Raw genomic sequence first — 57,671 nt, 5'->3', positions numbered from 1 at the left:
TCACCGCCAGGGAAAGCATCGATGATAAAAAAACCGGTTTTAAAGCCGGTACCGATGATTATATGGTAAAACCGGTGGACATTGATGAAATGCTCCTCCGGATTTTTGCCTTATTGCGCCGAGCCAAAATAGCCAATGAGCAACGGCTGGTGGTGGGAAAAACGATTCTGGATTATGAAGCCTTGACGTTGAGTATTGGTGATGAAACCATCACCCTGCCAAAAAAAGAGTTTATGCTACTGTTTAAACTGTTGTCAGCGCCCAATCGCATTTTTACCCGGGCGCAAATTATGGACGAAATCTGGGGATATGACAGTGAAAGTGATCACCGCACCGTGGATGTTCATATTAAACGATTGCGGGAAAAATTGGAAAATAACCAGGATTTTGAGATCATCACGGTCAAAGGCTTAGGCTATAAGATTGGGGTTTAAAAAGGAGTCATATGAAAAATAAGATTTTTCATTCAATCTATACAAAATTTCTGGTGACTTTTTTAGGGGTGCTTTTTTTCTCAGCGATCTTAACCTTTGGCGTGATTTACTGGTCGCAGGTGGGAAATGTAATGGAGCAAATTCGGGTGGGATTGGTTAACCAGGTCCATGTTGTTCAGACCCTGAATCAGGAAAAGTTGAGTGATGAGGCCATCACTGATTTATATACCCAGGGCATTGTGGTGTCCCAGATTTATGCCAGCCTGGATGAAGTAGCTGTGAACCTGTCTGAGGATGAAAGTGCAAAACTTGAAAATGGCGAGATTGTCTACCGGGACTCACACCAAGGCCAGAACTTGCCGATGGCGATGGGAAAACTAACAGATGGCTACGTTGTCAGTACACCGAATCTGGAACGAAATCAAATCGCCGGTTTTGTGAATATTCAGCGAACCTCCATGCTGGTAACCCTGTTAATTGGATCGGTGCTGATTGTCATTGCGGTAGCGATGATTGCCAAACCCATTAAAGCGGTTTCAGAAGCCACTAAAAAAGTAGCGGATGGTGATTTTGATTTGCGACTGAAGGTAAAGGGTAAAGACGAGCTGGCAGTGCTGGCTCAGAATTTTAATATCATGACCGAAGCGCTTTCCCGAAACGATTATATTCATCGGGATTTTGTCAGTAATGTATCCCATGAGTTTAAAACCCCGATTGCCTCCATTAAAGGCTTTGGCAAGCTTTTAAAGGATCCGGAACTTTCGGAAATCCAGCGTCAGGAATACATTGACATCATTGTGGATGAAAGTGACCGGCTCTGGAAGCTGTCGGCCAATGTGTTAAAACTCTCGGAACTGGAAAATGGCGTTCTGGGACTGAAGAAAGAAGCTTTTTCGCTGGATGAATCGATCCGGCGGGTGGTGCTGCTGCTGCAGGAAAAGTGGGAAGCCAAAAATATCGATCTGGATATCCAGTTGGATGAAATGATCTACAAGGGCGATCAGGAGTTAATGGCTCAGGTTATTATTAATCTGTTGACCAATGCCATTCATCATACTCCGGAAAATGGTGAAATCAGGATTGATCTAAAGGCAACAGCTAAAGAAGTGATCGTTAAAATCGTCGATACCGGGAAGGGCATCACAACAGAAGATCAGGAAAAAATCTTCGATCGCTTTTATAAAGCGGATCAATCCCGCAGTACTCCCGGTACCGGGCTGGGGCTCACTATTTCCCAGCGCATTGTCAGTCTTCATGGTGGAACCATTGCGGTGGAAAGCACTTTAGGAGCGGGTAGTACTTTTTGTGTTAGGTTGCCAAAATAAAAAAGCAGGGAGCAGCTCTGATCGTTCGTAACGATCAGAGCTGCTCCCTTTAATTACTTAACAGAGTAGGAAACTTAAATAGTTTACAGATCCTGGGCCAATTCGTTTTCTAATTCCTCAGCTTTTTCAAACTGAGAGTTGTAAAGTTTAGCATAAAAACCATCCTTGGCCAGCAGATCTTCATGGTTACCCTGTTCGACAATGTCGCCTTCATTCATAACCAGAATGAGGTCGGCATTTTTAATGGTGGACAAGCGGTGGGCGATGACAAAGCTGGTTCGCCCTTCCATCAGGTTATCCATGGCTTTCTGAATCAGCACCTCGGTACGGGTATCCACCGAGCTGGTGGCTTCATCCAGAATCAGGATTTTAGGATCAGCCAAAATGGCCCGGGCAATGGTTAAGAGTTGCTTTTGTCCCTGCGACACATTACTGGCTTCTTCATTTAAGAACATGTTATAACCATCCGGCAGGGTATGCACAAAATAGTCGACCTGAGCGGCTACGGCTGCAGCTTCTACCTCAGCATCAGTGGCATCCAGACGGCCATACTTGATATTGTCGCGGATGCTGGCATTGTAAAGCCAGGTATCCTGGAGCACCATCCCAAAGAGGCTGCGAAGATCGCCGCGGCTAAAGTCCATAATATTATGGCCATCCACGAGAATGGCACCGGATTTCACGTCATAAAAACGCATCAACAGCTTAACGATGGTGGTCTTACCGGCTCCGGTGGGACCAACAATGGCAATCTTCTGGCCTTCTTTGATATGAGCGGAAAAGTCTTTAATAACGGTTTTATCGGGGTTATAACCAAAGTTTACGTGGTCAAAATCGACACGACCAGATACTTTTGAGAGATCAAAAGCGGTGGTGCTTTCGGAAACTTCTTCTTCTTCTTCCAAAAAGGTGAAGACCCGTTCGGCAGCGGCAGTGGTTTGCTGCAGAATATTAGAAATATTGGCAATCTGCATAATCGGTTGGGTAAACTGACGGACATATTGGATAAAGGCCTGAATGTCGCCAACACTTAAGCGGCCATTAACGGCCAGATAACCGCCTAGAATACAAACCGCCACATAGCCGAGGTTCCCGATAAAGGTCATCATCGGCATCATCAGTCCAGAAATGAACTGCGATTTCCAGGCCGAGCTGTAAAGGGTGGTGTTATAGTGGTCAAAGGTTTCGAAAGAAGATTCTTCACCGTTAAATGCTTTAACCACGTTATGCCCGCTGAACATTTCCTCCACGTGACCATTGATATGACCCAGATAGGTTTGCTGTTCGCTGAAATGGGGTTGGGACTTTTTAACAAGATTCACGACAATGACAAATGAGATTGGCACAATTAAAAGTGCTACAATGGTCATTTGCCAACTGATGGAGAACATCATAATCAGAATACCCAACAGGGTTGCCACGGAGGTGATAATTTGGGTGATGCTCTGATTTAAGGTCTGATTGACCGTTTCAATATCATTGGTCAGGAAGGAAAGCACCTCACCATAACTGGTTTTGTCAAAATATTTAAACGGTAGTCGATTGATTTTGGCAAAAATATTTCGTCTGAGCTCATAAGTTACCTTCATCGAAATCCCGGTCATAATAAAGCCTTGGATATAAGAAAAAATCGCAGCGATGATGTAGAGACCAAGGAGCAACAGCATGATCTGACTAATATAGTTAAAATCAATGCCTTTGCCATTATCGGCAATCAGATTCATGACACCTTCAAAGATGGCCGTGGTGGCGTTTCCCAGTATTTTGGGGCCGACAATCATAAAGATGGTGGAAGCAATCGCAAAGATCAGCACAAAGAAGAGACTGATTTTATAGGCGGATAGGTAGCGGGTCAGTTTTTTAAGGCTGCCCTTGAAATCTTTGGGCTTCTCACCGGGTATCATGCCGGCGGGACCTCCTGGACCCCGACCCATTCCGCCACCGCCCATGTTGCCACGTTTTGGTGTTTTAATATTTTTTTGATCGCTCATATGTTTAGTTCCTCCTCTGATAATTGTGAGGATGCAATTTCCTGATAGGTGGTACAGGTTTTTAATAGTTCATTGTGGGTTCCTTTGCCAACCACCCGGCCGTGATCCAGAACGATGATTTTCTCGGCATGCATAATGGTGTTAATTCGTTGGGCGACAATGAGTACGGTACTGTTACCGGTGTATTCTTTTAAAGCCCGTCGCAGAGTAATATCGGTTTTGTAGTCCAGCGCGGAAAAGCTGTCGTCAAAAATATAGATATCCGGTTTTCGTACCAGCGCCCGGGCAATCGATAGTCGCTGTTTTTGTCCGCCAGAGACATTGCTGCCGCCTTGGGCGATTTCCCGCTCAAAGCCGTCGGGACTGCTTTTAATAAACTCGGTAGCCTGAGCAACCTGAGTAGCAATAGCTAAATCTTCTTCGTTGGCAAGTTGATCGCCATATTTAAGATTGGAGGCCACAGTGCCGGAAAATAACACCCCTTTTTGGGGAATGTAACCAATTTTTTCGCGCAGATCGTGTTGGGTGACCTCGCGGATGTCGATGTCATCGATTTTAACAGTACCCGAGGTGACATCGAAAAATCGGGGAATCAGGTTAATCAGGGTTGATTTACCTGAACCGGTGGAACCAATAAAGGCGGTTGTTTCGCCCGGATTGGCCACAAAGTTGATATCATGAAGGACATCTTCCTCAGCTCCTTCATAGCGGAAGGAGACATGGTCAAAGACCAGGGTGGTTTGCTCGTTCATTGGTAGTTTTTTTGGTTCGGCGGGATCGACAATACTCGGTTTAACGGCCAGTACTTCCTGAATACGATCGCCGGAAACGGCAGCCCGGGGAATCATAATAAACATCATCGACATCATCAGGAAGGAGAAAATAATCTGCATGGTATATTGCATAAAGGCCATCATATCACCAACCTGCATGGCTGAATCGGCGATTTGATGAGCACCGACCCAAACCACTAGCAGAGTGACGCCATTCATGATAAACATCATGGTTGGCATCATAAAGACCATCGCTCGGTTTACAAAAAGATTATTAGCGGTCGTTTCCTTATTTACCGAATCAAAACGATTTTCTTCAAAGTTCTGATTGCCAAAAGCCCGCACCACCATCAAGCCGGTCAGGCTCTCCCGGGTGACGAGGTTTAGTTTATCCACCAGTTTCTGGATTAGTTTAAAGCGAGGCATGGCAATGGTAAATACGACACCAATAATAATCATAATCGCTAAAACCGCCACAACGATAATCCAACCCATGGAGGTGGTTCGGCGTAGGGCCATAATAATCCCGCCAATGGCCAGAATTGGTGAATAGCAGAGAATTCGAATGCCCATAATCAGAATGGTCTGGATTTGGGTGATATCATTGGTGTTTCGGGTGATCAGTGATGCTGTCGAGAACTTATCAAACTCGGTATTAGAAAAACACTGGACCTTCTTGAAGACATCCCGGCGGAGACTTTGGGAAACCCCAGCCGCAATTCGGGCTGAAAAAAAGCCCACCGCAATGGCGGCTAAAATGCTGATCAAAGAAAGCAGTAGCATCATCGCGCCAATTTTTAAAATATAGAAAGTTTGAATGGCACCGACATCAACTCCAAGTTCGTTATAGAATTGGGTGGTGAATTGGACAGCGGTTTGAATTTGCATCGATTCAGGAGTTTGGGCAGCCTGTTCGCGGGCTTTGTCAAAGGTGTCCGGGGGCAATTGTGTGAGCATCGGCAAGGCCTGATAAAGCTGGTCTAAATCCAGATCGGTCGCGCTTTCGGCGGCGCTGGCATCGGCGGCGCTGGTATCCATTGAACGCATGGCATTGATAAATGTCCAGGTGGCTGTTCCAAAGATGGGATCCAGCGTTTTGAAAGTTTCCGCATTGGGATTTGTAAGGACATAAATACTTTGGGTTTTCAGTGTCGGGAATTTCTCGACGGTGGCACCATAGTCTGGATTAGTAGCGTCATCCGGGCTCATCAGCAGGTAGCTATCTGACACCGTCTGCTTTTCTGCAGTGGTCATAAAGGTCGTCATTAAGGCATAGCCATCTTCACTGATGGCTTCCGGCGTTGCGTGTTCAATCCCGTTTTGCTGGATGCCCACATTGACAATATCCGACATGAAGTTTGGCAGGTTCAGGTCGGATATCGCTTGCACAAAAAGCAGTGCCAGGGTAATGAAAAGGACCCCGAGATAGGGTTTTAAATAGCGTGAAAGCTTGATCATGTTGTTTTCCTTTCTGCATTTTCTTTCAAGCCGCCTTGTTGCTGATCGATCTGATCAAAGGCGACCGCTAATTTGTCGAGTAAAAGAACAAGGGACTGGGTATCTTCTTCACCTAGCGTGGTTGCTGCTTCATCATAGATTTGGAAGCATGACTTTGAAACATCGTCTTCAAGTTGGCGGCCGGTATCGGTAAGCTTAACGTAAACCAGGCGGCGATCCTTACTTGAGGCAATCCGTTCTACATAGCCAAGCTTTTCCAAAGTTGAAATCGTTTGTGAAACGCCGGGCATCGAAATTGCGGTTTCTCGGCTGAGCTGAGAAATTTTCACGCCGGGAGCCAACGTGAGATTGTTTAACTGAGCGTCTTTTTGCTCCTCGTCATACATTGTTTTAAGGGTTTTTAACATAAAAAATTCATGGGGTTTAAGGTCTTTCATCAGACATTTATGAATGCGACCCATACTTGACTTTTTTATGCGGTGAAAAGCGTGAAACAGTTCGTGTCCAGTTGTATTCAATGCGTACTCCTTTCGTAGATTAATGATTAATTAAAGTAACAGTTAAATAACATAATAGTTAATTTACTTAAGTAAATCTATTATAAACGAAGATTGAAATTATGCAAGGCAAAAGAATTTTGAAACGCATTAACATAAAGATTTATGCTATAATATTTTGGTAACTTAAGGAAAATTAAGTATAAGGAGCAGAAAATTGAGTATGACCAAGAAAAAAGAAGCATTTAGAGAGACTTTAAAATATGCGTTTATTCAAACCCTGCCCGTTCTTTTTGGTTATCTTTTCATGGGGATGGCCTTTGGCATTCTGCTGGAAAAAGCGGGTTACAATTTTATCTGGGCATTTTTTATCAGTCTGATTATTTATGCCGGTTCGATGCAATTTGTTTTGATTGGACTACTGGGTGGCGGCATGGGGCTACTGTCATTGATTGTCCTGACCCTGTCGGTACAGAGTCGTCATATCTTTTATGGGTTATCCTTCATTGAAAAATTTAAGGCGATGGGAAGATATGGCTGGTATATGATTTTTTCACTAACTGACGAGACCTATTCGCTACTGTGCGGTATGAATATACCCAAAGAACTCAATCAGAAACAGGTGTTTTTTACCGTAGCGGCCCTGGATCAAAGCTACTGGATTGTCGGCTGCACTCTTGGTGCGATCATTGGCAGTTTCATCGGTTTTGATACCACCGGCATCGATTTTGCGATGACAGCCCTGTTTGTGGTTATCTTTATTGAGCAGTGGTATAGCTATCAATCGCATTTGCCTGCTCTGGTGGGGATGTTTTGTGGGATCGTCTCGCTTTTTGTATTTGGTGCCAATGCATTTATTCTACCGGCGTTGATTGCCGCCGTATGTTTGCTGCTCGTTTTTAGAAACAGTATAAAACAAGGAGAGAACAAGGAGGTGGTTCAATGAGTCCGGAAATAACAACACCCTTACTGGTCGTGTTGGTGGTGGCGGCCTGTACCTTTATGACCCGTTTTCTGCCTTTTGCCCTTTTTGGTGGCGGAAAGGAAGTACCGGCTCTGGTTAAAACCCTTGGTGATCTGCTACCGCCAGCGGTTATTGCCATTCTGGTGGTTTATTGTTTAAAGGGGGTCAGCTTAATGGTGCCGCCGCACGGATTTCCCGAGTATCTTGCAGTAGGAATTGTGGCATTGCTTCACGTCTGGAAGCGCAATAACCTGCTGAGCATTGGTGGCGGAACTCTGGTTTATATGGTACTGATCCAAATGGTATTTATCTAGTCGGAAATAAAGGGAGAGACAGATGAAAAGAGGTCGTGATGTTTAAAATCGGTGAGTTTTCAAAATTGACCCAGGTATCGATTCGGATGCTCCGCTATTATGATGAAAATAACTTGCTGAAACCGGCTCAGACGGACCCTTTTACGGGCTATCGTCTGTATTCGGTGGAGCAAATTCCGCGGCTGCAAAAAATTATCTTCTTGCGCGATGTTGGCTATACCGTTGCAGAGATTGGGGCGGCGCTAAAAAATTGGAGCGGTGATTTTATGGCGGATCAATTAAAAAGCAAACAAATCGAAGTACAGCAATTACTGGAACAAGAACAGGAAAAGCTAAGCAGAATAAAAACGGCGTTGGACAGCATTAAGAAAGATGAAATCGGTATTCATTATAACTTTATCATTAAGCAGATTCCTTCATACCCGGTTATTTCACTGCGACGGGTGATCGCAAATTATTTTTGTGAGGGATTACTTTGGAAAGAACTAGCCGAATTAACAAACGAAAGAAAAATTGAGCTACCAGTAACTGAGCAGTGCTTTGCTGTTTACCATGACAATGAGTTTAAGGAAGCCGATGTGGATGTGGAGGTCTGTATGGTGGTTACAAAAGCTGTGGCTGTGGACGAACCGCTGTGCTTTCGAAATACAGAAGCGGTGGCGATGATGGCCTGCACGATGGTTTATGGCCCCTATGAAAATATCTCCGGGGCTTTTCGCTCGCTGGCTTATTGGCTGACTGGACATGCCGGTTATAGAATGAAGGGAAAAAACCGGCAAATCTGTCATCGGGGCCCCTGGAATGAAGAAAATCCGGCTCACTATCTGACCGAAATTCAGATTGAACTGGAAAAAGTAAATTAAAACATGGGGGCAGTTTTTTGTTTATAAATCAGTTTTTATTTCCTTGCCCCATACAGAAAGGCTGCCCAGAATCGGAATAAGACGATTCGTGTTTCTGGTTAATTCATACTCGACTCTTAAGGGCATTTCGTTATATTGCGTGCGGAGGATCAGACCATCCGCTTCGAGTTCCTTCAATGAGGAAGCGAGCATGGTGTTGGTTATGCCCTTAATTTTTTTTCGTAACGCATTATAACGGGTGGGCCCATCGTTATATAATGCACAGAGGATGGGAATCTTCCATTTGCCACCAATGATTTCAAGGGCAGCTGAAAGGGGACATTTTTCTTGGCACGGGCAGATGTTTCCGGAACATAAGGAAGTTTTATTTTCAGAGGTAGTCATTTTTTTCTTAGCTCCTTTCTATTTTCGTATGTGATCATATTTTTTTGCGTAGTTTACAAGCTTTAGTTGGAGTACTATAATTGTATCAGGTAGTAATTGCGGAGTCAATTGCTATACTAAACTTTGGAGGAATTTAAAATGGTTATTAATGAAGAAATGAAAAGTGTTATCGAAAACTCGGCGTTTCTGACAATTGTGACAATGTGTCCCGATGGCAGCCCACACCCCATTATTGTTGGTAGCGGCGAAGTTGAAGGTGACCATGTTTCGGTCGGAGTCTATGCAATGAAGGTGACTTCGGAAAATCTTAAGAAAAATGATTGCGCGATGCTGTTGGCCGCTCAAAAAGTTGAGGGTGGTGCCAAAGGTTGCCGTTTTACCGGCAGCGCAAGAGTTTCTGATGGAAAATTTATATTTACGGCAACAAAGGCAGAAGCACTTATTTAAATCAATTAGGATATAAGATTAAATAAAAACCGCTGATTATGAAAGAGATAAAAGTCTTTGTAATCAGTGGTTTTTATTTACTTACGGATATCTTAACATAATTTTTTAAAGATAAAAATGATTAATGATAAGGCCTAAAAGCTGGCGCTTATTTTTACCCGCATTGAACTGGGAAAAATATAAGTGGTCGATAAAAGGGGACCGTGAACAAAAGGTTATTTCAGATAACGATTAAATGCTTTATCGACATCAAAATGAACGTCTTTAAAAAATAGAAACAGCCAAAGGGTTAAAGAAGCGAGAGCAAAATAGAAACTGATGAAATGTGAGAGTAAAGCACCTGCGAATAAAATGAGCGCCCATAAGGCGAATTGATTCCGCATATCTTTGCTCATTCGTTGGGTGTCATAGGAGTGTCGCAGTTCTTTGGGTAAGGTGTTGAAGCCACTAATTAAAATCGCCGCCTTTTCTTTTAAAAGCGCAAAAATAAATGCCAATAATACAAAAATGATTGCCAGAACAAAACAAGAGATAGCGAATATATTATTCGTAGTCATAAGAGTGCCTCCTAGAAAAAATGAATACAATCTGACTTTTTAAAATATAGATTAATTAAATTATAAAGGAAGCGGTTGATGATGTCAATGGAACCGGTTGGTCGGAAATAGATTCGTGAGATTTTAATTAAACACGCGATCAAAATAGTCATTATCGCTTGGCCGAATGTTTGTTTTTAAATTAAAGCATAAGACCTATTGACTCTCACACCGTGGTAGGGTCTAGAATAATAAATAGGTAGTTACGAAGCTCATGGGATCGCAATTACTTAATTAACAATAGAATTATGGAGGTAAGCGCATGGAAAACGATCATTTAAAACCGATTGGAACAATTCATGTTGAAGGAACAGAGATGTTTATCGAACTGGACGAAAGATATCGTCAAGGATTGGCAGGATTGGACGGATTTTCCCACATCAATGTATTATGGTGGTTTAGCGAATTTGACAATCAAGAAGCCCGCGGGGTGCTTTCATCACCCCAGCCCTATAAACAGGCTCCGGAGGTGATGGGAGTCTTTGCCACCCGCTCTCCGCTCCGGCCCAATCCGCTGGCATTAACCGCGGTTTCGGTATTGGATCTTGACAATCAAACTGGGATCATCAAGATTGCCTATATTGATGCCAATGATGGAACACCGGTGCTGGACATCAAACCCTACACCCCCAGTCTGGATCGGGTCGAAAACCCGCAGGTACCGAGCTGGTGCGATCACTGGCCCAAAAGTGTTGAAACATCGGGGGCTTTTAATTGGGCCGAGGAGTTTAACTTCTGAAAATTGATCCTTTCAAAATTTAGTCAAATGACCGGTTACGCAAATTATTGTGTTACCGGTCATTTGTGTTACCGACTGGCAATCAGAAATTTAATCTTAATCCCCTGCTCGGCAAACATTTTTTCGTGCTCGGTTTTTATATTGTCCGGGTAGTCGGCGGTGTGAAGATCGGGGATCAGGGTCGTGATGGTAAAACCGGCTGCTTCAAAGTATTTGATGGAATCATTAAATAGTTCATCATTGTCGGTTTTAAAATGGATTTCCCCGTTTTTGGATAAGAGTTTCTTATACTTTTCCAGCTGTTTGCTATGCGTCAGACGTTTTTTCTGGTAGCGGCGGCGCGGCCAGGGATTACAGAAATTAATGTAAATCCGCTCGACACCATCCTCTGGGGAGAGGACGGTGTCAATACGTTCAATGTCCCAGGACATGATTTGCACGTTATCAACAGACGCATGGGCGTTTAAATAAGCAGCTTCAATATTGCGTTTAGCCAAACCCAGCACCGCGTCAATCAGATCAATGGCAAGATAGTTAATCTCCGGATGGCGGCTGCCCAATGCAGCAATAAAGGTACCTTTTCCGCAGCCCAATTCAATATGAAGGGGCTGCTTTTTTTTAAATAAGTGTTGCCATTGCCCCCGATGATCCGGGGGGGCAGCCTGAAAAAATCCGCAGGCCTCCAGTTCCGGGCGGGCCCAGGGTTTGGGTCGTAGATGCATGGTGTGACTCCTTTGGTTAATCGATCATATATAAGTTGAATTAAAATTAATGTAGGGGCGATTATTAATCGCCCGCACACGGCACAATTACAAGTATCAATTTGCAAAATTCTTTAATCAAACATAGATCGTATCATTTAATAATTTATAGCTCAATAATTTTTGTCGCCACATGGTCAATAAAGGACTGGTCATGCTCCACAAAAATCATGGTTGGCGGGGTCTTAAGCAAAAGTTCTTCAATCTGTACCCGGGAAAGCACATCAATATAATTTAGTGGTTCGTCCCACAAATACAAGTGGGCCGATTGACAAAGGCTGCGGGCTAAACAGACCTTCTTTTTTTGACCTTCGCTGAAGCTTTTCATCTCTTTTTCGAATTGTTCCCGGTTGAATCCCAGCTTTCGCAGGATGGTCTTAAACAGGCTCTCATCAATCTCTTCACAACGGGAATAATGACGGAGATCCCCGGTCAGAAAGTGAGTGTCCTGAGGAATATGTGAAAGCTGCAGCTGGCTGCCCAGGTTTAGATTGCCGGAAAAAGGGATGAGTTCACCCAGCAGTAGTTTAAGCAGACTGGATTTCCCCGAGCCGTTCGGACCGATAATGGCAATGCGGTCACCCTGATTGATCTCGAAGCTTAAGTCTTTTAAAATTGGCCGATCACCATAGCAAAGGGACAGGTTATTGGCCGAAATCAGTCGGTCTTTTTGATAAGCACGGGGTCGGATCTGGAGCGTATCGGCCCAGTCAATGTTCTTAAGCAGTTTTTCTTTTGATTCAATACTTTTATGCTGGCGTTTTTTAAGCGACTTGGATCGTTTCATCATTTTAGCCGACTGATGGCCGATGTGGCCACGGTCGGGACGAAGCCCTGAAACGCGTTGGCCGTTTTTGGATTTTTCAACGGCATTTGACCAGTTTTCGGTTTGCTTGGCGGCCGTTTTTAATTGACCAATTTCCTGTTTGAGTTTCTTATTCTGATTGAATTCAAACTGATCCTGACGCTGTTTGTTAAAGAGCCAGGTGGAATAGTTGCCTTTCTGGATGTCAATGTTCATTTTATTAATTGACAAGACATGATCCACACAGTTATCCAGAAAGGCGCGGTCGTGGGAAACCAGAATAAAACCCTGCTTTTTATTCAAATATGCACTGACGATTTGACGGCCTTCCAGATCCAGATGATTGGTAGGTTCATCAATTAAGAGAAATTGATGAGGTTTTAAAAATAAGGCCGCCAGTAATACCTTGGTTTGTTCACCCCGGCTCAGGGTTTCAAAGGGTCGATTAAGCAATTCAGGCTCCAGACTAAGCAACGATAGTTCCCGCTGCAGTTCCCAGATTTCATAGTCATCATAAATGGCATCGACAATTGTACTGGTAAGCAAGGAAGGGTTCTGGATTTCAAAGGGAAAATACTCAAAATCGACCGTTTTGGTGATCACACCGCTGTAGTCATAAAGACCCATCAGAAGTGTTAAAAAGGTTGTTTTACCCCGGCCATTTCGGCCGATAAAACCCAGCTTCCAGTTCGTGTCAATGGTAAAAGAAACATCTTCAAAAATATTTTCGTAGCTGTTTTCGTAGTTAAAGCTTAAGTGTGATATGGAAATTTGTGACATCATTGTACCTCCGCTGCCAAGCCCGATAATAGAGGCTTTGACAAGTAAAAAACCGCAAGAAAACGATCCTGCGGCTCAATGATGGACAACACAAAAAATCCTTACTAAAGGAGTTGATGGTGCTAAAGAGGCAGTGCTTTTTTCGTAATTTTCTTGCTTAAGCGCACCAAAACAAGAGGTTTATCCTCTGGATTGAAAGCACTTTCCAATTGTTTCTTAGCAAGATAAATTACGCATCCTCTTAACTCCTTTTCGTATTTTTATTATAGTCTAACATTTTTTTAAAAAGAATTCAATCTCAAATTGTATGATTAGTATTTAATACAGGATTTAAAAACGAAACCTGTTCTTCTGCCGGGGGATAGACCTTCAGCTTTTCTTTAATCGGCTTGCTGTAGCTGTTGGACAGGCCAAAGGCCTGGCGCAGGGGATTGAGCCTGCCGTAGAGCTCGTCCTTATATTCTTTGGGAGCGCCGCCTTTTTTGTACAGGCGCCAAAGGGTGTCATACTTTTCCGGATAGGTGGTTTTAATAAAATCAAAAAATGCCGGTCGGGTGGCACCGCGCAAATAAAGGGCGCCGGGCAGCACATAATCGATACCGGCCTCCTTTCCGGCAGCAAACAAGGCCGTCAGGGTTTCGGAATCATCAGTCAGGGTCGGAATAATCGGCATCAGATGGTGACCGACGGAGGCATTTGTTTTTCTGAAAGCTTTAAGCATCTCAAAGCGGGCCTGGCCAGACACGGCGCCGGGCTCGATTTTTTTTCGAATGGATTCGTCAAGAGTGGTCACTGTGGCGGCCACATTGATATAGGTTATCCGGGATAGTGCGTCAATCAGGTCATAATCCCGGAGCACCAGATCCGACTTGGTGGAAATAATTGCCGGTGTTTTGTATTTGATCAGTAACCTTAATATTTCTGGCATCAGCTGGTACTGGGCTTCCGCCGGTTGATAGCTGTCTGTGACACCGCCAATATTGACAATTTCCCGCTTCCAGTTTGGTGAGGAGAGTTGTTTTTCGAGTACTTCAATGATATTTGTTTTGACCGAAATATTGCTTGAGAAATCATGATAGCCGCTAAAACCATGGGTTCCCATGGCATAGCAGTAACGGCAGCCATGGCGACAACCTTTATAAATATTTAAATCCCAGCCATAGGGAATTTTTCGTTTCAATTCGTGTAGGGCAGTCGTACAGGTGATCGCGTGATACTCAGGCATGTGGACCTCCTTAGGGTTTCTTTAATCATTACTTAAGTATATGTCATAAAAGTTTAGGGTGTCCACAAGAATTTATGGTAAAATTATTTACTGTTTCGCATTTGATTTCTGGATATTAAATACAAATGTTTAAAATAAAGGGTAATAAATAACATAAGATCACATAAAGGGGGCAAAGGCGTGAGCAATCATAGGGGAAGAAAAGTAGTCGCGGTCGTTGTAATTATCATGCTCATACTTCTGCTGTTGGGGGCTGGGGCATATCTAGCACTGGAAGAGTTGGTTGGGAGTATGAACATCCAATCATTTTTCGATGAATCCGAAGCCCAGCAAAATGAAGAAATCGCTGAAAGTCGGCAGCAGGCCTTTGATGGGTATGCTTTCCTTGAGGAAAATGAACGACAGGCTTATACTCGGGTTGTTCGGATGCTTACCGATTTTGAGACTGAGGTTAAGGTGAGTGGCGTCAACACTGAAGAAATTGAGCGAGTACTTTCTGCAATTGATTATGATTACCCGGAAATATTCTGGGTTGGAGAATTTTCCTACTACTATGACGAATATGATCAAAAAGTCAGTAAAGTCATCATTGAGTATCCCTACGACGAAACCGAAAAGGATCGGCGACAGGCTGAGATAGAAGCGGCTTTTCAGGAATACAGTAGTGGTATGAGTAGTGGTATGAGTGAGTATGAAAAAGTGAAATATGCCTACGAATATGTGATAAAAAACACCGTCTATCAGGAAGATCGCGAGGATGATCAGAACATTTACAGTGTTTTTGGAAAAAAAGGCTCGGTCTGTGCCGGGTATTCCAAAGCTATTCAATATCTATTGAAACGCACCGGAATTGAGTGTTCTTATGTGGCGGGAGAGGCCATCGGCCAGGGTGCTCATGCCTGGAATATTGTCCGGGTTGACGGGGAGTATTATTATCTGGATGCCACCTGGGGGGAATTTAATGTTGAAGATAATTTAGAGCCAGAAAAGAGTATCTTCTACGATTATTTCTGTGTTACTACGGCAGAACTTCTTAAATCACATCGTCCCGATCAGCGATTGATTGCCTATCCGGAATTTACCGCCACGGCAGCCAATTACTTTGTCAAAGAAAACAAGCGCTATGATTTAAGCAAACAAAGCGAGGTGAAGCGCTTTGTGCGAGATTTGGAAGTAGCGCTGAATTCAGGAGAAAAATATTTTCATTATGCCATTATCGACGCCAATACCATCAGCGTCGCCGAAGACCTGATGGACGAGGTTTTGGGCTCTTACTACTGGTTCTCCAGTGAGGATAGCTTGTCAAATACGATCGAGCTTTATTAACGTGTAAATAAAATTCAAAGTTATCAAAAAGCCCCATTCTGATTTTAGAATGGGGCTTCAAACTGTCAAGAAAGATAACCCGGTACCGACAACTAAAGCCTCATTCCATCGCAATTAGCTGAACGCCGTGTACGCCGTCCAGGGCTTCTAACATCGCCATCAACTCATCAATGGTTAAGATAAGATCCTTTCCGTCCAGGGTCACAATCACAACGGCAGCCTGGTTAATTGGGATATCCTGATGAATGGTGATAATGCTGGTCTGGTGATCCCGGAGAATCGTCAAAATATTGGAAAGAATCCCGGGTGTATCGTCAAGCTTAAAAGAAAGCGTAAACTTACGACCATAATTTTCCGAAGGGGTAAAAATGTAGTCCTTATATTTATAGTAGGTGCTACGGCTGATGCCCACCTTTTTTACCGCATCACTGACCGATTTACACTGGGCAGATTCCATTAAGATGCGGGCTTCTACCACCTTGGAATAATAATCGGGCAGTATTTTTTTATTAACAATCAGATAATCTTTAATCATTGGTCTAACCTCCTAAAACCTGGACACCGGTATGATCGGGAGATAGCGGAATGATTCGCCATCCCGGTGCTTTTTGTGCTAAATAGGCAAGCATCTCGCGCTCAAAATCCTGGTTACTGACTGAATTAATGACCAGAATGGTCGGGCCGGCGCCACTGATACAGGTGTTGAGACACCCCATTTCCCGGGCTTTTTTGGTCATCACATCGTAGTGGGCAATCAGTTTTTTGCGATAGGGCTGGTGCAGGCGGTCCTTCATACACAGCTTTAAAATATCCGGGCAACCGTTGGCCAGAGCCAGATAGGTCATCGTTGCCCGGGGCAGATTATGGGTGGCATCGCCAAAACTGATTTTTTTAGGTAAAACCTGACGGGCATCGGCCGTGGATAGGGGAAAGTCCGGTACCAGCGCGTAGAATTCATAACAGGGGTGAACCGCGCTCTTGATGTAGATGTTTTTGCCGCGATCGTTCATGGAAACGACCAGCCCCCCGAAGATGGCTGGAGCGACGTTATCCGGGTGTCCTTCCAGCTCCACCGCGATATCAAAAAGTTCTTCGGTCGATAAGGGTGATCCAATCAGGGTGTTGGCACCAAAAAGTCCGCCAACAATACAGGTGGCGGAACTGCCCAGTCCCCGGCTGATGGGGATATCCACATCGGTGTGGATATAAAGTCCCTTGGGATGGTAACCCACTTTTTTAAACACCTTTTGCATCGAACGATAAACCAGATTGGTATCGCTTTGATACTTCCGTTCAACGCCCCGGATTGTCAGCTTGCCGTCATTTTTTTCTTCAAAACTGAAGGTATTGTAAATTGACAGTGCCAGACCAAAGGCGTCAAACCCCGGGCCGATGTTGGCACTGGTTCCCGGAACCCGAACCTTAATCATTTTGTTCCACCTGATTGTGTACCTGATTGTTTAAAAAATCAAGAACGGCCTGAGGCATTTCGGTTTTATCACATTGTCCCTGATGCTGATTGGCTTTTTTGTCCAGATCCTTTAATGGCTGGGGAATAGCGGTGCCGGTTTTTTCAGCCAGAACCGTTAAAAGTTCATAATCATTGCACGTACAGTCACCAAAAATGCTTTCATAAACGGAACGCCCAAACTTGTAAGGGCTGGCAGTTGAGACGATCACGGTTTTGGTGGTATCCTTGGTTTCACTAAGATAGTCTTCATAAACCTTATTGGCGACGGCAGTGTGTGGGTCCATCAAATAATGGGTTTCATCAAAAATGGCTTTGATGGCTTGAGCAGTTTCACCTTCGTCGGCAGCACCGGCATAGAAGAGGCTGGTTTTTTCCATCAGAGCTTTAGAGGCTTGATAAGTGCCCTGGTTTTTTAGCTGCGCCATCAGATCACTAACCGCATCCGGATCGGCGCCGGAGACATCGTAAAGTAGCCGTTCCAGATTGCTGGAAATCAGGATATCCATAGATGGGGATGAAGTCTTATAAAAATCCCGGTTACGATTATAGTTACCCGTCCTAAAAAAGTCGGTTAAAACTTTATTGGCGTTGGATGCGCAGATCAGCTTATTAATCGGTAAGCCCAGCAGCGAAGCGTAGTAGCCAGCTAAGATATTGCCGAAATTCCCAGTCGGGACCACAAAATTTATTTTTTCATCGGGTTGAATTTCGCCCCGACGCAACAGCTCATAGTAACTATAAAAATAATAAACAACCTGAGGCAGTAGCCGACCGATATTAATGGAATTAGCCGAGGAAAAGATCACATTGGCTTTAGCCAGTTCGGCCGCTAATTGGGGATCGTTGAGAATCATTTTAACGCCATTCTGGGTATCGTCAAAATTGCCGTCGATTCCCACCACACAGGTGTTTTCACCAATTTGAGTGAGCATCTGTTTTTCCTGAACGGTGCTGACCCCATCCTTAGGGTAAAACACGATAATGCTAATATTGGGAACATCGGCAAAACCTTCCAAAGCGGCCTTCCCGGTATCCCCGGAGGTGGCGGTTAAGATCATAATTTTCTTCTGATTATTGACATTTTTCATAGACTCTACCATCAGATATGGTAAAATAGTGAGAGCCATATCTTTAAAGGCACAGGTGGGGCCGTGAAAGAGTTCCAGAAAATAGCGGTCTTTGACTTTTTTTAGTGCAACCGGTTCTTTTTCTTCAAACTTACCGGAGTAATAAGCGCCCTGAATGGAATCAGAAATTTGTTTTTCGCTGAAATCATCGAGGAAAGCGCAAAAGATCTGATGTGCCATCTCGCCGTAGTTTTTCCCCATGAATTTGCTTGGGTCTAAATTAATCTTATCGATAAAGTTGGGGACAAAGAGTCCGCCATCCGGAGCCAATCCTTGCAGGATGCCCTGGGATGCAGTAACATTGATGTCTTTGGATCGCGTGCTGTGGTAGCCTTTTTTCATGTGATTCCTCCAAAAATTTATGGTGTGCCGGGAAAAATCTTCAAAAATATTCAAAAAATCTTCTCGGAGGGGGATTGAATAACCCCTAGCTATATGATAGAATGTTTTCACTGAAAAAACAAGTGTTTTTAGAATAAATACATATACGAGGTGAATTTTATTGAATATCGCACTTTTGGGCTGTGGAACCATTGGTTCCGGGGTCTATGAACTCATCAATTTAAATAAAGGGAAGTTTGCTGGCAATTTTACCGATGTGGAGTCGAGAAAGTCAAGCCCGGTCATTACCAAGGTACTGGAGCGCGATACGTCCAAAGATCTGGGCGATTCGGTGGGAAAAATTGTGACCCACCCCAGTGAGATTCTGGAAGATGACAGTATCGGTTTGGTGATCGCCCTGATGGGGGGCATGGAATTTGAATACGAAATGATCAAAGAATGTCTCCGGGCAGGAAAACATGTGGTAACTGCCAATAAGGCGGTTATCTCTGAGTACTTTGCCGAATTGCAGACGCTGGCCGAGGAAAATGGCGTGGTGCTGCGTTATGAGGCTTCAGTAGGCGGTGGGATTCCGATCATCGGCAGTTTAAAAGAAGAAATGAAAATCAATCGGGTGACTGAAATCAAAGGAATCCTTAATGGAACCACCAACTTCATCCTATCGAAAATGACCGAAGAAGGGGCCGATTTTGGTGAGACGTTGGCTTTGGCTCAGTCCATCGGTTTTGCTGAAGCTGATCCCACCGCAGACGTTGAAGGTTACGATGTATCCCGTAAGCTTGCCATCCTCTCTTCGATGGCGTATGAAAGCATTATTCGGGATGAAGATGTCTATAAACGGGGAATTACCGAAATTCGGGCTGCCGATATTGAGATGATCAGTTCGATGGGTTATGTGGTCAAATATCTGGGGCATTCGATGCTTGAAGAGAAAAATGTCTATACCACGGTGGAACCGGTGTTGTTTAGAGAAGCATCGATTATGAGTAACGTCAACAGTGAGTTTAATATTATCTCCATCACCGGGGATATTATCGGCGAATTGCAATTTTATGGAAAAGGTGCCGGAAAAGACGCCACTGCCAATGCCGTGGTCGGGGATGTGCTCTATATCCTTAATATCGTCGGGGAACAGAATTTGCCAAAACCGCTGCGGCTTAACCGTCAGCTTAATAAAATGGGAACTGACGTTTTCTCAGGTAAATATTATCTAAGAGCTAATCTGAACGACAAAGAAATGCTGGATCAGGTGCTGACAGCCGTCGAAACGGTAGCTGCCCGAAAAACGGTTATCGTGAATAAGAATCAGGTTTATGTGGTAACAAGTGCCATTGCGGCCAATGTTTTTAATAAAATGACCGAAAAATTAAAGGAAACGGTGCCTGAATTATTTTATGCCCGGATCTATGACTAAGAAAAGAGTGACGAAGATAAATGCAAGATTTAATTGTACAGAAATATGGCGGCTCCAGTGTTGCCAATGTGGAAAGAATCAAGCGGGTTGCAAGTCGGATTATTGAGACCAAGGAAAAAGGCAAAAAAGTGGTGGTGGTAGTTTCAGCCATGGGTGATACCACCGATGATCTCATTGATCTGGCTCAAAAGATCAATGAACATCCACCTCATCGAGAAATGGATATGCTGCTGGCAACCGGCGAACAGGTGTCGATTTCTTTGTTGGCTATGGCCATTCAGGCTTTTGGTCATGATGTGGTCAGTTTAACTGGCGCCCAGTGCGGGATTGTTACATCCAATGTTCATAAGCGGGCTCGGATCAATGATATTCACACCCACCGCATTGAAAAGGAACTGGCAGATGATAAGATTGTGATTGTGGCCGGCTTTCAGGGAATCAATGAGAATAAGGATATTACCACCCTCGGCCGAGGGGGCTCCGATACGTCGGCAGTGGCGGTAGCGGCCGCATTAAAGGCTGAGTTGTGTGAAATCTATACCGATGTTGATGGGGTGTACACTGCCGATCCCCGGATTGTTGAGGCGGCTTCAAAAATTGATGAAATCTCCTATGAAGAGGTTTTGGAAATGGCCAGCACCGGGGCTAAGGTATTGCACCCCCGCTCGGTGGAAATGGCCGAAAAATTCAAGGTGCCACTAGTGGTACGATCAAGCTATAATTACAATGAAGGAACCATTATTAAGGAGGATGTTATTATGGAAAAAGTATTAGTTCGAGGGGTATCTCTTGATGAAAATATCGCAAAAATATCAATCTTTGAAGTGCCGGATCAACCGGGAATTGCTTTTCGTTTGTTCAGTGCTCTGGCAAAAGCCAACATTCATGTGGATATGATTGTCCAGAATGTTAATCGAACTGCCGTTAATGATATTTCTTTCACTATTGATGTGGATGAACTGCAGGAAGCCGTTTCCGTGGCTCAGAAATTCGCCTTTGAGGTCAACGCCCAAAAGGTCGAGTACGATCAGGGCGTTGCCAAGCTTTCGGTGATTGGTACCGGGATCGTGGCCAATGCCGAAATTGCCTCCAAGTTCTTTGAAGCGCTGTTTGAACTGGGCATCAATATTCAAACTATCAGCACCTCAGAAATCAAGATATCCTGTCTGATTGACAAGGAACGTGGCAAAGAAGCAATGGTCCATATTCATAAAAAATTTGATATGTAGTTTAAAAAAACTCTGAGATCGTAGACAAAACACCATCGGAATGTAAATTCCAATGGTGTTTTGTTATACGTTCAGTTTTAACTATTTTAAGAAATAACGATTTTAGGAGCCATTATGAACTATAGAATAATTAGTTTTGATATCTTTCAGACGCTGGTGGATGTCAACGAACGTATCCCAGAAATCTGGCGCGGCATTTTGAAAGACAGTTATACCGATGAAAAAGCCAGGCAGGGTGCAAAAGCAATTTTAAGCACCTTGCCCAACGTTTATGAGAAGGCGGTGCAATCGGAGCAGTTTAAAACAATGACTGAAGTGTATCAGGAATGTGCTCAAAAGGCCATGGAAAAATTGAACTTTAAAACTACAGCGCAGGACGTGGCATATAATTTGATGTGCCAGCATGCCAAGGCACCCTTTTTTCATGACGTCTTGGACTGCATGAAAAAACTCCGCCCAAAATATCAGATTATCCTTTCCAGCGATTCCAATCACTTGATGGTAGATGATTTGATTTGCAAGATAACATATGATAAGGCATTCATCTCAGACGACCTTAAAAGTTATAAAGGTAATAAAAGTGGTAAATTTTTTCATACCGTATTAGGCCAACTGGATACAGAGCCAAAGGAAATCATACACATTGGTGATAGTTCTGCGGATGTTTTAGGTGCTCACAGGGCTGGAATCACAAGCTGCTGGATAAATAGAGATAACCGAAAATGGAACAATCCCATAAAGCCTGACTTTATTATTCAGAATTTTAATGACTTAGTAGACATTTTATGAAACAGAAAAAGTGCAATTAAAGCACCTGATAGTAGTCAGAGACACGATCGGAACGGGCAAAACAGTCACTTCCACAGAGCTTTCCAAGCATCTTGATCACAACGTGTTTTTGGGCCTGGACTGGTGTTGGATGATAAGTCCAGTTAAAATTAAAGTAATTGCGATTACGGTGTCGCAAGCCGCAAAAAAACACACAACGTGTCGAGCAAAGGATATAACGTATGAAAAAAGCGTACATACCCAACATAATAACTTCATGTCGAATTTTTTTATCTCTCGGTTTGTTATTGATTGACTTTCGCAGTGTTCTTTTTATCCTGGTATACCTGATATGCGGCTTAACGGATCTGTTGGATGGCTATATAGCCCGGAGAATCGGCAGTGAAACCTTGCTTGGGGCAAAGCTGGACAGCATTGCAGACTTGTTTTTGAGCGGTATGATCATCATTACGGTGATAAAGCAAAATCAAATCACGATGCTGATATTTGCCGGAATTATTATTGTTTTCATCCTGCGAATTGGAAATGCCGTGTTTTCAAAAATAAAATTTAGAAAGATATTATTTATTCATACGATCGCTAATAAATTATCGGGCCTATTTTTCTTTTTCTGCCCGTTAGTCTATCCTTTTTGGGGCAATAATCTGCTCATCATAACGGGGATTTTAGCTTTTCTGGCATCCCTTGAAGAGTTTCTTATCATACTTACCTCAAAAACCCTGGACCTCAACAGAACCAGCATTTTTTCAAAGCGCGAAAAATAGTTTAGAATTGAAGGAGAGGAGACACAATGAATATCTTGGATTCAGGTATAAACAAAATTGGTTTAATTTTTGATTTTAATGGTACGTTGTTTTGGGATTCGGACAAACATGAGTTAGCATGGCGGATATTTATCAAAGAATTGTGCAATAGAGAGATTAGTGACAGCGAATTTTTGCAATATGTACACGGGCGTAACAATGACTTTATATTAGGGTATTTTCTCGAAAAAAGTTTATCGGTAGATGTAATTGATGACTTGTCGGAAAAAAAGGAAATTATTTATCGCAAACTATGTACCGAAGATGCGGTAAATTTTAAATTAGCACCTGGCGCGATCCGGTTGTTGGATAATTTAAAAAAGCATAATATCCCAAGAACAATTGCAACGGCATCAACAAAAGTCAATGTTGATTTTTACAGAAAAGAATTTCAATTAAATAAGTGGTTTGATAATGACAAAATCATTTACAATGACGGAACGATAAAAGGAAAACCAAACCCCGATATTTATATAAAAGCGGCTAAAATGATACAAGTTGACGCCCAAAATTGTGTCGTGATCGAGGATGCGATCTCTGGAATACAGTCAGCATATAAAGCCGGAATTGGAAAGATTATCGCAATTTCACCCAAAGATAGACAGGCGATTTTCGAAGATATGAAAGAAGTGGATTGCATAATTAATGATTTTTATGAAGTGGAATGTGAGGTTAAAACCGTAAAAGATCGTTAAAAGGATTAATATAAAAAATACTGAACTTATTATTGAGCAAATGATCAATAATTATTGACAAGAGGTTTGACTTGATATATTATTTTGTTGAGCAAATGATCAATAAAATAACGAGGTGATCACGGATGGGAAATCGGGCGGAACAAACGGAAAAACGAAGACAGGCGATTTTATTAAGCAGCCTGGATTTATTTGTATACAAGGGCTATCACGGTACCACTGTCCGGGATATTGCCAAACGGTCGGAGGTAAGTGTGGGACTTCTCTTTCATTATTTTCCCACCAAGCAAGCTATTTTGGAAGAATTGTTGAAAATCGCTGAGGAAGGATTGGATTTAACAGAAACGCTGATGGAGAAATCCATCTCCCCGATCGAATTTTTCGAACAAATGACAGCAGTAATTCTTCAGGCGTTCCGGGACTCAACCAAGGCGGCAAAAATTTTTATGCTGGCCAATCAGGCACTGACCTCCCATTGGATACCAGAGGAATCGAAGGCACCGCTTTCCGCTTCGACCTCGGTTTATGAGACCGCAAAACTAATAGAAAAAGGCCAAACGCAGGGAAGTATTCGACCAGGCGATCCCCTTTCACTATCATTGGCCTTCTGGGGAGCGATTCATGGTGTTGCCGAAGCTTTGGTGAGCTATCCTCAGATTGCTGTTCCGGAAGCGAAGTGGATTGTCGATATGGTACGAAAACATCCCCAGGATGATTAGCAGAAATAACTAAGAAGAGGGAGAAGATGAATAACAAAACAGGAATGTACGCGTCTCTTGTCACGCTGGCGGCCGTTGTAGTCTTTGCAGTATCCATGATCGTGGGGAATAGTTCGGTTAGTTATCTGGCCAGTATGTTTATCGCCTGGGGGTTTATCCCGATGATTGGCGCATTTGTTGCCGATTCAGAAAAAGAATCAAAAGCTGTCAGTTATACGGCGCTAGTTTTTGCCGCCATCTATGGCACCCTCATTATGATTGTATATTTTGCCCAATTAACGGTGGTGCGGCTGGCGAATCTCAGCCTGCCTATAGCCCAGATACTTGATTACCAGAAATTCGGATTGTTTTTTAGCTATAATTTACTGGGATATGGATTTATGGCCTTAACCACCTTTTTTATTGCGCTGTCTTTTAAAGCGGAGTCAAAAGCAGATAAGGCGCTGAAGGTTCTTCTACTGGTTCACGGTCTTTTTGCAATCAGTTGTCTGGTTATTCCGATGATGGGAATTTTTAGTTCGGATATGGCTGGCAGCGGTCTCATTGGAATTCTGGTGCTGGAATTCTGGTGTGCCTATTTTATTCCGGTTTGCATATTATCATTTCTCCATTTTAAAAATCAGCGGCTCTGAACGAACGCCAAAAGATCCGTATTAAGTTGATCCTTATGTGTATAAGCGAGACCGTGAGGTGCACCCGGGTAGATCTTCAGGCTGGCGTGCTTGATGATCTTTGAAGAGGCGAGCGCTGCCGCACCGATGGGAACAATCTGGTCATCATCGCCGTGAATGATTAGCGTTGGCACATCAAACTTTTTGAGGTCTTCAGTGAAATCAGTTTCGGAGAAGGCCTTGATGCAGTCGAAGGTGTTTTTGCTGCCGGCTTGCATCCCCTGAAGCCAGAAAGAGTCAATCATGCCTTGAGAAACCTTTGAACCGGTCCGATTAGCCCCGAAGAATGGGCCACTGGCAAGATCTTTGTAGAACTGCGAACGATCAGCAATGGAGCCAAGGCGAATCTCGTCAAAAGCCTCAATCGGCAAACCACTGGGATTAGCATCTGTTTTTAGCATCAGCGGGGGGACGGCGGCAATTAACGCAGCCTTGGCTACCCGCTTTGTGCCGTGGCGTCCGATATAGCGGGCGACTTCACCACCGCCGGCGGAAAAGCCAATCAGAACAATGCTCTTCAGGTCAAGGGCTTCGATGATTTCTGAGAGGTCATCGGCATAGGTGTCCATCTCGTTGCCATCCCAGGGTTGGCTTGATCGTCCATGGCCACGTCGGTCATGGGCGATGCATCGATAGCCCTTTGAGGCCAGGAACAGCATCTGAGATTCCCAACTGTCAGCATTAAGTGGCCAACCGTGGCTAAAGACTATCGGTTGCCCGGTACCCCAGTCCTTATAATAAATCTGCGTACCATCGTTCATCGTAATCATACTCATTGTTTTACCTCCTGGTTTATTTTTAAATAGCTGATACAACTTTAATAAAATCGTGTCGTTATAAGATTTGCTATCATTTGAAAGTTACCCTTAATAATATGCCTCAAACAAAATTTGCGGATGGTGTAGTTAACGGTTATTGATTAATTATAAAACAAAGAATAACGTTTAAGATAAGATGTTGCAGTAAGTTTTGTACCTTGAGTGAAACGAAAGGGATGTTTATAAGCATGAAAATTAAAGATAAAAAAGTGTTGGTCAGAGAACGTTGTTCATATGGAGACTATGTTGAAGGTTTTCGACTAAAGGACGGTTGGATAAAAGGTAAAAAGTACGAGGATAAAAAAGTTATCGCAGAAGGTGATTTTTTTAATGGCTTGCTGTCCGAACAGGGTAAATATTACCATAAAAATGGTGAGGTTCGAGTTAAAGGAAATTTAAAAGGATATATGGAATTTGATGGTTTCGGAAAAGAACACTATGAGAACGGAAATGTGAAATATGAAGGTGAATATCGTTGCAGTGTTTGGAATGGCGATGGAAAATACTACGATGAAGCTGGTAATTTGCTCTATGATGGATTGTTTGAGAACGGAACACCGGCTCAAAAATGATTGTTGATAAATACAGCGTAAGAATTTAAAATGATGAGAAGAAACGAAAGATGAGCTTGGGAACTCGACGTTCGAATCAGTGAAGTTTAATTCGATATGTAAAATAGTCAGCAAAAACCCCTGAAACCATGGTTTCAGGGGTTTTTGTCTTAAAATTTGGTAGCTATCCTCGTCGCCAGGTTCTAGGACTAAGCAGAACCAGAATCGGGAAGATTTCTAATCGGCCCATAATCATCACCAGACTTAGTGAAAATTTGGTCAGATTATTAAAACCAGCATAATTTCCCGCTGGCCCAACAGCATCCAGTCCGGGACCAATATTGTTAAAGGTGGCAGCCACGGCAGTGAAAGCGGTGGTGAAATTGGGTGCCGATAGGGAGGTGATAATCAGAAAGATAACAAACATAAACGTGTAAGTAATCAAATACACACTGGTCTGTCGGCTGAGAACCGGACCTATAGACTTGCCTTCAAACAAGATCGGTAGCCGTCGGTTAGGGCTGACATTGACACGAATTTCTTGGATGGTTGTTTTAATATAAATAGCAATTCGACTGACCTTGATGCCGCCAGCGGTTGAGCCGGCCATGCCCCCAACGAACATCAAAAAGAGGAGAATAACCTTGGAAAAAACCGGCCAGACATCAAAATTGGCGGTGGCGTAGCCAGTGGTCGTAATAATCGTGGCAACCGTAAAAAAGACATCCCGGACAAGAAGATCAATTGACGAATACAAATGGCGGACATTCAGGCAGATTAGTAGCACAGCAAAAGCGATAAAGCCCAGATACCATCGGAGCTCTTCGTTTTTTAGAATATTTTTCATTCGCATAAAAAATAGAGCATAATACAAATTAAAATTGATGCCAAAGAGAATCATGCTGATGGCTAGCACGTAATCAATATAAGTGCTATTGTAATAGGCAATGGAGGCTGCCTTATTGCTAAATCCCCCGGTGCCGGCGGTGCCAAAAGCATGGATAAAACTGTCAAAGAGGGGCATCCCGCCCAAGGCTAGTAATAAAACCAACACAGCCGTCATGGATAAATAAATAACGTAGAGAATTCGGGCAGAACTCCGAAGCTTGGTTCGTACCTTACCAAAGGTCGGGCCGGGAACTTCGGCGCGCATAATAAAGACATCACCGGATTCGATTTTGGGCATAACCGCCAAAGCCAGAACAAGAACGCCCATTCCACCAATCAGGTGGGTAAAGCTCCGCCACCACAAAAGCGAATGAGAAAGTGATTCAATATTGGTTAAAATACTAGCACCAGTGGTTGAGAAACCACTGGCGGTTTCAAAAAACGCATCGATGGGATTGGGGATAGCACCGCTTAGTAAAAAGGGAAGACTTCCAAAAAACGATAGTGCGATCCAGGATAAAGCAACAAGCACCAGCCCTTCTCGAGCAAAAAAGTCAGTATTTGAGGGTTTGCGAAAACCGATCAGGAACCCACAACCACCAGTGATCCCAATGCTAAGAAGAAACGGGGATAAACCTTGCCAGCCTTCTTTATAAATAAGCGCAACAAGCAGCGCTGGAATCATCAGCAGGGCATTAATAAACAAGATTCGACTGAGAACGTAACCGACCATTTTCCCATTCATTGGCGGCCTCGGTTCTTTTCAAAAATATCATCAATGTCCTGGAAATTTTTATGCGTGGTGGTGACGACAATAACATCATCATGGGGTAAAATCCGACTCGTGCCTTTAGGATAGATAATTTTTCCATCACGAATAATACAGGCAATCAGCAGTCCTGGTTTGGTTTGTAGTTCAACAAGTGGAATAGCAATTTCACAACAGGATTCCTTGACCTTAAACTGTAGAACCTCAACCCGACCATCCAGCAAGCGATAAAAAGCACTGACGGTAGAACCCTGAGAATTTTCGATGGAGCGAATAAAACGAATAATGTGGTTGGCGATAAGTCGTTGAGGCGTGATAATCGATTGAAGTCCAACATTATCTAGTACCTTTAGCAAATCGGTCCGATTTACCTTGGTAATTGTTTTTTTTACCCCCATGCGGGAGGCGTAAATTGAAATCAGGATGTTCTCCTCATCAACCCCGGTTAAGGCAATAACCGAATCATATTCAGAAAAGTGTTCTTCATTTAGAAAGGCCTGTTTGGTTCCATCACCAAAAATAATTTCGCTTTGGGGATATTTAATCGCAAGTCGGTCAGCGTTATCGGCATCAATTTCGATAACCTTGATAATCATCCGCATTTTTATGAGCCGGGATAAAAGATAGTCGGTCAGCTTACCGCCGCCGATAATCACAGTGGAGTTGATTTTAACCAGGTCGGGTTGGCAGTGTTTGCTAAAAATCCGAACGTCGCCAGGACTGCCTGTAACCATGACGTGATCCTCGGCTCGAAGGATTGTTTCACCGTCGGGGATCATCACATGATCATCCCGAATAACAATACAGATCACCACGTCGCCGAAACGGCCGTTGTGGTCTTTGAGCGGTAAACCAACCAGCGGAGTGCCCTCTTTTAGAACCACCTCGATCATGTTCACCCGTCCATGCTCAAAGGCTTCCACATGCAATGCAGAAGGAAAAAGGAGCGTACGGGTTATTTCTTGAGCGGCTTCCAGTTCTGGATTAATAATTAAGGTGATACCTAAGATTTCTCGTAGAAAGGTCATTTGTTTTGAATATTCGGGATCACGAACCCGGGCGATGGTAAATTTTGCGCCAAGTTTGCGGGCCGTAATCGCCGCAATAATGTTCGTTTCATCATTGCGGGTGACAGCGATAAATACGTCGCAGGTATCGACCCCGGCTTCTGTCTGAATGTCAAACATAGCGCCATTACCATGAATACCGCTAATGTCATATGAGTTGATAAATTGATCCAGGCGTGTTTCATTGAGTTCAATGAGCATGATATTGTGATTTTCTCTGGCAAGATCGCTACAGAGAACTTCACCAACCTTGCCAGCACCGGCAATTACGATGTTCATAGGATATCTCCTGATCTAATAGTTTTAAATGGATGTAACTCCGCTTATTATATATAATCAGGCGGTAATTTGCAATAACAGTGTTTGGCCTTAAGACTTGAATCAGATTCGATAAGTTAGGTTGCTGTGGCAATAAAAGTCTTCTTTAACAAAGTCCGTTTGGAAATCTATGTAGTGCTGGATATTTATTTCTAAATCATTTATACTGCAATTATTAGATAAACGAAAAAGCTCTAGTCATTAGGAGGCGTGATGAAGGAAAATATGTTGGTTTTGGAAATGCTTCTCAAAAACAAGATGATTACCCGACAAAACATAGCTGAGCGAATTGATGAAGCAAAGCGGTCAAAAAACTCAATTCTAGATGTACTGGTAAGAGACCGTATTATTACAGAGGCGGAAATTGTACTGATTTTTCATAATGAGTGGGGGTTTGAACGCTATGATCCCTTAAAAGATGCCTTAGATCTTCGGGCTTTGAGCTTTTTTTCGAAGGAGCAGGCCAAGAAACATCTGGTTTTTCCATTGAATCAGGAAAATGATGATCAATTGACCGTGGTTATGGCGGATCCATCCCATGAAGAAACAATCCGCAGGATCAAGCGGATTGCTGAAAAACGACTAAAAATACTGGTTGCCGAAAAAAGTTGCACCCTGGGGTTAATTGAGAAATACTATCATCAAGAGTATGTCAATCAGGATCGCGCGGTGTTAATAAAACATCGAGAACAGAAAGAACTCACCTTGGAACCAAGTATAATCACCCTCGTGAACGATCTGATTGATGAGGGTGTTTCCCGGGGTGCCAGTGATATTCATGTAGAAGTCTTTCCCCAGAAGGTACAAGTGCGGTTTCGTATTGATGGCGTCTTAAAACCCATTGGTCAGCTAAGTAAAGAGACTTGGAGAGGCGTCATTACCCGCCTGAAAATACTGGCAGGCTGCGATATTGCCGAGCATCGTCATCCTCAGGATGGTGCGTTCACAACCAATCATGAGGGTCGCCAAATTGATGTCCGTTTATCGATTATTCCGACCATTCATGGGGAGAAGATCGTCTTACGCCTGCTGGATGAAAAAAAATTTTTAATATCAATTGATGAGCTGGGCTTTTCCAATCAACAAAAACAAGTGTTAAAAGAAATAATTAAAGCACCCCACGGGATGGTTCTGATCTGTGGACCGACGGGAAGTGGAAAATCAACAACTTTGTATAGCCTGCTCAACGGCATGGACTCCCGAACGCAGAATATCATCACCATTGAAGATCCGGTGGAGTTCCAAATGGAAGATATCAACCAGATTCAGGTCAGCGAAAAAACGGGGCTTAACTTTGCCAACGGGCTGAGAGCTATTTTAAGACAAGATCCCAATGTGATTATGGTCGGGGAAATCCGAGATGAAGATACGGCCGAAATTGCGACTAGGGCAGCAATTACCGGGCATTTGGTATTATCAACACTTCATACAAACAACGCCATTGCGTCGATCAATCGCCTAATGGATATGAAGATTCCCTTATATCTGTTGTCAGCGGCATTAAGAGGTGTGATTTCTCAAAAGCTGATTAAACGTTTGTGCCCTAATTGTAAAAAGAAAAGCTTCGCAACGGCGTTCGAAAAAGGATTACTGGGAATGGCGGACCAGGAGATTGAGCTTTTCTATCCGGAGGGCTGTTCCCTTTGTCATGGAACCGGGTATCTGGGGCGAATTGCTGTTCAGGAAGTGATGAAAGTTAGCAGAAAGATCCGGGAGGCCATCAGTAAAGGTGCGGATTATGACGGCATTCGAAAAGTCGCCATTGAAGAAGGGTTTAAGCCCATTGAAGAGTCCTTGAAACGTCATCTTTTACAGGGTGAAACGTCAATTTCTCAGGGTTTGGAGATCTTAGCCTTTGAAAATGAATGGCATCGTTAGGGTGGAATAATGGAAAAACAGTTTATTTATAAAGCAAAAGACCGGCGGGGAGAGACCATCACCGGAATGGTTGCGGGGCAAACTCTCCGGGAGGTCGCCCTGCACCTTCAGACTAGAAATCTGATTGTGCTGGAAATCAAAGAAAAAAAGAAGTCCGAAGGATTTCTAAATAAAGAATTTAATATTCGGATTCGTTCGGTAACTGATGATTCTTTTAGCCGCTTCTGCAGACAGTTTTACATCATGTTAAACGCGGGGATTCCAATTCTGAAATGTTTGGAACTTATTCGTGAGGAGACAAAAGATAAGGGATTTGCCCAAGATATTTCCGGGGTTGGCAACCGCATCCAATCCGGAGCGAGCCTTTCTCAAGCAATGATTGCTTATCCCAAGTCATTTCCGTCCTTGTTTGTTTTTATGGTTGAAGCCGGAGAGATGAGTGGAAATCTCAATACCGTTCTTTTTAAAATGGCCGAGCATTTTGAAAGTGAAGAAAAAAATCGTCGGCAGCTTCAGCAGATCCTCTTCTATCCCATCATCCTGAGCATTGTGTTTGTACTGGTATTGGTCTTTTTAATCACGATGGTACTTCCGACCTTTGCAGACATGTTTACGGTAATGAATGCGGAGCTGCCAGGACCAACCCGGTTTTTGATGGGACTGAGTCACGGATCAAGCGGCGGTTGGTCGATCGTTCTTTTGATTCTGGCGGGATTTGTAGCGGGAGCGATGCTTTTGTTAGAAATCGACGCGGTGGCAAATTGGCGGGACTGGCTAAAAATAAGACTTCCGTTCTTTGGAAGTCTGAGTCACAAACGGTGTCTGGAGAGAATCGCCACAACCCTGGGAATGTTTCTGGCAAGTGGAATCGACCTGCTGGCAGCATTAAAGCGTTTGGAGGGTGCTACCAATAATCGGTATCTCAAAAAAGAATTGATGGTGCTCCGGGAAAAAGTAGTAAGCGGCAAAAGTCTGAGTCAGGGAATGGCAGAAAGTGAGGCGTTTCCCGGCCTTTTTAGCCAGTTGGTCGCCATTGGCGAAGCATCCGGATCGATGCCGGAAGTGCTGGCAACGTTGAATCTTATTTATGCAGACGAGGTTAAGTCCAGAATTCAGTTGCTGCATACAGCGTTGGAGCCGCTTATTCTGCTGATTTTTGGCGGGCTGGTGCTGTTTATTCTGGCGGCGATTATGTTGCCGGTGTTTGATGTCTATTCGGTATACTCCAGCATGTAAAAGAAAAGGACATTCTCAGAAGTCTGAGAATGTCCTTGATTGTACTGAGACTAAATATGATTACGCCCGGATAAAATGGCGTGACATTCGTTGTAGTAGAATTTTTTTGCATCGCTTACGGTTAGTTCATCAAATAAATGATAGAGGGCGATTGCCAGAGTTTGAGTCGTTTTGATGTCCAGATTTGTGCGTTGGCAGGTTTTTAGAAAGTATCCCATACAAGCTTCCTTATTCCAGTCATCTCCACCCAGGAATAATCGACGCAATTCTTCTTTAATTTCTTTTTCAGTCCATTGCGAATCGGTTGAAGAGACAGAATCCTTTGTTTCAATCATTTTACCAGCTCCTTTCACTTCAGATAAATGTGTTAATCATCGTCATTATAGCATAGCTTCAAAAAAACTGTAAACGGAATGGAGGGTAAAATTTATACTAAGCTTTTGTTAAGTAACAAAGACAGAAAGTGGGAGAAAACTAAAGTAATGCACAAAAAATAGAAAAAAGTACTGGATTTTTAAAATGTAATCGGTTATAATAAGCCCATGGTGTGAAAACGTTTTAATTTCCTTTCTTAATTTTCTTAAAAAAGAGGTGTGTCGAGCACCTCTTTTTTATTTTTTGACCATCCTCACACCCCATACAAAGGCTCAACTTGGTCTTATTCGCGTAAGTGGTATGGGGTGATCATTTTTTTTGCTCTTGAAATATTTTCTATTTAAGGTTATATTTAAGGTCGAGAAAACATAAGGAAAGTGGGGAAATAACATGAATGCAGTAAAAATTAAAGACGATATATTTTGGGTAGGCGCGAATGATTATCAGACGACACTTTTTGAAGGACTATGGCCAATTGATCAGGACGGCGTTTCTTATAATGCGTATGTGATCAATGATGAAAAAGTGGCCATTATTGACACGGTTAAAACCATCAAAGCTGATGAGTATATAGAAAAGATTAAATCCATTATAGGCGATAAAAAGGTGGATTACCTGATTGTCAATCATATGGAGCCCGATCATTCCAGTGGAATTACTGATTTGTTGGCAGAATATCCGGATTTGGTCATTGTCGGAAACAAAAAAACGTTCCCGATTATGAACAATTTTTATAAGATCACCGAAAATCTTCATGAGGTGTGTGATGGCGATACGTTGTGTCTGGGAAAACACACCCTCCAATTTTTCATGACTCCGATGGTTCATTGGCCGGAATCCATGGTTACCTATGATATTAATGACAAGGTGCTCTTTTCCATGGATATTTTTGGCAGCTTTAAAACGCCAGAGGGCAGCATTTTTGATGATGAAAATGATCTGGCAGCCTTTGAAGAACCAACCCGTCGCTATTATGCCTGTATTGTTGGCAAGGTGGCCAGTCAGGCTTTAAAAGCACTTAACAAACTTTGCGATGTCGAAATGGGGACGATTTGTCCATCTCATGGCTTGATCTGGCGGGATAATCCCAGACATATTCTGGATATGTACGTCAAAATGAGCAAGAAGGAAACGGTTCCTGGTGTTGTGATTGCCTACGGTTCGATGTATGGTTGTACCCAGAAATCAGCAGAAATTTTAGCCATTGCCTTAAAAAACGAAGGCGTCAAAGAGGTAAAGCTTTATGATGTGGCTAAAACCGATATTTCCTTTATCATATCCGATATCTGGAAGTACAAAGGTTTGTTTTTAGGGGCGCCATCCTACTACGGACAGATTTTTCCGAAAATGGCCAGTTTGCTTTATAAATTGGGTGAAATAAAAGTTGACAATCATAAGGTTGGATTTTTTGCAAACTACAGCTGGAGTGGTGGAGCTGATAAAAACTTTAATTATTTTATCAACGAGGCAAAGGTCGACACCATTGATGAGATCCTGATGATTAAGGGAACGCCGGACGAACAGGACGTCATTGATTTAAATGAATTAGCAAAAAAAATGGCTAAAGAAATGGTTTGATAAAAATTAACGTGGATTTTGGTTGAAAAAATCAGAGGGGGAAATGTAAATGAAAATCGTTGTGGGTATGTCTGGAGGGGTTGATTCATCGGTTGCAGCATTATTATTAAAAGAACGTGGTTACGAGGTCATCGGTGTCTTCATGAAAAACTGGGAAGAACAGGATGAATCGGGGGTATGTACAGCCACGGAAGACTATGATGATGTGCGGCGGGTATGCGACGCTATTGATATTCCCTACTACACCGTGAATTTTGCCAAAGAATACTACGACTCTGTTTTTTCATATTTTCTGGAAGAATATAAAAAAGGGCGGACGCCCAATCCGGACGTTCTCTGTAACCGGGAAATAAAATTCAAACGCTTTTTGGATTATGCGCTAAAGGTGGTTGGTGGCGACTATCTGGCCACCGGTCATTATGCGCAAATCGATTTTGTCAATGAACAGTACCGGTTAAAGCGGGCCTTTGATCATAACAAGGATCAAACCTATTTTCTGTGCCAACTGGGACAAAAAGAACTGGCCGATGTGATGTTTCCAATTGGACATCTTTGTAAAGATGAGGTTCGCCAGATCGCGGTCAAAAACAATCTGGTTACCGCCGAGAAAAAAGATTCGACGGGAATTTGTTTTATCGGTGAACGTAATTTTACCAAGTTTCTCAGTCAGTACCTGCCCGCCCAGCCCGGTAAAATCGTTGATCTGGCCGGTAATGTGAAGGGTACCCATCAGGGACTGATGTACTATACTCTGGGGCAGCGAAAAGGCCTGGGGATCGGCGGTGAAGGAAGCGGAGAGCCCTGGTTTGTGGTCAGTAAAGATTTAGATAAAAATGAATTGGTCGTCGTCCAGGGGGAAACTCACCCGGCCTTGTACTCAAAATCTCTGGAAGCCATTGAAATGAATTGGGTTGGGGGTTATCCGCCAGCCAAAACGTTTAAGTGTAGCGCTAAATTCCGGTATCGTCAATCCGATCAGGCGGTAACGGTGCGAGTAACTCAGGATCGGATTTATGTTGAATTTGATCAACCCCAAAAAGCGGTAACCCCAGGACAGATAGTGGTTTTATATCAGGCCAACATTTGTCTTGGAGGCGGAACCATTGATGCGGTAGAGATGATTTAATAAACCCAATTTAAGCGATAAAAGAGCAACCTTAATTTAGTTTGCTCTTTTATTTTTTTTGAGTAAAAAGCCCAGTTTTATGGTAAACTATACACAGTGACATCAATACAATAGGTATGGCCTGTAAAAAAAGCAAGTGATAATTCATGAATATAGAGAAAAGTAAGCAGGACGATAGGGAAGGATTGTAAATAATGAAAACACCGTGTAATAAATGTGGAAAAACAATCGGTTTTTTTGATAGAAATTATAAATTAGATAATGATAGATTAAGTATAAAATATGATGTCCTTTGCGGCGACTGTAACAGTATCTTAAAAAAGGGTGTTGAAAAATTAGAGGATATGCACCAATGGATGATGAATAACCTTAAGAAAAATAAGGATGTTCAAAAAAATGGGATGGTCTCAGTCGAGGTCGATCTGTTGATTCTACTGGCCGTTGAGGCGCTCTTTTCGGTAGCACCAGACTACTATGATTTGAACTCCCCTCTTAATCAGACCTTTATTCGGGCCAAAGAAAGCCGTGGTGTCGACCGGCAACGCGATATCGTGCGGATCGTCCATATTCTACTGCTTTACGGGTTCGAAGCTAATTTAATTGAACAGGGACTCGACACCACCCGAAATTTTATTGCCTATATGATCCAGAACGAACAATTTTTAGAAGAAGTGGAAGTTAACTGTGGCGTTGAGGATGAACTCATTAAAGCCAATGTGTTTTTGAGCCGCCGGGGCCTGATCATCGATACCCTTGATAATCCCAAACTGATTTATATTTCCATTCCCAGCGATGTGCAGGTCGATTATCAGGTGCAATCATCAGAAATCATCAATGAAGTGATCCTGAAAAATGTTTTTTATCCCTGGGATAAGAAAAAAAAGGTAGTCCTGACCCTTGTTTCAGAAAGTGTGCTGTTTTCAGTGGCCAACGCCATTGATCGGTTTAATCAGAAGACCGGGAAACTTCAGGATAAGCTCAAAAAAGATAGTCTGGAATATTTTAATGACCGCGTGGTTGAAGATCTGGGAAAAATAAAACCCGGTGAATTTATCGAGGCAGTCCATTTGGATTGTTTACTTTTGTGTATTGTCAAAAACTTAAAAAGTCAAAAAATGTTTTCCATGGAGGCTTTGTTTGATCCCAAAGGCACCGCTATTGAACTGCTTTGGGCTTATTATCGACAGAATCTGAGGAACATGGGCATTGACAATAACGAAAAGATTGTCACCTACCTCCTTAAAAATTGTCTTTACACGGAAGGGTTTCATATCAAGCATGGTAATAAACCCAGTGACAAGGGTTGGGGATTTTTTACCACCAAGGGCTATATTATTTATTTTAGACGGAGTCATCAGGTGTTTTTTATCTATACCGAAACCTTCCCCAATCCGCTCTATCATCCCTGCAACCGGGTGACCTATGAGGACAAGCAGTATTTACAGTTGATTATGAATAATGGCCGAAGTCTGGGGGAAGAGCAGCGGGAACTGGATGAACTGATTTTTTATAGCGATGAACCGGAAACCATTGCCCAGATGGAACGTTTTTTTGAACGACACAACCTTTATTATCAGATGGAGACCTTTCTCAAAAAACAGAAAGAAGTTCAGCGAAAGCGGGATAAATATCTCCAGGTACAGCGGATTATTAATCATATTTTTAATGATTTTGGATTTTTGCCCTACTGTATCTATGATGAGTGGTATGTGATTCAAACCGAACTCAAAAAGGATGATATCCTGCTGAATAAACTGATCGATACCGATGCCGGGCTCAGAAAAAACTATACCCTAGGCCAGATCACCTATGCTCCCAAAATTATTGAAGCCTTCAACCGCGGGGCTGAAGCCGTTCAAAACTCGCTAAATATTGTCGAAGATTCGGTGGCTCGGGCGATTTTATGGGTCGCTTTTAAAGAGGCGGTCACCGAGACCCTATCTCAGGAATGGGTGCGGATTGCCGGCGAAATTCTGGATAAAGAAGATAATGCGCTTTCGGCGTTTTTCAAGTACGCGAATCTCAAGAAGATTGAGCCGGATAAGGTCTACTTTATGGGATTATTCATCTATCATTTGATGGACCGGGAAGTCCTTCAGTCAGATAATTTTCTGGAGAATTATGAGGGAGCGGTGCGGATTTTTCTGGAATGCCGTCGGGTCATTGAAGAACCAGATTTTAAAGGAACCGTTCTTCCGATGGAAAAATTGCTAGAAGAGGTGTTTCCAGAAAAAAAGAAGGATGAGAGTAACCTAAAGAAGGATGAGAGCAACCTATAGAGGAGAAAAACCATGCGTGTTCTTTTAGTTGAGGATGAAAAGCCCCTGGCCGCAGCATTGGGGAAGATTTTTGAAAAAAATAAAATATTAGTTGACGTTGTTAATGATGGGATCGAAGGCAAGTTACTCAGTGAGAATGATGTCTACGATGTCATTATCCTGGATATTATGCTGCCGGGAATGACCGGTTTGGAAATTCTGCGATCAATTCGGGAAGCGGGAAAGAATGTACCAATTCTTTTGTTAACCGCCAAGGATGACACCAAAGACAAGGTCAACGGACTAAATATGGGTGCCGATGATTATCTGGTTAAACCCTTTGTCACAGAAGAGTTGATTGCCCGGGTAAGAGCCCTGGGCCGTCGCCCCTGGGAGGTTTACCAGGATAATGTGATTCACTTTTCAAACATTTCATTAAATATTAATTCCGGGGAATTGTATGTCGATGAGGTCTTAAATCGGCTTACTGCCAAGGAAGCCCAATTGCTGGAAATGTTTATTCGGAATCCCGGTATGATCATCTCAAAAGAACAGATCTTGGACCGGATCTGGGGGATCGAGAGCCTGGCGATGGAGAATAGTGTCGAAATCTATGTCCATTATTTAAGAAAAAAGCTGGACACCTCGCAAACCTATATAAAAACCATCCGCGGATTGGGTTATGTTTTAAAGGAGAAGGAGAATGTTAAGCCTTAACAAACTTCGGATCAACCTTACTCTTATGAATACGGGAGTCCTTATCGGACTCCTATTATTTATTTCCGTTTTTCTGTACGTGGTTTTGAGTATGGATGTGGAGACAAACGTGAATAATAATCTTAAGATATACTGTTCCCAGTTGGCCAATGAAATTGAATATCTGGAACGACAGGAAGCGGGAGACGAGGTGACCGAAGAAGAAAAACAGGGATATTTTGAGTATGCCCGTAGTCTTGTTCAGAATAATATCTCCTATATAATTTTTGATCAACAGTTTAAAGTGCTGGATCAATCTTACTTGCTTCCCCTTGAAGAAGCAAAGCTGCTAGAAATTTCGAAACACTATTTTGAAGAGAACAAAGAAAAGTATCTGATTAGCGATTATAAGCAAGGCGATAAGGATTATAAGATTTGCACCTATGCGGTGGTCAACAAAAATGGTGAATTAAAAATTGTTCAGGCCATGAAAAATATGGCGTCGGAACGATCACTGTTAGGAAATGCACAGGAAATGGTGGGATTTACGATCCTGATCGGAGCCTCGTTATCTTTTCTGGGTGGCTATTTTTTGTCTGGCCGTTCTCTGATTCCGATTAAAAAAAGTGTCGAACGTCAACAGGAATTTCTGGCCGACGCTTCTCATGAGCTACGGACACCGATTGCCGTGATTCAGACAAATCTGGAAGTGGTCAAAGCCAGCACCGATGAAAGTGTGGAGAGTCAGCTGACCTGGATCAATAACGCTTATGATGAGATCCAGTGGATGCAGCACATTGTTGAAGATCTGATGTTCTTAGCCCGGGCCGATTCCGGGGATATGATGGTACAGCGAGAACCGGTCGATTTAACCTATATAATCAAGATGGTTTGTGAAAAAATGGCACCTTTAGCCGGGAAAAAGGGAATTTCTTTTAGCAACAAGCTGGAGGATGATCTGATCATTATCGGCGATGAAAAGCAGATTACCCAGTTACTGGTGATTCTTTTGGATAATGCGATTAAATACAGCGGTGAAAATACCAGTATTCGCCTTATTGGGAAGAAGACGCTTCAGGGGGTGTCAGTGGCGGTTATCGACCAGGGGATTGGGATTGCCAAAGATCAGATAGAAAAGGTAACGCAGCGGTTTTATCGGGTTGACAAGGCCCGATCCCGAACCGAGGGTGGAACGGGACTGGGCTTGTCGATTGCTAATTGGATTGTCGATGAGCACCATGCCGGTATGACCATTGAAAGTGAAGAAAAAAAAGGGACAAAGATTACACTCAATTTTGATAAGGGGGTAGATATAAAGTGAGCAGTTTAAAGTTTTGCGGAGACGAGATCATAACCGGTCCCGGCACCTTGGATACCATTAGAGAGATAGTGGGGCAACGGTTTTTTATCGTAACCGGAAGAACCGCTTTATTTAGAAATGGGACCATCAAACGGGCCGAAGCCCTTTTAAAAGAAGTTGCTAAGGATTATGATATCCTTAGCGGCATTGGAGCAAACCCCAGCGTTTGTGATGTAGAAGCGGGTCTGTTAAAGATGAAGGCGTTTAATCCGGATGTAGTGATTGCCATTGGTGGCGGTTCGGTTCTCGATGCTGCCAAGGTCATGACCCTGATGTGCGAGTACAATGGGTTAACCATCGAAGCGATCAAGGCTGGTCAGGCACCGGAAAAACGGGAGCGGATCAAACTGGTGGCGATTCCCTCAACCTCCGGAACGGCCTCTGAGGTTACCCGGGCAGCCGTGATTACCTTCCCGGAAGAAAATATTAAAATAGGGCTAAAAACGAAGGCCTTTATTCCCGATCTGGCTATTTTAGATGGGGAACTGACTTTATCAATGCCACCCGATGTGATAGTGGAATCGGGGATGGATGCCCTGACCCATGGTCTGGAAGCGATGATTAATAAAAGCGCCGATGACTTCACCAAAACCATGGCAAAAGGGGCCGTAGAAGGTTTACTTAAGTATCTGCGCCAGTCCTTTGAAAGCGGGGATATAAAAAGTCGGCAGCATGTTCACAACTTTTCCTGTCTGGCCGGGTTCGCCTTTCAAAATGCCGGTCTGGGAATGGACCATGGCATTGCCCATGCTTTTGGGGGGCGCTTTGGTACCAGTCATGGACTGCTAAATGCCATTGCTCTGCCCTATGTACTGGAATATAATGGGCAGGATCCGCAGGTGGCCGAGGAACTGGAACAGCTATCCCGGTTAATCGGGAAAAACATTATCGATGAAATTAAAGAGCTCAACAAAACTTTCGAAATCCCCAGCTCCTTTCAGGCTGCTGGCATCCCGGAAGAAGAATTTAAAGCCAATTATGATGAGTTACTAAAAAATTCGCTGATGGGCTCCACCCAGAGAAATCCAATTAAAATGGATGCAGCCAAGATGGATAAGGTCTTAACAAGCATTTATTATGGCGAAAAGAAATTTTAAGAATGAAACAAATTAGAGCGTTGCAAAACGGAGCCTGAAGTTCTTATAATTTTTGCAATTAACTATGAAATAAATATTTAGGAGAACACATGAGTTTATTAGACGGGTTAAACACTCGACAACGAGAAGCAGCAGAAACCATCGATGGGCCACTATTAATATTGGCAGGGGCCGGATCAGGGAAAACACGAACTATTATTCATCGCATTGCCCATATTATTGAAACAGGACAGGCATGGCCTTCACAGATTCTGGCCATCACTTTTACCAATAAAGCCGCCGGCGAAATGCGGGAGCGGATTGCCAAAATGAAGATTGAGGACAGTAAACGGATCTGGATGTCGACATTTCACGCCATGTGTGCCCGAATTATGCGAACCCATGCACAATGGTTGGGTTATGACGACAACTTTGTCATTTATGATATGGACGATCAGAAGCGTTTATATAAAAGCTTAATCAAAGAATTGGGCCTCAATGACAAATATTTTACCAACCAGTTTTTAAGCGGCGAAGTCTCAACGGCCAAGAATAATTTTGTCAGTCCGGAAGCCTATCTAAAAGAAAATTCCGGCGATTTCAGAAAAGAGAAGGTCGGACTTTATTATAAACGCTACCAGGAAAGCTTAAAAGCAAACAATGCCATGGATTTTGATGATCTGATCTACAATACCCTGGTATTATTTAAGGGCTTTCCGGAAATTCTGGAACAATATCAGAATCGCTTTAAATACATTATGGTGGATGAATATCAGGATACCAATCATAGCCAATATGAACTGGTTAACATGCTGGCCGCCAAATACAAAAATATTTGTGTCTGCGGCGATGACGATCAGAGTATTTACGGCTGGCGGGGAGCGGATATCAACAATATCCTGGATTTTGAAAAAGACTACGCCAACGCCAAGGTAGTTAAACTGGAAGAGAACTACCGCTCAACCCAGACGATTCTGGACTGTGCCAACGGTGTTATTGCCAAAAATACCGGTCGTAAGGAAAAGGCGCTGTGGACCAACAATGACGGCGATGAAAAAATTATGATTGCTTCGTTTAACCAGGGTTATGATGAAGCCCGGTTTATTGTTGATGAGATTAATGAAAACATCACCAAGGGCAATGGTATCTTCGGCGATTTTGCGATTCTGTACCGAACCAATGCCCAGTCCCGGTTGTTTGAAGAAGCGCTGATGCGGGCCGGCTTGCCTTTTCAATTAATCGGCGGAACCGGGTTTTATTCGCGGGTTGAAATTAAAGATGTCATTGCTTATTTAAATGTCCTGAGCAATCCTAAAGACAACATGGGCTTTATGCGAATTGTCAACGTGCCCAAGCGGGGGATTGGTTCAGCCACCATTGAAAAAATTGCCGAATACGCCAATTTTAAAAGCTTTAGTTTAATGCAGGCCTTCCATCATGTTGAAGAAATTCCGGAGCTGAGTCCCAGCGTCAAAAACAAGGTTCGGGCGTTTAGCGAATTAATGAAGAAATTAGAAACAATCCGGGAGACGGCCAGCTTAAGCGAGCTGATCACGGCGGTGATTGAAAAAACCGGCTATCTGGAAATGCTGGAAACCGGAAAGATGGATAAGGGTGAAAGCCGCCTGGAAAACCTTCAGGAACTGGTATCTTCCGCCACAGACTTTGAAAAAAATAGTGATGATCAAAGCCTCAGCGCCTACCTGGAAACGGTCGCCTTGTCGTCAGAAACCGACAAGTACGATGGTGATCAGGGGAAGGTTCTCCTGATGACGCTTCATAACGCCAAAGGACTGGAATTCCCGATTGTCTTTATTCCCGGGATGGAAGAAGGGATCTTCCCCCATGGCCGAGCCATGGATTCGCCGGAGGAAATTGAAGAGGAACGACGAATCTGCTATGTGGGGATTACCCGGGCGATGAAACGTCTTTACATTTCCTGGGCAGCGGAAAGAACCCTTTACGGACGTCGCCAACTGCAAACCCCATCGCGATTTTTAAAAGAAATGCCGGATGAAGTTTGCGTGGAAAATAAACAGCGCTATGAACGTAAGCCGGAAATTGACATTGAAACGAAAAAGAATAAGACTTTTTCTGAACGGGTGACCCAGTCGAAGGTAGCTATTCGCAGAAATAATGCCAATGCCGTTAACCTTCACAATGGTCCATCAGAAAATGGGTTTGCGTTGACGGATAAGGTTAAACATAAAAAATTTGGCATTGGTACTGTGGTTGAAGTTAAAAATAACATGATTTCAGTCGCGTTTCCGGGGGTGGGAATCAAAAAAATGGATCCGACGTTTGTGGAAAAAGCTTAGTTAAAATAGCGTTAAAAAGTAGCTATAAAGGATAGGAAATGAGTATGAGCAATGCCCAAATTGAAGCGTTAAGAAAAAAAATAGCAGCATATGACAGAGCCTACTATCTTGATGATGCGCCTCTGGTTTTAGACTATGAATATGATCAGCTAATGCAGGAACTGATTGCGCTAGAAACCGCAAATCCCCAATGGATCACCCCGGATTCACCGACTCAGCGGGTTGGTGGAAGTCCTTTAGCAGGTTTTGACAAGGTCGTCTACAGCCATCCCAAACTGAGCCTTGGCAATGCCTTTGATCCGGGCAATCTCCGCGATTTTGACCGTCGGGTGCGGCAGACCTGTCCCGAGGCAAGCTATGTGGTGGAATACAAATTTGATGGGTTGACGGTGGTACTAAACTACGAAAATGGTTTGTTCGTTCGGGGCGCCACCCGAGGCGATGGCGAAGTGGGGGAAAATGTTACTGCCAACCTCAAAACGATTCGGACGATCCCGCTGGGCTTGTCGGAGCCGGTGACCCTGGAAGTTCGGGGCGAGGTTTTTATGGGTAAGGCTGATTTTGAAAAATTGAATCAGCGTCGTCTGGCGGCGGAGGAAAGTCCTTTTGCCAACCCCAGAAATGCAGCAGCCGGATCGCTGCGACAATTGGACCCCAGGCTAACGGCCTCCCGGCCATTGGATATTTTTGTTTTTAATCTGGAAGTGGTTGAAGGTTTCGAACCTAAAACCCATCGGGAGACCCTGAATTATTTAAAAGATTTAGGTTTTAAAACCAGTACAATCAAAGCCTTTAGCGATATTGAGGCGATCATTGACTATTGCCGCCTGATGGAAGTGGAAAGACGCAACCTGCCCTTTGAAATCGACGGTCTGGTGATTAAGGTCGATGAATTAGCTTTTCGGGAGCGACTGGGAAATACCTCAAAAAGTCCCCGCTGGGCGATCGCTTACAAATTTGCCCCCGATCAGGCCGTTACCACTGTGGTTGCCATTACCGTTCAGGTTGGCCGAACCGGTGCTCTGACCCCAGTGGCCGAACTTGAGCCGGTATCGCTAGCGGGGTCAGTGATTTCCCGGGCAACCCTCCATAACGAAGACAATATCAGTACAAAAGACATCCGTATCGGTGACCAGGTGGTGATCCAGAAGGCGGGGGACGTCATTCCGGAAGTGGATCATGTGGTGTTTGAAAAACGATCGGGAAACGAGGTGGTTTTTCAAATGCCAAAACGCTGTCCGGTTTGTGATGAACCAACCTTTCGGATTGCCGGAGAAGCGGTGACTAAATGCCTGAACATGGCCTGTCCGGCGCAGGTGTTTCGAAAACTGGTTCACTTTACTTCCCGGGACGCAATGAACATTGAAGGGCTGGGACCAGGCGTACTGCGGCTGTTGATGGATGATAAACTGGTCGTTAACCCGGTCGATATCTATCATCTGGATGAGAAAAGAGAACAACTGATCACCCTTGAAAAGTTGGGCGAAAAATCGGTCGACAATCTTCTGGTCGCGATACAAGCCTCTAAAAAACGTGAATTATCCCGGCTTATTTTTGGTTTGGGGATTCCGCTGGTCGGCGCCAGAGGTGCTAAAATTCTGGCTGAACATTATCAGAAAATGGATAACCTGATCCTGGCCCAAGTGGAAGATCTCAAAGCGATTTTTGAAATTGGCGAAAAAATGGCTACCGAAATTGTCGATTTTTTTAAGACGCCCACCAATATTGAAATCATCAGAGGGTTAGAAGCCGCGGGGCTTAATATGATTCAGGAAACCAGAATCGATTCTCAGACCCTGGCCGGGAAGACCTTTGTGCTCACCGGAACCCTGCCCACTCTCGACCGACGGGAAGCTAAAGCATTGATCGAAGCTAATGGTGGCAAGGTAGCAGGCAGTGTCAGTAAAAAAACCGATTTTCTCTTGTCCGGAGAAAAATCCGGGTCCAAATATGAAAAAGCCCAGTCGCTGGGAATTACAATAATTGATGAAGAAGCGTTTTTAGCCCTTGTCACGGGTGGAGGGTTTGATCTATAATGAAGGGTGATTTTTAAAATCAAATTGACGGCTCCGGCTGTTAAGATAAAAATCAGTGCCCGAGCTATTTAAAAAATGCACAAGAAGTGCATCATGAATTGATTAGAAAAGTAAGATCGATAGTCAACAGTAAAGAAAGGATAACACTATGAGTTTAACACGAGAAGATGTCACCTACGTGGCCAATCTGGCCCGTTTGGAATTTTCCGAGGATGAAGTGACCGCCCTGGCCGAGCAACTGGGTGCAGTGCTTAATTATGCTGAAACCTTAAGCGGATTGGACACCTCTAAAATTAAAGCCACCGAACATGTGCTGGCGGTTCAGAATGTCTTTCGGGAGGATGAAATTAAGTCCTGTCTGAGTAATGAAGAAGCTTTGGCCAATGCGCCAGAGAGCGAAGCCGGGTGCTTTAAGGTTCCCCGGGTTATGGAATAGGAGGCAACAATGGAATTGTATCAAAAAACCATACACGAAATAAATGACCTTCTGGATAAAAAAGAAGTCACCGTTACAGAGGTAACCCAAGCGGTGGTTAACCGCATTAATATCGTTGAAAAAGCGACCGATGCTTATCTGAGTCTCCAGACCGAAGCGGCGCTAGAAACGGCTACCGCAATAGATGCCGAGCTGTCCGGGCGAGCAAAAAGAACGCCATTGGAAGGAATTCCCTATGGACTCAAAGATAACATGTGCACTAAGGGAATCTTAACCACTTGTGCCTCAAAAATGCTCGATAACTTCAATCCTCCTTATAATGCCGAGGTTTATCAACGGCTTAGCGAAGAGGGTGGTATTTTGCTGGGGAAAACCAATATGGATGAGTTTGCGATGGGTTCGTCCACTGAAAATTCAGCCTATAAAACGACTCACAATCCCTGGGATTTAAACAAGGTACCTGGCGGTTCCAGTGGCGGATCAGCGGTTGCTGTGGCTGCTGATACGGCTTTTTTTGCCTTGGGATCAGACACCGGCGGATCGATCCGTCAGCCCGCCTCATTTTGTGGGGTGGTGGGGATGAAACCGACCTATGGTCTGGTCTCCCGCTATGGTCTGGTGGCCTTTGCTTCGTCGCTTGATCAGATTGGGCCGTTCACCAAGGACGTGCAAGACTGCGCGCTGGTGCTAAATACCATTGTTGGTCATGATGCCAAGGATTCCACCTCCCTTAATCTTAAAAAAATCGATTATACTAAAAACCTCAAACAAGGGGTCAAAGGTTTGAAAATTGGCGTGGCTAAAGAATTTTTCGGCGAAGGGCTCCAACCGGAAGTTCGCAAAAGCCTGGAAGATGCCATCGTCATCTATAAAACTCTGGGGGCTTCGATTGTCGATGTGTCATTCCAACATCTGGATTATGCCCTATCCGCCTATTATATGATTTCGTCCGCTGAAGCCAGTTCCAATCTGGCCCGTTATGATGGCATTCGTTATGGTTTTAGAGCCGAAGAATACAATGACCTGATTGATCTTTACAAGAAAACCAGAAGCCAGGGATTTGGCGACGAGGTCAAACGACGGATCATGCTGGGGACCTATGCCCTCAGCTCTGGCTACTATGATGCCTATTATAAAAAAGCGATGCAGGTGCGAACGATCATCAAAGCCGACTTTGATCAGGTCTTTAGCGGCTGCGATGTGCTCTTGACCCCAACAGCACCGACTACCGCCTTTGGCATCGGCGAAAAAACCAGCAATCCGCTGGAGATGTATCTCACTGATATTTATACGGTACCCGTTAACATTGCCGGAATTCCCGGGGCTTCAATTCCCTGCGGTTTGGACAACAACGGGATGCCGATTGGGATGCAGTTGCTGGGGCCGATCTTAAGTGAAGAGACTCTGTTAAAAACAGCCTGGGCCTTTGAGCAGGAATCAGGCCTTAAAAATTTAAAAGCACCATTGGGAACGGAGGTCTAAATCATGGAATATGAAATTGTCATCGGAATGGAAATCCATATTGAGTTGGGGACAAAAACAAAAATATTTTGTTCCTGTCCGACCGAGTTCGGCCAGGATGAAAACACTCATACCTGCCCGGTTTGCCTGGGGATGCCCGGGGTGTTACCGGTACTGAATGAAAAAGTCGTTGAATACGCCACCCGGGCGGGTTTAGCCCTTAATTGCGAAATTGCCCACTTTAGCAAGATGGATCGAAAAAACTATTTTTATCCGGATTTACCCAAAGCCTATCAAACCTCCCAGTTTGATTTACCGATCTGTACCGGTGGCGTAGTTGGCATTGAAGTCGATGGCGTTAAAAAAGACATCGGCATCACCCGTATTCACATCGAAGAAGATGCCGGAAAGCTGCTTCATGAATCGGCCGACGGGACGCTTCTGGATGTTAACCGCTGTGGTGTACCGCTGATTGAGATCGTCACCGAGCCGGATCTGCGCAGTGCCGAGGAAGCCCGCGCCTTTGCCGAAAAGGTCAGAAATATTCTGGAATATACTGGCGTCTCTGACTGTAAGATGGAACAGGGTTCGATGCGTTTTGACGTGAATCTATCGATTCGGGAAAAAGGATGCGAAGTATTGGGAACCCGAACTGAAATGAAAAACTTAAACTCGTTCCGGGCGCTGATCCGGGCTGTTCAATACGAAAGCAAACGACAGATCATTGAGATTAAAAAAGGTCACACGATTATTCAGGAAACCCGTAAGTGGGACGACACCAAAGGGACCTCATCTTCACTGCGAAGCAAGGAAGAAGCTCATGATTATCGTTACTTCCCGGAACCGGATCTGGTCCCGATTGTGCTGGAACCCGATTACATCGAAAAAATTAAAAGCGAACTGCCGGAATTGCCGGAAGCCAAAAAACAGCGCTATATTGATGAATATAAACTACCGGAATACGATGCCGGGGTGCTGACAACCACGGGGGTCACCGCTCGCTTCTTTGAAGAAGCAGTGGCGCTGTATAATGAACCCAAACAGATTTCTAACTGGATGATGGTGGAAATTCCACCATTACTAAAAGAAAATGAACTGAGTATGGAAAATATTTCGATTACTCCGACGCAATTGGTAGCGTTGCTAAAACTGGTCAAAAACAATGAAATCAGTGGCAACACTGGTAAAGAAGTTTTAAAAGAAATGTTTAGTACCGGCAAAAACCCGGGCGATATTGTTAAAGATAAGGGTCTGGCGCAAATGAGTGACAGCAGCGAGCTGGAAGCCATCATTGAAAAAATCGTTTCGGATAATCCCAAATCGGTTGAAGATATAGGCGCCGGTAATGAAAAAGCCTATGGCTTCTTAACCGGTCAGGTGATGAAAGTAACAAAAGGAAAAGCGAATGCCCAGGTCGCTAACGAAATTATTCGGGCGGTTGTAGCTAAACATTTGGCATCGCATCGTTAGGATTTTTATAAGATAAAGCAAAACAATTGTTGGTACTAAGAAACAGAAATTTTGACTAAGGGGTTACTACAAGATTTGTGGTAATCCCTTAAATAATGAGAAATAGATAAAGGAAAACTATGGAAAACAGTGAAGAAATTAATGTAGAGAAAAAACGGATTGACGGTCGGGAAGCCCATGAATTAAGACCAATAAAGGTTACCCGACATTTTATTAAACATGCTCAGGGATCGGTGCTCATTGAAGTGGGCGATACCAAAGTCATTTGCACCGCCATGGTGGAAGACAAGGTACCACCATTTTTAAAAGGTCAGAAAAAGGGGTGGATCACTGCCGAGTATGAAATGATTCCCGGATCAACCAATACCCGTAAAAGTCGCGATCGCAACCGTGGCAAAATCGATGGCCGAACCATGGAAATCCAGCGCTTAATCGGCAGGAGTCTGAGATCAGTCATCGACCTTTCAATGCTCGGGGAACGGACCATCTGGATTGACTGTGATGTAATCCAGGCCGATGGTGGAACCCGGACCGCGGCGATTACCGGTTCATTTCTGGCCCTCCATGATGCCTTATCAGATCTGATTGAAAAGGGGAAAATTAAAGCAATGCCAATTACCAATTTTGTCGCTGCTACTAGTGTTGGGATTTTTGAGGGCGAAGCCATCGTTGACCTGTGTTATGAAGAAGATTCAAACGCTGAGGTTGATATGAACATGGTCATGACTGAAACCGGCGAAATCATTGAAATTCAGGGAACCGGTGAAGAACGTCCCTTTAAAAAGGAAGAACTTCAAAAGATGTTAGAACTCGGAGAAGCGAGCATTAAAAAAATCATCGCCTTCCAAAAAGGTACATTACAGGAATAACGGGTAAATGATAATGAGAACAATACTTTTAGCCACCGGTAATCCGGATAAGGCCAGAGAACTGAAGACGATGTTGGGAGCGGATTTTGAAGTCAAGACGATGAAGGATTTTGGCATTGACATTGACATCATTGAAGATGGTCAAACCTATGAAGCGAATGCGCTGATAAAGGTGCGGGCGTTACAGCCCCTTGTTAAGGGAAAAGACCTGATCATTATGGGCGACGACTCCGGCTTATCGGTTGATTGCCTTAATGGGGCTCCGGGGATTTATTCGGCTCGTTATGCAGGAGAAGAGGCCACCTATGCAGATAATAATAAAAAGCTTTTAAAGGAAATGGCAGATGTGCCGGAAATGAATCGGGGAGCTGCTTTTATCACCGTCATCGCGATGATTCTGCCTGATGGACGGGAGTTATGCTGCGAAGGTCTGGTCCGGGGGAAAATTGCCTTTGATTATTGCGGTGTTGGCGGATTCGGCTATGACCCGCTGTTTATCCATGAAGCGTCTGGCCGTTGCTACGGAGACATGACCAAAGCAGAAAAAAATCGGTTGAGTCATCGGGCGGTCGCTATTGCAAAGGCTCGGGAACTGTTGAATCAGGCACTTTAAAAACAGGACAATCGGATCCTTTAATTAAGCAGAAGGAAGGGATGGAGGATAAAATGAAAATTGGTGTAATGAGTGACAGCCATGGTAATTTAAAAGCGGTAAAACAAGCCGTCCAGGAGATGGGCCAAGTGGATGTGATGATTCATCTTGGAGACTATGTCGAAGATGCCCTCTATCTGCGTACGATCACAAATACCCCCATCCACATCCTGAAGGGCAATTTGGATTCTTTTGCTGATGATGGCAGTATGTCGCTGGAGACCATTTTGGGCGGCTTTAAATTTTTTGCCTGCCATGGCCATAAGTACGGCGTCAAGAACGATTTGCACCGTCTTTACGTTGCCGGGTTGGAAAAAAAGGCCGAGGTGATTCTTTATGGTCATACCCACCACGCTTATATCGAAGATGATGGCCGCATTCTAATGATGAACCCTGGCTCGGTGGGGGCTCCCAGAATGGGAGATCCTGAAAGCTATGGATTGATTATCATTGAGAATGGCGAAATTAACGCAAAAATCATCCCGCTTTGGCGCGACTGACAGAAAGACGGAAAAAGGAGGCAATCAATGCTGAGTATTAAAGATGTATCAATGACCTATCAAAAAGGGAAAAAAGAGGCTTTAAAAAATATCAATCTAGAAATTTTAGAAGGCGAATTTACCGCCTTGCTGGGGCAAAATGGGGCGGGAAAAAGTACCCTGATCAATATTCTTGCCGGTAATGTAAAAAAGACCCGGGGAGATGTCAGTATCGGCGGGTACAGCCTCGACAGAAATGAGCTTGAAACAAAAAAGATTATTGGCATTGTGCCCCAGGATACCGGGTATGATTTTGTTTTTACCGTAGATGAAGCGCTAAAAAAACAGTCCGGCTATTTCGGGATCAAGGATAACAAGGAATACATCGATGAAGTTCTGGACGCTTTGTACTTAACCGAAAAGAGAAGCGCCAGAATCCGGGATCTATCCGGAGGGATGCGACGGCGATTTTTAATCGCCAAGGCATTGGTTCATAAACCCAAAATTCTGATTCTGGACGAACCGACAGCAGGAGTCGATATTGAAATGCGGCATACCTTATATGATTTTCTGGTTAAGCTGCATGAATCGGGTACCACCATCATCCTGACCACTCATTATATTGAGGAAGCCGAAAAACTGTGTAAGCGGATTGTAATTATTGATGGTGGAAAAATTATTGCCGATGAGCCTAAAGAAGAGTTGATGGATGCGTTTTCCCGGGAATCCATCATTGAAGTTCATTTTGAAGATGAGCTAAGTCTAGCTGATTTTGATTTTTTAAGTGACTACCACCCGCATATCGAAGACAAAACCAGACTTCAATTGAAGGCCTCAAAGAAGGACTTGTCCAAAGTCTTTCGACAACTGTCAGAGAAAAACATGGAATTTACTAATCTGGTGGTGGAAAGACCAAAGCTCGAAGATATTTATTTAAATATCATCAAACATTAGGAGAACAGATGAAAAACAGGATATTTTACAATAGAATTGGATTTTTAACCCTCCTGAACAAGGAAATTCATCGGTTTATGAAGGTGCCAGTTCAGACGGTTCTGGCTCCGCTTATTTCAAACATTTTATACATGTTAATCTTTGGGGGGATGCTTCAAACCAGGGAGGTCGGGATCGAAGGGATTAGTTATCTTAATTTTTTAGTGCCCGGCTTAGCGACAATGGGGGCGATTTTTGCCGCGTTTCAAAATCCGGCGTTTTCAATGATTTCGCAAAAATTTCAGAATACCATTCAGGATTTAAACAGCTACCCGATCTCAATTACCGAAAAAATTCTGGCCTTTGTTTTTGGGGGGATGTTTCGTGGGGTGCTGGTGGGTATTCTAACCTATGCGGCAACAATTTTCTTTGTCGGTTATGAAGTAGTGCATCCACTGTTTTTTGTATTGGCATTAACCGCAACATCCTTTGTCTTCGCATCACTGGGTTTGATTGCCGGGCTGGTGCTGGATAACTTTGAAAAGATGAATTTTGCATTGGCAATTATCATTACGCCTCTTACCTATTTAGGTGGTGTGTTTTTTGAAATTTCAAAGTTGCCGGGATTATTATCTTCCATTAAATACATAAACCCGATCTATCCCCTGGTTAATGTTTCCCGATATGCCTATATTGGGGTATGTGAAGGCAATATTGTGATTCATGTTATTTTAACAATTGGCCTTGTTATTAGTGTATTTTTAGTGGCGGCGCATATTTTTAAAAAAGGTGTGGGCATTAAAACCGTCTAAGACATTTCATTTTTTGATGACGGATTACGGTGTGTTTGCAAAATAAAGCGAGCATCAAATAAAAAATAAAAAGTAGTTGACAACTCTTTCTATTTAAAGTATACTAACACTTGTCTCTAAGAGAGGCAATGCGGGTGTAGCTCAGTGGTAGAGCCCTGGCCTTCCAAGCCAGTCGCGAGGGTCCGATTCCCTTCACCCGCTCCATTTTTGCGAAAAGAATTGAGCGCCTGTAGCTCAGTAGGATAGAGCAACGGCCTTCTAAGCCGTGTGCCAGAGGTTCGAATCCTCTCAGGCGCACCATTTATTTTATCGTATTTATCTCGTGGTGGGTATAGTTCAATCGGTTAGAGCGTCGGATTGTGATTCCGGAAGTTGTGGGTTCGAGTCCCATTATCCACCCCATTTCAATAGCATTATATTAATAGGGGTATAGCCAAGTTGGTAAGGCACAAGATTTTGATTCTTGCATCCGTAGGTTCGAGTCCTGCTACCCCTGCCACTTTTGCTCGGCAGAGAAGACAGAAAAAAGACATGACCCATTAGCTCAGTTGCAAAGCAGAGAACCAAAAATGCACGACCGAAGGAAGTGAACATTTTTGTGTGAATCGCTTAGTTAGGCAAAGTTGAGTATTCATTATCGTTTGGAGACAAACAAAAAGTAAATTATAGCATGACCCATTAGCTCAGTTGGTAGAGCATCTGACTTTTAATCAGGGTGTCGGGCGTTCAAGTCGCCCATGGGTCACCATTTGAAATCAAAACCGCAGTGATTGCGGTTTTTTTATTTTTTGAAAAATGTTAAAATGACTTAAATGTTGTTTTATAACGGGTTGGGGTATAAAATAGAGCAAATCTGTATTATCATGTCATTTTGGAATGAAAAGGAGCAGATGGTTATGAAACAAGGGCAAAGCTTAATACGTATCAGCAAAATAATTGGAATGGTATTGGTGGCGCTTGTCATTATAACATTGACCTATCTGGGAGATTATTACCATGCTGATCAAACTGCCCATGAGGCCCTGATCTCAGGAAATCAGGTAATTGTCAGGGAAGAAGGAAATCTGACCATATTTATGCCAACAACAGGTCAGGATGAAACGGGTTTTATCTTTTACCCCGGTGGTAAGGTGGAAGATATCGCTTATGCTCCGCTGATGCGCTCACTGGCGGAACAAGGCTATCCGGCTGTGATTGTGGGGATGCCCTTTAATCTGGCCGTGTTTAATGCAAACGGTGCTGACAAGGTGTTGGAAGCGTTGCCGGAGATCGAGCATTGGATCATGGTGGGTCACTCTTTGGGCGGCGCCATGGCTTCGGACTATCTGGCCGAACATGAAGACAAGGTAGCGGGGCTGACTTTATTAGGTGCTTATCCCAATGAATCGCTTTCTCAGAGCAGTCATTCGGTAGTGACTCTATATGGCAGCGAAGATCAGATTATTAACCAACAGGGCTTTACCGAAGGCCGAAATAAGCTGCCGGTCACGGCCCGTTATTATGAAATAGCAGGTGGTAATCATAGCGGATTCGGTAATTATGGAGAACAGTCCGGCGATGGGATCGCATCTATTTCATCGGCTGAACAGCAAGCGATAACAATAGCAAAAATTATGGAAATCTGGAAAGGAAATTGATATGGAAAACAATAAAAAAGAAAACAGCAAAGAAATCGTTTTGGCTGGAGGTTGTTTCTGGGGAACGGAAATGTATTTTAAAGCCATCAGAGGGGTTGTTAAGACGGAGGTGGGTTATGCCAACGGAAAAACCCCGAATCCCTCCTATGAGGATGTGTGCCATGGAAATACCGGGCATGCTGAAGTCGTTAAGGTGCTTTATGACAATCAAGTGATCAGCTTACCATTTTTGTTAAGTCTGTATTTTGAAGTCATCGACCCGGTAGCGGTCAATCGTCAGGGGAATGATCGAGGCACTCAATACCGTACCGGCATTTATTTTTCGGATCCTTCCGATGAAGCGGTGATATTAGAATCAGTCGATCAGTTAAGGCAGCAATACGGGGTGCCCCTGGCCATTGAAGTATTGCCGCTTGAAAACTACAGCTCTGCAGAAGCTTATCACCAGGACTATCTGTTAAAGAACCCCGGAGGTTATTGCCATATCGGCAACCGTGAGTTTAAAAAGGCGGCGGTAGCCCGGGACCCATCTTTAAAATAAGAAGCGGGTCATTAAAAACTGACGTAAAAAGCAGTTACTTTCACAAGAAACAAATAAAGTGACATTGAAAAGAGGGAAAAGTATGAGCATCATTGGTAACATTATCTGGATTATTTTGGGGGGCCTGATTATGGCGATCGCTTGGCTTTTAGCCGGCATTCTCTGCTGCATTACCATTATTGGTATCCCGTTGGGATTGCAGGCTTTTAAAATGGCGCAGTTAGTCCTCTGGCCATTTGGTAAAACCGTTGATTATTCAAACATGGGAACCGGATCGGTAATCTTAAATATTTTGTGGATCCTGATTTTCGGTTGGGGTTTAGCCGCGGGATCTGCGATTCTGGGGATTATTTACTGTATTACCCTGGTTGGGATACCCTTTGGATTACAATGGTTTAAATTTGCCAAACTGGCATTGTTTCCATTTGGCGCACAAATTCGCGATATTTAAGTAGCCGAAGGTGCTATTAAGCTTGACAAGAAAATGAAATCGATACTATAATAAACGGTGGGTGTGTGTTAAACCCACTGTTTTTAAGATGGTTTTATTTATTTAAATTTGTTGATTATAGGAGGGTAAGGAACATCGAAACGAAAAAGACGTCCCAAAAACCCATCATTGAAATAAAGGATCTGGGGAAAACCTTTCGTCCTAAAAGCGGCGAAGTAAAAGCGTTAGATGGCATAAATCTAAGCATCGACCAGGGCGATATCTATGGAATTATCGGTATGAGCGGGGCTGGTAAAAGCACCCTGGTTCGCTGTATCAATCTTCTTGAAAAGCCCACCAGCGGCAGTGTTTTTATTGATGGACAGGATATATCAAAAATAGCCGAAAAAGAACTGAGAACGGTACGTTATTCGGTGGGTATGATTTTTCAGCAATTTAATTTGCTGATGCAACGAACTGCCGAAAAAAATATTCTTTTTCCCCTTGAAATTGCCGGGGTGGATAAAGAAACGGCCAAAAAAAGAACCGCTGAACTGTTGGAGTTGGTTGGCTTACCCGATAAAGCCAAGGCCTATCCTACCCAGTTGTCGGGGGGACAAAAACAACGGATCGCGATTGCCAGAGCCTTGGCTAATAACCCTAAGATTTTGTTATGCGACGAGGCGACATCAGCTCTGGATCCATCGACAACCAATTCCATACTCAAGCTGTTAAAAGAAATCAATCAAAAATTGGGCATTACCATTGTGATCATCACCCATGAAATGAGTGTGGTGGAGCAGATTTGTAGCCATGTGGCAATCATCGATAAAAGTAAAATTGCCGAAAACGGTGAGGTTGAAGAGATCTTTAAAAACCCCAAAACCGAGATTGCCAAAAAAATGATTTTTTCTGAAGGTGATCAGGGTTCGGTGGTGATGGGCAAAAACACGTATCGAATTGTCTTTGATGAAAAATCATCCAGTGATTCGGTGATTGCAAAAATGATCCTCGAAACAAAATGTCTGGTGAATATTCTCCATGCCGATATGAAAAATATTGATGGCTTTGCTTTTGGGCAAATGGTGATCCAATTGCCTGAGGATGAGCTGAGTGCGGCACGGGCCGTTAATTATCTCCGCTCACATCAAATTACGGTTGAGGAGGTGGGTACCCATGTGGGATAGTTCAATGACGGCATTGATGGTTCAAGGAACCCTTGAGACCCTTTATATGACATTGGCGTCAACACTTCTGGCCTATGTTATTGGGTTACCGATGGGCGTTTTGCTGGTCACCAGCGATTCCGATGGGATTGTCCCGATGAAGTGGCTTAATAAGGTACTCAACATGGTGGTCAATATTACCCGGTCGATCCCGTTTTTGATTTTGCTAATTGCAGTGATTCCTCTGACAAGGCTGATTACCGGGACAACCATTGGATCAACGGCAACCATTGTACCGCTGGTGATTGCAGCGGCACCATTTATTGCCCGGTTGGTGGAATCTTCTATTAAAGAGGTGGATTATGGGATTATTGAAGCCTCACTGTCAATGGGCGCCAGTCCCATGCAGGTGGTGACCAAGGTGATGATTCCTGAGGCGAAGCCCTCGTTGATTATTGGCGCAGCCATTGCGACCACCACTATTTTAGGTTATTCCGCGATGGCAGGGATTGTCGGTGGCGGCGGCCTGGGAGATATTGCCATCCGCTTTGGCTACTATCGTTATGAAACGGGTATGATGGTGATAACCGTAATATTACTGGTTTTAATCGTCCAGCTCTTTCAAGAAGTTGGTATGAAAATTGCCCAAAAACAGGATCGCCGAAAATAAAGAATCAGGATTTTACGATCCGCAGATAATTTGGGTTGACAGTAAACACCGCCCATGTTATATTACATATTATTCAACTAGGAATTATATGAAAGAAAAGAAAAGGAGAAGATCATGAAAAAATTAGGTTTAGTAGTATTGGTCAGTGTTCTCGGTTTGGCCCTATTTTCAGGCTGTGCGGCGAAAGGCACAGATGACAAAACCATTGTAGTCGGGGCCAGTCCAACACCTCATGGAGAGATTTTAGCGGTTGCTGGTGAAGTATTAAAAGAAGAGGGATACACCCTTGAAGTTAAAGAATTTACCGATTATGTTCAACCGAATTTAACCTTGGAAAATAAAGAGTTAGATGCCAACTTTTTCCAGCATCTCCCCTACCTGGAAGACTTTAATGTGAAAAATAATACCAAGTTGGTGAGTGCCGGTGCGGTTCATTATGAACCATTGGGCTTATATCCAGGTAAATTAAAAACTTTGGATGCCATTGTTGATGGATCAACGATTGCCATCCCAAATGATACAACAAACGAAGCCAGAGCACTTTTATTACTTGAAACAATTGGCTTAATCAAGGTTGATCCGAATGTTGGTTTGGAAGCAACACCAAAAGACATTATTGAAAATCCCAAAAATCTTGTTTTTAAAGAACTGGAGGCGGCTCAACTGGCACGCTCACTTCCGGATGTTGATTTGGCTGTTATTAACGGAAACTATGCCATTGAAGCAGGACTGAATGCCGGAACCGATGCCATCGCGAAAGAAGAAAAAGATTCCTTAGCGGCACAGACCTATGCCAACATTGTGGCAGTACGAACTGGAGATGAA

Annotated in this window: 55 protein-coding genes and 5 tRNA genes (1 of these 60 running past the window's edge); 45 read left to right on the top strand and 15 right to left on the bottom strand. The window is 43.6% G+C overall.

The annotated features are described in order from the left end of the window. Both U2P91_RS04590 and U2P91_RS04585 read left to right on the top strand, forming a co-directional pair. Window positions 1–434: the 3' portion of a response regulator transcription factor gene (locus U2P91_RS04590; protein WP_322519144.1), read on the top strand. The gene continues 235 nt to the left of window position 1, outside the view; only the last 434 of its 669 coding nucleotides appear in the window; its start codon lies off the left edge, out of view; its stop codon occupies window positions 432–434. A gap of 11 nt (window positions 435–445) precedes the next feature. Then, window positions 446–1,759: a HAMP domain-containing sensor histidine kinase gene (locus U2P91_RS04585; RefSeq protein WP_322519143.1), complete on the top strand. Its 1,314-nt coding sequence runs from the start codon at window positions 446–448 to the stop codon at window positions 1,757–1,759. 83 nt (window positions 1,760–1,842) lie between these two features. Here U2P91_RS04585 and U2P91_RS04580 read toward each other — a convergent pair whose 3' ends face one another. Genes U2P91_RS04580 through U2P91_RS04570 form a run of 3 tightly spaced genes read right to left on the bottom strand, consistent with a single transcriptional unit; the run spans window position 1,843 to window position 6,499 of the window. After that, window positions 1,843–3,750 carry an ABC transporter ATP-binding protein gene (locus U2P91_RS04580; RefSeq protein WP_414151113.1) on the bottom strand — a complete coding sequence of 636 codons (1,908 nt, stop codon included), beginning with the start codon at window positions 3,748–3,750 and terminating at the stop codon, window positions 1,843–1,845. Then, window positions 3,747–5,981 carry an ABC transporter ATP-binding protein gene (locus U2P91_RS04575; protein WP_322519142.1) on the bottom strand — a complete coding sequence of 745 codons (2,235 nt, stop codon included), beginning with the start codon at window positions 5,979–5,981 and terminating at the stop codon, window positions 3,747–3,749. Before U2P91_RS04575 ends, U2P91_RS04580 begins: the two co-directional genes overlap by 4 nt. Then, window positions 5,978–6,499, bottom strand: a complete 522-nt coding sequence (locus U2P91_RS04570; RefSeq protein ID WP_322519141.1) for a MarR family winged helix-turn-helix transcriptional regulator — start codon at window positions 6,497–6,499, stop codon at window positions 5,978–5,980. Before U2P91_RS04570 ends, U2P91_RS04575 begins: the two co-directional genes overlap by 4 nt. A 202-nt stretch (window positions 6,500–6,701) precedes the next feature. Here U2P91_RS04570 and U2P91_RS04565 point away from each other — a divergent pair, with 202 nt between their 5' ends. Genes U2P91_RS04565 through U2P91_RS04555 form a run of 3 tightly spaced genes read left to right on the top strand, consistent with a single transcriptional unit; the run spans window position 6,702 to window position 8,619 of the window. Then, the gene (locus U2P91_RS04565) at window positions 6,702–7,424 is read left to right on the top strand and encodes an AzlC family ABC transporter permease (protein WP_322519239.1); all 723 of its coding nucleotides are present in this window, start codon (window positions 6,702–6,704) and stop codon (window positions 7,422–7,424) included. Then, entirely contained in the window at window positions 7,421–7,756 is a 336-nt protein-coding gene (locus tag U2P91_RS04560) for a branched-chain amino acid transporter permease (RefSeq protein WP_322519140.1), read from the top strand. Before U2P91_RS04565 ends, U2P91_RS04560 begins: the two co-directional genes overlap by 4 nt. Window positions 7,757–7,794: 38 nt before the next feature. Continuing rightward, complete coding sequence (locus tag U2P91_RS04555; protein WP_111888303.1) at window positions 7,795–8,619, top strand: MerR family transcriptional regulator; 825 nt, start codon at window positions 7,795–7,797, stop codon at window positions 8,617–8,619. A 21-nt stretch (window positions 8,620–8,640) separates the two neighbouring features. Here U2P91_RS04555 and U2P91_RS04550 read toward each other — a convergent pair whose 3' ends face one another. Next, window positions 8,641–9,003, bottom strand: coding sequence for a winged helix-turn-helix transcriptional regulator (locus tag U2P91_RS04550; protein ID WP_111888302.1), 363 nt, complete (start codon window positions 9,001–9,003; stop codon window positions 8,641–8,643). 138 nt (window positions 9,004–9,141) lie between these two features. Between U2P91_RS04550 and U2P91_RS04545 the strand changes: the two genes are divergently transcribed. Further along, window positions 9,142–9,450 (top strand): pyridoxamine 5'-phosphate oxidase family protein, encoded by a 309-nt coding sequence (locus tag U2P91_RS04545; protein WP_111888301.1) that lies wholly within the window; start codon window positions 9,142–9,144, stop codon window positions 9,448–9,450. Window positions 9,451–9,665: 215 nt separating this feature from the next. Here U2P91_RS04545 and U2P91_RS04540 read toward each other — a convergent pair whose 3' ends face one another. Beyond that, window positions 9,666–10,007 carry a DUF3784 domain-containing protein gene (locus U2P91_RS04540; RefSeq protein WP_322519139.1) on the bottom strand — a complete coding sequence of 114 codons (342 nt, stop codon included), beginning with the start codon at window positions 10,005–10,007 and terminating at the stop codon, window positions 9,666–9,668. Between the two features lie 301 nt (window positions 10,008–10,308). On the opposite strand from U2P91_RS04540, the gene tsaA reads away from it, so the two are divergent. After that, window positions 10,309–10,785: a tRNA (N6-threonylcarbamoyladenosine(37)-N6)-methyltransferase TrmO gene (gene tsaA / locus U2P91_RS04535; RefSeq protein ID WP_322519138.1), complete on the top strand. Its 477-nt coding sequence runs from the start codon at window positions 10,309–10,311 to the stop codon at window positions 10,783–10,785. A gap of 68 nt (window positions 10,786–10,853) precedes the next feature. Here tsaA and trmB read toward each other — a convergent pair whose 3' ends face one another. The 3 genes from trmB to U2P91_RS04520 form a co-directional block, all read right to left on the bottom strand. After that, on the bottom strand, window positions 10,854–11,507 hold the full coding sequence (gene trmB / locus U2P91_RS04530) for a tRNA (guanosine(46)-N7)-methyltransferase TrmB (RefSeq protein ID WP_322519137.1): 654 nt from the start codon (window positions 11,505–11,507) through the stop codon (window positions 10,854–10,856). Window positions 11,508–11,652: 145 nt separating this feature from the next. After that, window positions 11,653–13,131, bottom strand: a complete 1,479-nt coding sequence (gene abc-f, locus U2P91_RS04525; RefSeq protein ID WP_322519238.1) for a ribosomal protection-like ABC-F family protein — start codon at window positions 13,129–13,131, stop codon at window positions 11,653–11,655. A 298-nt stretch (window positions 13,132–13,429) separates the two neighbouring features. Beyond that, window positions 13,430–14,356 (bottom strand): SPL family radical SAM protein, encoded by a 927-nt coding sequence (locus tag U2P91_RS04520; protein ID WP_322519136.1) that lies wholly within the window; start codon window positions 14,354–14,356, stop codon window positions 13,430–13,432. A gap of 180 nt (window positions 14,357–14,536) precedes the next feature. Between U2P91_RS04520 and U2P91_RS04515 the strand changes: the two genes are divergently transcribed. Continuing rightward, on the top strand, window positions 14,537–15,682 hold the full coding sequence (locus U2P91_RS04515) for a transglutaminase domain-containing protein (RefSeq protein WP_111888295.1): 1,146 nt from the start codon (window positions 14,537–14,539) through the stop codon (window positions 15,680–15,682). Between the two features lie 100 nt (window positions 15,683–15,782). On the opposite strand, the gene U2P91_RS04510 is transcribed toward U2P91_RS04515, so the two are convergent. Genes U2P91_RS04510 through thrC form a run of 3 tightly spaced genes read right to left on the bottom strand, consistent with a single transcriptional unit; the run spans window position 15,783 to window position 18,622 of the window. Beyond that, a complete protein-coding gene (locus U2P91_RS04510) occupies window positions 15,783–16,217 on the bottom strand; it encodes an ACT domain-containing protein (RefSeq protein WP_111888294.1) in 435 nt (144 codons plus the stop codon). Between the two features lie 4 nt (window positions 16,218–16,221). After that, window positions 16,222–17,112, bottom strand: a complete 891-nt coding sequence (gene thrB / locus U2P91_RS04505; protein WP_322519135.1) for a homoserine kinase — start codon at window positions 17,110–17,112, stop codon at window positions 16,222–16,224. Beyond that, on the bottom strand, window positions 17,105–18,622 hold the full coding sequence (thrC, locus tag U2P91_RS04500; protein ID WP_322519134.1) for a threonine synthase: 1,518 nt from the start codon (window positions 18,620–18,622) through the stop codon (window positions 17,105–17,107). Before thrC ends, thrB begins: the two co-directional genes overlap by 8 nt. 160 nt (window positions 18,623–18,782) lie before the next feature. Here thrC and U2P91_RS04495 point away from each other — a divergent pair, with 160 nt between their 5' ends. From U2P91_RS04495 to U2P91_RS04465, 7 genes are all read left to right on the top strand, one after another. Beyond that, entirely contained in the window at window positions 18,783–20,036 is a 1,254-nt protein-coding gene (locus U2P91_RS04495; RefSeq protein WP_322519133.1) for a homoserine dehydrogenase, read from the top strand. A gap of 20 nt (window positions 20,037–20,056) precedes the next feature. After that, window positions 20,057–21,265 (top strand): aspartate kinase, encoded by a 1,209-nt coding sequence (locus U2P91_RS04490; RefSeq protein WP_111888290.1) that lies wholly within the window; start codon window positions 20,057–20,059, stop codon window positions 21,263–21,265. Window positions 21,266–21,379: 114 nt separating this feature from the next. After that, window positions 21,380–22,054 carry an HAD family hydrolase gene (locus U2P91_RS04485; protein ID WP_111888289.1) on the top strand — a complete coding sequence of 225 codons (675 nt, stop codon included), beginning with the start codon at window positions 21,380–21,382 and terminating at the stop codon, window positions 22,052–22,054. A gap of 221 nt (window positions 22,055–22,275) precedes the next feature. Continuing rightward, window positions 22,276–22,818 (top strand): CDP-alcohol phosphatidyltransferase family protein, encoded by a 543-nt coding sequence (locus tag U2P91_RS04480; protein ID WP_111888288.1) that lies wholly within the window; start codon window positions 22,276–22,278, stop codon window positions 22,816–22,818. Window positions 22,819–22,844: 26 nt separating this feature from the next. Continuing rightward, entirely contained in the window at window positions 22,845–23,552 is a 708-nt protein-coding gene (locus U2P91_RS04475; RefSeq protein WP_204355391.1) for an HAD family hydrolase, read from the top strand. Between the two features lie 125 nt (window positions 23,553–23,677). Continuing rightward, window positions 23,678–24,271, top strand: coding sequence for a TetR/AcrR family transcriptional regulator (locus U2P91_RS04470; protein ID WP_111888287.1), 594 nt, complete (start codon window positions 23,678–23,680; stop codon window positions 24,269–24,271). A 26-nt stretch (window positions 24,272–24,297) separates the two neighbouring features. Then, complete coding sequence (locus U2P91_RS04465) at window positions 24,298–24,903, top strand: hypothetical protein (RefSeq protein ID WP_242988478.1); 606 nt, start codon at window positions 24,298–24,300, stop codon at window positions 24,901–24,903. Here U2P91_RS04465 and U2P91_RS04460 read toward each other — a convergent pair. Beyond that, window positions 24,891–25,718, bottom strand: coding sequence for an alpha/beta fold hydrolase (locus U2P91_RS04460; protein WP_111888286.1), 828 nt, complete (start codon window positions 25,716–25,718; stop codon window positions 24,891–24,893). The genes U2P91_RS04465 and U2P91_RS04460 overlap by 13 nt on opposite strands. Before the next feature lie 230 nt (window positions 25,719–25,948). Between U2P91_RS04460 and U2P91_RS04455 the strand changes: the two genes are divergently transcribed. Next, the gene (locus U2P91_RS04455; protein ID WP_111888285.1) at window positions 25,949–26,332 is read left to right on the top strand and encodes a toxin-antitoxin system YwqK family antitoxin; all 384 of its coding nucleotides are present in this window, start codon (window positions 25,949–25,951) and stop codon (window positions 26,330–26,332) included. Between the two features lie 163 nt (window positions 26,333–26,495). Here the strand turns inward: U2P91_RS04455 and U2P91_RS04450 are convergent, their stop codons facing one another. Both U2P91_RS04450 and trkA read right to left on the bottom strand, forming a co-directional pair. Continuing rightward, complete coding sequence (locus U2P91_RS04450; protein ID WP_111888284.1) at window positions 26,496–27,944, bottom strand: TrkH family potassium uptake protein; 1,449 nt, start codon at window positions 27,942–27,944, stop codon at window positions 26,496–26,498. Continuing rightward, window positions 27,941–29,314: a Trk system potassium transporter TrkA gene (trkA, locus tag U2P91_RS04445; protein WP_111888283.1), complete on the bottom strand. Its 1,374-nt coding sequence runs from the start codon at window positions 29,312–29,314 to the stop codon at window positions 27,941–27,943. The genes U2P91_RS04450 and trkA overlap by 4 nt, the downstream gene beginning before the upstream one ends. Window positions 29,315–29,566: 252 nt before the next feature. Here trkA and U2P91_RS04440 point away from each other — a divergent pair, with 252 nt between their 5' ends. Together U2P91_RS04440 and U2P91_RS04435 are read left to right on the top strand one after the other, a co-directional pair. Continuing rightward, a complete protein-coding gene (locus tag U2P91_RS04440; protein ID WP_111888282.1) occupies window positions 29,567–31,231 on the top strand; it encodes a GspE/PulE family protein in 1,665 nt (554 codons plus the stop codon). Window positions 31,232–31,240: 9 nt separating this feature from the next. Further along, window positions 31,241–32,467 carry a type II secretion system F family protein gene (locus tag U2P91_RS04435; protein ID WP_111888281.1) on the top strand — a complete coding sequence of 409 codons (1,227 nt, stop codon included), beginning with the start codon at window positions 31,241–31,243 and terminating at the stop codon, window positions 32,465–32,467. Window positions 32,468–32,517: 50 nt separating this feature from the next. Here the strand turns inward: U2P91_RS04435 and U2P91_RS04430 are convergent, their stop codons facing one another. After that, window positions 32,518–32,802 (bottom strand): hypothetical protein, encoded by a 285-nt coding sequence (locus U2P91_RS04430; protein WP_111888280.1) that lies wholly within the window; start codon window positions 32,800–32,802, stop codon window positions 32,518–32,520. A gap of 430 nt (window positions 32,803–33,232) precedes the next feature. On the opposite strand from U2P91_RS04430, the gene U2P91_RS04425 reads away from it, so the two are divergent. The 27 genes from U2P91_RS04425 to U2P91_RS04295 all read left to right on the top strand — a co-directional run. After that, entirely contained in the window at window positions 33,233–34,420 is a 1,188-nt protein-coding gene (locus U2P91_RS04425; protein ID WP_111888279.1) for an FprA family A-type flavoprotein, read from the top strand. Between the two features lie 49 nt (window positions 34,421–34,469). Then, entirely contained in the window at window positions 34,470–35,546 is a 1,077-nt protein-coding gene (mnmA, locus tag U2P91_RS04420) for a tRNA 2-thiouridine(34) synthase MnmA (protein WP_111888278.1), read from the top strand. 194 nt (window positions 35,547–35,740) lie between these two features. Further along, on the top strand, window positions 35,741–37,825 hold the full coding sequence (locus U2P91_RS04415) for a hypothetical protein (RefSeq protein ID WP_111888277.1): 2,085 nt from the start codon (window positions 35,741–35,743) through the stop codon (window positions 37,823–37,825). Between the two features lie 12 nt (window positions 37,826–37,837). Next, on the top strand, window positions 37,838–38,521 hold the full coding sequence (locus U2P91_RS04410) for a response regulator transcription factor (protein WP_111888276.1): 684 nt from the start codon (window positions 37,838–37,840) through the stop codon (window positions 38,519–38,521). Between the two features lie 109 nt (window positions 38,522–38,630). Beyond that, the gene (locus U2P91_RS04405; RefSeq protein WP_322519132.1) at window positions 38,631–39,821 is read left to right on the top strand and encodes a sensor histidine kinase; all 1,191 of its coding nucleotides are present in this window, start codon (window positions 38,631–38,633) and stop codon (window positions 39,819–39,821) included. Then, window positions 39,818–40,957 carry an iron-containing alcohol dehydrogenase gene (locus tag U2P91_RS04400; RefSeq protein WP_111888274.1) on the top strand — a complete coding sequence of 380 codons (1,140 nt, stop codon included), beginning with the start codon at window positions 39,818–39,820 and terminating at the stop codon, window positions 40,955–40,957. Before U2P91_RS04405 ends, U2P91_RS04400 begins: the two co-directional genes overlap by 4 nt. 89 nt (window positions 40,958–41,046) lie before the next feature. Continuing rightward, window positions 41,047–43,254 carry an ATP-dependent helicase gene (locus U2P91_RS04395; protein WP_111888273.1) on the top strand — a complete coding sequence of 736 codons (2,208 nt, stop codon included), beginning with the start codon at window positions 41,047–41,049 and terminating at the stop codon, window positions 43,252–43,254. A gap of 44 nt (window positions 43,255–43,298) precedes the next feature. Continuing rightward, complete coding sequence (gene ligA, locus U2P91_RS04390) at window positions 43,299–45,290, top strand: NAD-dependent DNA ligase LigA (RefSeq protein WP_204355390.1); 1,992 nt, start codon at window positions 43,299–43,301, stop codon at window positions 45,288–45,290. 148 nt (window positions 45,291–45,438) lie between these two features. Next, a complete protein-coding gene (gene gatC, locus U2P91_RS04385; protein WP_111888271.1) occupies window positions 45,439–45,726 on the top strand; it encodes an Asp-tRNA(Asn)/Glu-tRNA(Gln) amidotransferase subunit GatC in 288 nt (95 codons plus the stop codon). Between the two features lie 9 nt (window positions 45,727–45,735). Next, window positions 45,736–47,208, top strand: coding sequence for an Asp-tRNA(Asn)/Glu-tRNA(Gln) amidotransferase subunit GatA (gatA, locus tag U2P91_RS04380; RefSeq protein WP_111888270.1), 1,473 nt, complete (start codon window positions 45,736–45,738; stop codon window positions 47,206–47,208). 3 nt (window positions 47,209–47,211) lie between these two features. Then, window positions 47,212–48,657 (top strand): Asp-tRNA(Asn)/Glu-tRNA(Gln) amidotransferase subunit GatB, encoded by a 1,446-nt coding sequence (gene gatB, locus U2P91_RS04375; RefSeq protein WP_111888269.1) that lies wholly within the window; start codon window positions 47,212–47,214, stop codon window positions 48,655–48,657. 119 nt (window positions 48,658–48,776) lie between these two features. Continuing rightward, a complete protein-coding gene (gene rph / locus U2P91_RS04370; RefSeq protein ID WP_111888268.1) occupies window positions 48,777–49,526 on the top strand; it encodes a ribonuclease PH in 750 nt (249 codons plus the stop codon). Between the two features lie 13 nt (window positions 49,527–49,539). Then, complete coding sequence (rdgB, locus tag U2P91_RS04365) at window positions 49,540–50,139, top strand: RdgB/HAM1 family non-canonical purine NTP pyrophosphatase (RefSeq protein WP_204355389.1); 600 nt, start codon at window positions 49,540–49,542, stop codon at window positions 50,137–50,139. Between the two features lie 53 nt (window positions 50,140–50,192). Then, window positions 50,193–50,678, top strand: a complete 486-nt coding sequence (locus U2P91_RS04360; RefSeq protein WP_162624499.1) for a metallophosphoesterase family protein — start codon at window positions 50,193–50,195, stop codon at window positions 50,676–50,678. A 27-nt stretch (window positions 50,679–50,705) separates the two neighbouring features. Then, the gene (locus U2P91_RS04355) at window positions 50,706–51,611 is read left to right on the top strand and encodes an ABC transporter ATP-binding protein (protein ID WP_111888266.1); all 906 of its coding nucleotides are present in this window, start codon (window positions 50,706–50,708) and stop codon (window positions 51,609–51,611) included. Window positions 51,612–51,619: 8 nt separating this feature from the next. Next, window positions 51,620–52,402: an ABC transporter permease gene (locus U2P91_RS04350; RefSeq protein WP_111888265.1), complete on the top strand. Its 783-nt coding sequence runs from the start codon at window positions 51,620–51,622 to the stop codon at window positions 52,400–52,402. Between the two features lie 130 nt (window positions 52,403–52,532). Further along, window positions 52,533–52,606, top strand: a tRNA-Gly gene (locus tag U2P91_RS04345). Between the two features lie 19 nt (window positions 52,607–52,625). Then, a tRNA-Arg gene (locus U2P91_RS04340) sits at window positions 52,626–52,702 on the top strand. 25 nt (window positions 52,703–52,727) lie between these two features. Next, window positions 52,728–52,804: transfer RNA gene (locus U2P91_RS04335), tRNA-His, on the top strand. A gap of 21 nt (window positions 52,805–52,825) precedes the next feature. Further along, window positions 52,826–52,901 (top strand) — tRNA-Gln (locus U2P91_RS04330). Between the two features lie 173 nt (window positions 52,902–53,074). Then, window positions 53,075–53,150: transfer RNA gene (locus U2P91_RS04325), tRNA-Lys, on the top strand. Window positions 53,151–53,298: 148 nt separating this feature from the next. Continuing rightward, window positions 53,299–54,039: an alpha/beta fold hydrolase gene (locus tag U2P91_RS04320; protein ID WP_162624498.1), complete on the top strand. Its 741-nt coding sequence runs from the start codon at window positions 53,299–53,301 to the stop codon at window positions 54,037–54,039. Window position 54,040: 1 nt separating this feature from the next. Beyond that, on the top strand, window positions 54,041–54,580 hold the full coding sequence (gene msrA / locus U2P91_RS04315; RefSeq protein WP_111888263.1) for a peptide-methionine (S)-S-oxide reductase MsrA: 540 nt from the start codon (window positions 54,041–54,043) through the stop codon (window positions 54,578–54,580). A gap of 82 nt (window positions 54,581–54,662) precedes the next feature. After that, window positions 54,663–55,031 (top strand): YccF domain-containing protein, encoded by a 369-nt coding sequence (locus U2P91_RS04310; protein ID WP_111888262.1) that lies wholly within the window; start codon window positions 54,663–54,665, stop codon window positions 55,029–55,031. 134 nt (window positions 55,032–55,165) lie between these two features. Then, window positions 55,166–56,197, top strand: coding sequence for a methionine ABC transporter ATP-binding protein (locus tag U2P91_RS04305; RefSeq protein WP_111889744.1), 1,032 nt, complete (start codon window positions 55,166–55,168; stop codon window positions 56,195–56,197). Then, window positions 56,187–56,846, top strand: coding sequence for a methionine ABC transporter permease (locus U2P91_RS04300; RefSeq protein WP_111888261.1), 660 nt, complete (start codon window positions 56,187–56,189; stop codon window positions 56,844–56,846). Before U2P91_RS04305 ends, U2P91_RS04300 begins: the two co-directional genes overlap by 11 nt. 114 nt (window positions 56,847–56,960) lie before the next feature. Beyond that, a partial coding sequence (locus U2P91_RS04295) for a MetQ/NlpA family ABC transporter substrate-binding protein (RefSeq protein ID WP_322519131.1) occupies window positions 56,961–57,671 on the top strand: 711 nt, incomplete at its 3' end.

This window comes from Acetobacterium sp. K1/6 (assembly GCF_034438075.1).
Taxonomy (GTDB): domain Bacteria; phylum Bacillota; class Clostridia; order Eubacteriales; family Eubacteriaceae; genus Acetobacterium; species Acetobacterium carbinolicum.
This window is presented reverse-complemented; position numbering and strand designations above follow the sequence as displayed.

Coding starts and splice junctions, on each gene's coding strand:
- U2P91_RS04545 (WP_111888301.1), top strand. CDS start 9,142: ATGGTTATTAATGAAGAAATGAAAAGTGTTATCGAAAACTCGGCGTTT.
- U2P91_RS04355 (WP_111888266.1), top strand. CDS start 50,706: ATGCTGAGTATTAAAGATGTATCAATGACCTATCAAAAAGGGAAAAAA.
- U2P91_RS04360 (WP_162624499.1), top strand. CDS start 50,193: ATGAAAATTGGTGTAATGAGTGACAGCCATGGTAATTTAAAAGCGGTA.
- gatA (WP_111888270.1), top strand. CDS start 45,736: ATGGAATTGTATCAAAAAACCATACACGAAATAAATGACCTTCTGGAT.
- abc-f (WP_322519238.1), bottom strand. CDS start 13,131: ATGTCACAAATTTCCATATCACACTTAAGCTTTAACTACGAAAACAGC.
- U2P91_RS04520 (WP_322519136.1), bottom strand. CDS start 14,356: ATGCCTGAGTATCACGCGATCACCTGTACGACTGCCCTACACGAATTG.
- U2P91_RS04450 (WP_111888284.1), bottom strand. CDS start 27,944: ATGAATGGGAAAATGGTCGGTTACGTTCTCAGTCGAATCTTGTTTATT.
- gatC (WP_111888271.1), top strand. CDS start 45,439: ATGAGTTTAACACGAGAAGATGTCACCTACGTGGCCAATCTGGCCCGT.
- rdgB (WP_204355389.1), top strand. CDS start 49,540: ATGAGAACAATACTTTTAGCCACCGGTAATCCGGATAAGGCCAGAGAA.
- mnmA (WP_111888278.1), top strand. CDS start 34,470: ATGAAAATCGTTGTGGGTATGTCTGGAGGGGTTGATTCATCGGTTGCA.
- U2P91_RS04580 (WP_414151113.1), bottom strand. CDS start 3,750: ATGAGCGATCAAAAAAATATTAAAACACCAAAACGTGGCAACATGGGC.
- U2P91_RS04465 (WP_242988478.1), top strand. CDS start 24,298: ATGAATAACAAAACAGGAATGTACGCGTCTCTTGTCACGCTGGCGGCC.
- U2P91_RS04585 (WP_322519143.1), top strand. CDS start 446: ATGAAAAATAAGATTTTTCATTCAATCTATACAAAATTTCTGGTGACT.
- thrB (WP_322519135.1), bottom strand. CDS start 17,112: ATGATTAAGGTTCGGGTTCCGGGAACCAGTGCCAACATCGGCCCGGGG.
- trkA (WP_111888283.1), bottom strand. CDS start 29,314: ATGAACATCGTAATTGCCGGTGCTGGCAAGGTTGGTGAAGTTCTCTGT.
- msrA (WP_111888263.1), top strand. CDS start 54,041: ATGGAAAACAATAAAAAAGAAAACAGCAAAGAAATCGTTTTGGCTGGA.
- U2P91_RS04430 (WP_111888280.1), bottom strand. CDS start 32,802: ATGATTGAAACAAAGGATTCTGTCTCTTCAACCGATTCGCAATGGACT.
- U2P91_RS04410 (WP_111888276.1), top strand. CDS start 37,838: ATGCGTGTTCTTTTAGTTGAGGATGAAAAGCCCCTGGCCGCAGCATTG.
- U2P91_RS04555 (WP_111888303.1), top strand. CDS start 7,795: ATGTTTAAAATCGGTGAGTTTTCAAAATTGACCCAGGTATCGATTCGG.
- U2P91_RS04565 (WP_322519239.1), top strand. CDS start 6,702: ATGACCAAGAAAAAAGAAGCATTTAGAGAGACTTTAAAATATGCGTTT.
- U2P91_RS04320 (WP_162624498.1), top strand. CDS start 53,299: ATGAAACAAGGGCAAAGCTTAATACGTATCAGCAAAATAATTGGAATG.
- trmB (WP_322519137.1), bottom strand. CDS start 11,507: ATGCATCTACGACCCAAACCCTGGGCCCGCCCGGAACTGGAGGCCTGC.
- U2P91_RS04470 (WP_111888287.1), top strand. CDS start 23,678: ATGGGAAATCGGGCGGAACAAACGGAAAAACGAAGACAGGCGATTTTA.
- U2P91_RS04575 (WP_322519142.1), bottom strand. CDS start 5,981: ATGATCAAGCTTTCACGCTATTTAAAACCCTATCTCGGGGTCCTTTTC.
- thrC (WP_322519134.1), bottom strand. CDS start 18,622: ATGAAAAAAGGCTACCACAGCACGCGATCCAAAGACATCAATGTTACT.
- gatB (WP_111888269.1), top strand. CDS start 47,212: ATGGAATATGAAATTGTCATCGGAATGGAAATCCATATTGAGTTGGGG.
- U2P91_RS04540 (WP_322519139.1), bottom strand. CDS start 10,007: ATGACTACGAATAATATATTCGCTATCTCTTGTTTTGTTCTGGCAATC.
- U2P91_RS04550 (WP_111888302.1), bottom strand. CDS start 9,003: ATGACTACCTCTGAAAATAAAACTTCCTTATGTTCCGGAAACATCTGC.
- U2P91_RS04510 (WP_111888294.1), bottom strand. CDS start 16,217: ATGATTAAAGATTATCTGATTGTTAATAAAAAAATACTGCCCGATTAT.
- U2P91_RS04460 (WP_111888286.1), bottom strand. CDS start 25,718: ATGAGTATGATTACGATGAACGATGGTACGCAGATTTATTATAAGGAC.
- U2P91_RS04475 (WP_204355391.1), top strand. CDS start 22,845: ATGAATATCTTGGATTCAGGTATAAACAAAATTGGTTTAATTTTTGAT.
- U2P91_RS04560 (WP_322519140.1), top strand. CDS start 7,421: ATGAGTCCGGAAATAACAACACCCTTACTGGTCGTGTTGGTGGTGGCG.
- U2P91_RS04455 (WP_111888285.1), top strand. CDS start 25,949: ATGAAAATTAAAGATAAAAAAGTGTTGGTCAGAGAACGTTGTTCATAT.
- U2P91_RS04350 (WP_111888265.1), top strand. CDS start 51,620: ATGAAAAACAGGATATTTTACAATAGAATTGGATTTTTAACCCTCCTG.
- U2P91_RS04485 (WP_111888289.1), top strand. CDS start 21,380: ATGAACTATAGAATAATTAGTTTTGATATCTTTCAGACGCTGGTGGAT.
- U2P91_RS04440 (WP_111888282.1), top strand. CDS start 29,567: ATGAAGGAAAATATGTTGGTTTTGGAAATGCTTCTCAAAAACAAGATG.
- U2P91_RS04480 (WP_111888288.1), top strand. CDS start 22,276: ATGAAAAAAGCGTACATACCCAACATAATAACTTCATGTCGAATTTTT.
- U2P91_RS04415 (WP_111888277.1), top strand. CDS start 35,741: ATGAAAACACCGTGTAATAAATGTGGAAAAACAATCGGTTTTTTTGAT.
- U2P91_RS04490 (WP_111888290.1), top strand. CDS start 20,057: ATGCAAGATTTAATTGTACAGAAATATGGCGGCTCCAGTGTTGCCAAT.
- rph (WP_111888268.1), top strand. CDS start 48,777: ATGGAAAACAGTGAAGAAATTAATGTAGAGAAAAAACGGATTGACGGT.
- U2P91_RS04425 (WP_111888279.1), top strand. CDS start 33,233: ATGAATGCAGTAAAAATTAAAGACGATATATTTTGGGTAGGCGCGAAT.
- tsaA (WP_322519138.1), top strand. CDS start 10,309: ATGGAAAACGATCATTTAAAACCGATTGGAACAATTCATGTTGAAGGA.
- ligA (WP_204355390.1), top strand. CDS start 43,299: ATGAGCAATGCCCAAATTGAAGCGTTAAGAAAAAAAATAGCAGCATAT.
- U2P91_RS04300 (WP_111888261.1), top strand. CDS start 56,187: ATGTGGGATAGTTCAATGACGGCATTGATGGTTCAAGGAACCCTTGAG.
- U2P91_RS04395 (WP_111888273.1), top strand. CDS start 41,047: ATGAGTTTATTAGACGGGTTAAACACTCGACAACGAGAAGCAGCAGAA.
- U2P91_RS04435 (WP_111888281.1), top strand. CDS start 31,241: ATGGAAAAACAGTTTATTTATAAAGCAAAAGACCGGCGGGGAGAGACC.
- U2P91_RS04310 (WP_111888262.1), top strand. CDS start 54,663: ATGAGCATCATTGGTAACATTATCTGGATTATTTTGGGGGGCCTGATT.